Raw genomic sequence first — 57,671 nt, 5'->3', positions numbered from 1 at the left:
TGCGCTTCAGCATCAATAAAACGCTGTTGCGCTGTTCTGCTCGGCGCTTTACCCAACAGACTCACAACCACTATCGCAATAGAAGCTAAGATAAAGCCAGGAATAATTTCATACAACGCAAACCACTGGTACTTCATCCATACCAATACCGTAACGGCCCCTACCAACATGCCCGCTAATGCGCCATTACGAGTCATACGTTTCCAGATAACAGAAATCAGTACCACCGGACCGAACGCAGCGCCAAACCCTGCCCATGCATTACTTACCAGAGCCAGTACTTTATTGTCTGGATTGGTTGCTATCACCATCGCGATGACCGCCACCAGCAACACCATGAAACGCCCTACCCACACCAACTCTTTCTGACTGGCGGATTTACGGATAAAGGGTTTGTAAAGATCTTCCGTCAAAGCACTTGCACACACCAGCAACTGACAGCTTAAGGTACTCATCACCGCGGCCAAAATAGCTGAGAGTAAAATGCCTGCTATCCAAGGATTAAACAAAACAACCGCCAATTCCATAAAGATACGCTCACGGTTGGCTGTGACCGGGCCAGACAGTTCAGGATGCATCTCAAAATAAGCAATACCGAAGAAGCCGACAGCAATAGTGCCAGCCAGACATAACACCATCCAGGTCATGCTGATACGGCGAGCTTTACGGATAGTATGATGGGAATCTGCCGCCATAAAACGCGCCAGAATATGCGGCTGACCAAAATAACCCAACCCCCAACCTAGCAACGAGATAATGGCAATAAAGTTCAACCCTTTAAACATGTCCATATAAGCCGGACTTTTTGCCGCTATCATCGCCAGAGAGGTATCAACGCCGCCTACAGAGAAAATAACGATGACCGGCGTCAAGATAAGCGCAAAGATCATTAATGAAGCCTGAACCGTATCGGTCCAACTGACCGCCAGAAAGCCGCCAAGGAAAGTATAAGCAATGGTTGCTGCCGCGCCGAGCCACATGGCTTTCTGATAACTGATACCGAACGTACTTTCAAATAACAATCCTCCGGCAACGACGCCAGAAGCACAATAGATAGTAAAGAAGATCAAAATAACCAACGCAGAAATAATACGTAGGATTTTACTGCTATCGTCAAAACGACTGGTGAAATAGTCCGGCAATGTTAGCGCATTATTATTAACTTCGGTCTGGATTCGTAACCTGCCTGCCACCAATTTCCAGTTCAGGTAAGCGCCTAAAGCAAGACCAATGGCTATCCAGCTTTCTGAAATCCCCGCGAAATAAACTACGCCAGGCAAGCCCATTAATAACCAGCCACTCATATCCGAAGCACCGGCAGACAAAGCCGTTACCACGCTACCTAATCGCCTTCCTCCCAAAATATAATCATCAAAATTTTTGGTTGAGCGATAAGCCAAAAAACCTATCAACAACATACCAGTAATGTAGACAATAAAGGTGATTAGCATTGGTGTATTTACTGTCATGCAAGTTCTCCATAGTGTTATCTGTGTTTTGCAAATCCGCAGTTCTCCTGGGTACACAGAGTTTTCCCTGTCAGGTTCAGGAACGTTGCACCTGATTGCACCTAAAAATGGTCCATAATTCTAAATTGAAATAATTATTTTTGTAACCAATTAGAAAGTTACAGTGAATCCTAGATTAGCATCAGGTAATTTAACAACTAATTAACGCCATTTTTTACAAGAAACGTCTACTGAATCACATTTATTTGCTTTAAAAATTATACTTTTTAACCATTTCAGGGTTACACCCCTATATTTCGCTACAAAATATTAAACCAATGTGTATCAATCAAATAAAGTCACAAAAATAAATATATCCACCTAATTATAATAACTAGATTAATTTCACAAAAATAAAACAAGCGATTCTCATAAGGTTGCACAAAGTTGCAACATGTCAGATATTATCATGCAATTTTAGATAAACCTTACCTATTAAGGAGCAAGGATGGGTAGTACAACAATGGGCGTGAAGCTTGATGAAGCAACGCGCGATCGCATTAAAGCTGCGGCACAACGGATTGACCGCACTCCACATTGGCTGATTAAACAAGCTATTTTTAATTACCTTGAACGTCTTGAAAGTGATGAACAGATCGCTGAACTCTCTGCTAATCAAGATATTAAAGAAGAGAAGATAATCGCCGAAGAAACGGCACCAGATTCTGCTCATCAACCTTTCCTCGACTTCGCAGAGCATATCCTGCCTCAATCAGTAAAACGTTCCGCAATTACTGCGGCCTATCGCCTGCCAGAAACACAAGCAGTTCCCATGTTGCTACAACAGGCGCAATTACCAGAAGATCAGGCACAAGCGACTCATAAACTGGCTTACAGCATTGCAGAAAAACTGCGTAACCAAAAAAACAGCATTGGTCGTTCAGGTCTGGTTCAAGGGTTATTACAGGAATTCTCGCTCTCATCTCAGGAAGGCGTTGCGCTAATGTGTCTTGCGGAAGCCTTGCTCCGTATTCCTGATAAAGCCACTCGCGATGCGCTAATCCGCGACAAAATCAGTAACGGCAACTGGCATTCCCATCTGGGCCAAAGTTCATCCATGTTTGTCAATGCAGCAACCTGGGGGCTGCTGTTTACCGGCAAACTGGTCTCTACCCACAACGAAGCCAAACTCTCCAATTCGCTGAATCGCATTATCAGTAAGAGCGGCGAGCCATTAGTGCGTAAAGGCGTAGATATGGCAATGCGCCTGATGGGTGAACAGTTTGTTACCGGAGAAACCATCGCTCAAGCGCTGGCAAGTGCACGTAAGCTGGAAGAAAAAGGGTTCCGTTACTCCTATGACATGCTAGGTGAAGCCGCTTTAACTGAGGAAGATGCTCAGAATTATATGGTTTCCTATCAACAAGCGATTCATGCTATCGGGAAAGCATCTAACGGCCGCGGCATTTATGAAGGACCTGGAATCTCTATTAAGCTTTCTGCGCTGCACCCGCGTTATAGCCGTGCTCAATATGAACGCGTTATGAACGAGCTATATCCACGCCTGCTTTCCCTGACATTACAGGCACGCCAATATGATGTTGGTATCAATATTGATGCCGAAGAAGCCGATCGTCTGGAAATTTCCCTCGATTTGTTGGAAAAACTCTGTTTTGAACCACAACTGGCTGGCTGGAATGGCATTGGTTTCGTTATTCAGGCTTATCAGAAACGCTGCCCCTTTGTTATCGATGCAGTCATTGACTTAGCACAACGCAGCCGCCGTCGGTTGATGGTGCGACTGGTAAAAGGCGCTTACTGGGATAGCGAAATTAAACGCGCTCAAATCGATGGGCTGGAAGGCTATCCGGTTTACACCCGCAAAGTTTATACTGACGTTTCTTATCTGGCTTGCGCCCGCAAATTATTGTCAGTACCCAATCTGATTTATCCTCAGTTCGCTACCCATAACGCCCATACTTTAGCTGCCGTTTATCATATGGCGGGCCAAAACTATTATCCTGGTCAATATGAGTTCCAGTGTCTGCATGGCATGGGAGAACCCTTGTATGAACAAGTGGTCGGGAAAATCGCTGACGGTAAATTAAACCGCCCATGCCGTATTTATGCGCCAGTAGGCACTCACGAAACACTGTTGGCTTATCTGGTCCGTCGCCTGTTGGAGAACGGCGCTAACACCTCCTTCGTCAACCGTATCGCCGATACCACATTACCACTGGATGAACTGGTCGCCGATCCGGTGAACAAGGTTCAGAAGCTGGCCGAAACCGAAGGCCAAATCGGTCTTCCACATCCGAAAATTCCTCTGCCTCACAATCTGTATGGCAAAGATCGCGCAAACTCAGCCGGTCTGGATCTTGCCAACGAACATCGTCTGGCATCTCTTTCCAGCGCGCTATTAAGTTCTGCCACCGAAGAACGGTATAGCGAGCCACTACTGGGCGGCAATTATCACCATCAAGGTGAGTTACCGGCCGCTAAACCAGTTATTAACCCGGCGGCGCCTTCGGATATTGTCGGCTATGTTCGTGAAACCACTGAACAGGAAGTCGGTCATGCGCTGGATGTCGCAACAGAAGCCGGCGCAATCTGGTTTGCGACTCCCCCATCAGAACGAGCTGCTATTCTGGTTCGCGCTGCGGAATTGATGGAAAACCAGCTGCAACCGTTATTAGGTATTTTGGTTCGAGAAGCCGGCAAAACCTTTAATAATGCAATTGCCGAGGTACGCGAGGCGGTCGATTTTCTCTATTACTATGCGGGACAAGTTCGTCATGATTTCGCTAATGATACCCATCGTCCACTGGGGCCGGTTGTCTGTATCAGCCCGTGGAATTTCCCATTAGCCATTTTTACCGGGCAGATAGCGGCTGCATTGGCTGCCGGTAACAGTGTATTAGCAAAACCTGCGGAGCAAACCCCATTAATTGCGGCAACGGCAGTCAAAATACTGCATCAAGCAGGTATTCCCCACGATGCATTGCAATTATTACCTGGCCGAGGTGAAACCATTGGTTCTCTTCTGGTGGGTGATGAGAGAGTGCGCGGCGTGATGTTTACCGGCTCCACCGAAGTGGCGAGTCTATTACAACGTAACATTGCCGGACGACTTGATGCACAAGGGCGCCCAACCCCTCTGATTGCCGAAACCGGTGGTCTGAACGCCATGATTGTCGATTCTTCCGCGCTGACAGAACAAGTTGTTACTGATGTGGTCGCCTCTGCTTTTGACAGCGCCGGTCAACGTTGTTCTGCCCTGCGTATCCTCTGTATTCAAGATGATGTGGCAGAAAGAACCCTTACCATGCTGAAAGGCGCCATGTCTGAATGCCGGATGGGTAATCCTGAACGCCTGTCTACCGATATCGGCCCGGTCATTGATGCGGAAGCCAAAGCCGGCATTGATCGCCATATTCAAGCAATGCGTACCAAAGGACGCACGATTTATCAGGCAGCACAAGATAATGTGGTTGACAATCAAGAGTGGGATCAAGGCACCTTCGTTAAACCGACACTGATTGAATTGGAAAATTTCAATGAATTAAAACAAGAGATTTTCGGCCCGGTTCTGCATGTTGTCCGTTTTAAACGTGACGAGCTGGATAAATTGCTGGATCAAATTAATAACTCCAACTATGGTCTGACCTTGGGCGTCCATACCCGTATTGATGAAACGATTGCACAAGTTACCGCTAAAGCGAAAGTCGGCAATCTGTATGTCAACCGCAACATGGTAGGCGCTGTTGTTGGCGTGCAACCGTTCGGTGGTGAAGGCTTATCCGGTACCGGACCGAAAGCAGGCGGCCCGCTCTATTTGTACCGTCTGCTCTCTTGCCGTCCTCAAAACGCGATCAACCAAACGTTGGAACGTCAGGATGCTGAATATCCACTGGATGCCAATGTCCGTTCAGTACTGATGACCCCTTTTGATGCACTGACAGAATGGGCGACCAAGCAGCACAACGAAGAGCTAAATCAGTTGATTCAACAATATAAATTGCTGGCACAAGGCGGCACTACCCGCCTGTTGCCGGGGCCGACCGGCGAACGCAATACTTATACCCTGTTGCCTCGTGGTCAGGTGTTGTGTCTGGCGGATAATCAACAGGATACATTCATTCAACTGGCAGCAACATTATCTGTAGGCTGTCAGTTGCTATGGCAAAATGATGAACTACATCAGCAACTATTTCGTCAATTGCCAGATAGCGTCCGTAAATCAATCAATTGGGTTCAGGACTGGCAAAGTGAAGATACGGTATTCGAAGCGGTTATTTACCACGGCGATTCTGATCAATTGCGTCAAGTTTGCGAACAAGTTGCTAAGCGTAAAGGCGTTATCATTTCCGTACAAGGTTTTGCCCGTGGAGAAACTAATCTGCTGTTAGAACGTCTGCTACATGAACGTTCACTGAGCATTAACACCGCAGCGGCGGGGGGTAATGCCAGTCTGATGACTATCGGTTAATTTCGGTTGTAGTTAAGGGGAACACATCAAAAATGTGTTCCCCAAGAATCCTAACTTAATCATCGGTTGTTTGCCCACGGTCTATTACTGTTTCAGTATTTCTTTAGTCATATTTCTTTATTCATATAGTATTCATCTATCAGTTCACCATTTATAAATAGTGAACCAGTTCTGATGCCAGAAAAAATAAAACCTGATGACAAATACCGTTTTATTGCCAATGTATTTTTTATTGCAACGGTTAATTCAAGTCTGCTAACTCCATTTTTCCGGGACCAATCTTGCGCTTTGTCGAGTAGATTTCTCGCTATACCTTTGTTTCTATATTCTTTTTTTACTCCAAGAACAATAGAACCCAGATGCCTGTTTCTATTACACACTCCTCTAGATATAACAATAAATCCAACAATACTTTTGTTATCTTCACATATTAACATTTGCCTGTCTTTTCCGAATCCTTTTATTATATCCGCCTGTTCTTCAACACTGGTTTTTCTTTCCCCCGGCTCAAATAACATAAATTCCGATGTGTTATCCAAATCATTTAAAAAGACAACCAGACTGTTTGCGTCTTCTACGTTAACTTCTCTAAAAATAAATATTTCTTTTTCCATAGCGAATACCATATTAATGAAATTAACATATACAATATATTTTCATATACAAAAGTCAATAAGATTTAAGATGATGTTAGGCTAATTAATGGTGAGACAACTGAAAAGATAACAAGGCAAAATAAGTTGGTACCTATCGTGATATTTAAAATAATTTCCTTTATCACCTCCAAAACCCAACTCAATGAAATAACAACAAAAAATCTCATGGGAAATAGGCAATCCGCAACCATTATATAAAAAAATAATTAATCCTATTATCGTCCCTGTTATTAAAAGCCAAGCGTGGCTTTCGTAAGTGTAATTTTTATTTTTAATGTCTGATTTTATATTGACGCCTATGAAAACAACCCGCGTTATTTTTAACGTGGCTTGTCAGCGGTCTAAGGGGAACACATCAAAATGTGTTCCCCCAAAATTAATCATCTCTTTGCTGTTTATATTTCCAGCTTAGTGACCGCCCTGTTGCCAGCTCAAATACTGTTCATACTTGCGCAAAGCAATGTTGTAGTTACTGAATGCCGACTGTGACAGCTTTTCACTCAGTTTTTCCTGAATTTTCTCTGTTGTGAACTCTTTTACAGGGTAATTGCTTGAAGTGAGCAATTCATCCAAACGTCGTAAACGAACCACATACTCACGAACAGTGCTATGACTCATTTCAGTCTGTTCAAACAGGTACTGTTTGAACGACATGATGTCAAAATAATCTGTCTCGCTATTGCAATAAATCTCACTGCAAAAACGACATAACGCGACAAATTTATCTTGCAGCTCATCCCAGGTCTTGTCATCGATCAACTCCGTCATCTCGGAGATGGACTCTTTGTTGATCACTTGGCCATTAAAAACCAAAGAGATACGGTCAAGAGCTTTGTGACAATGCAAGCAATGAGTTTGACTATGTTTGTAGTCTTTAATGTAACGGCTGAGCGGCCGTTTCTTTTGTGTTGTAACAGACATAAGAGATAAGCCCTGTGTGTAGTCTTAAACAAAAAACAAATAAGCAAAAAAGTTACTTTTCCGGATTTAAGCGTGCCCGCAAGCGTTTAATCGCCTGGCTGTGTAGCTGACTTATACGGGACTCCCCGACTTCAAGTACTGCGCCAATCTCTTTCAGATTAAGTTCTTCCTGATAATACAGCGTCAGAACCATTTTTTCTCGCTCAGGTAACGAATCAATAGCTTCAATTACCCGTTGACGAACGTCACTCTCCAGCAATTGTTGTAAGGGATTAGTTTCATGCCCCTCTTCAATGACAGGTTCACAGCTTTCACCATGAATTTCATGCCATTCGTCATACGAAAACAATTGACTGTTATTCGTATCTAACAGTATCTGCCGATATTCTACCAGATCAATCTTTAATTCTTTAGCAACTTCCTGCTCACTGGCTGGACGGCCTAAGTCTTGCTCAAGTTTACGGATGATTTGCGTCACTTCGCGCGCATTACGGCGCACGCTACGCGGAGCCCAATCGCGGCTCCTTAACTCATCCAACATTGCACCTCTGATGCGTTGTACCGCATAAGTGGTAAACGCGGTTCCTTGTAAGGAATCAAAACGTTCCACCGCATTTAGTAAGCCGATTCCCCCGGCCTGAAGTAGATCATCCAGCTCCACACACGCGGGTAACCTAACTTGTAGCCTTAACGCTTCATGGCGAACTAATGGTACGTAGCGCTTCCAGAGGCTGTTTTTGTCCATCACGCCTTCGGCGGTATACAAATCGCTCACAACAACAGACACCTTTGGAAAAAGAGACTAACCATCATTATCCAATCCCCTAACAAGGGCAATCGTTTGAACAATGTAGTAAAAACACTTCTTTTTCACCTATGCGAAATTTATTGTCTGCCTAATAGTATCACAAATTTTAGGCTGTTCCTGATAAACTCCTAAAAAAGAAGGACCGGCGAGCCGATCCTTGATTTTATTTGGATTTTTATGTGAATCAGGTTCACATATTGCCCTAACTGAACGATTAACGCAGCAGAGACATTACATTCTGAGGCACTTGGTTAGCCTGAGCCAGAACCGCAGTACCCGCTTGTTGCAGAATTTGACCACGGCTCATGTTAGACACTTCGGTCGCGTAGTCAGCATCTTCGATACGGCTACGAGCTGCGCTCAGGTTGTTAACGGTGTTGTTCAGGTTGTTAACGGTAGATTCCAGACGGTTTTGGATAGCACCCAAAGAACTGCGCAGGCTGTCAACTTTTGCCAGAGCCTTGTCCAAAGTATCCAGAGGATCTTTTGATGCTTTAGCAGTAATCTCATCGGTTGCTTTCAACTTACCATCAGCTTTGTTAATTTCTGCGCTGAAATATTTCACTTTGCCATCTGTATCGTCAGTACCTTTGACAACATATTTGCCAGGATCAACTTCACCATTATCCTTAACGGCTTTATAGACTTCTACACTTTTCAGGTCCTTAACTTTAACGTCGGTAGTATGATCGATATCTTTCTTCCCACCTGCACCATCGTCAACCTGTGTAATTACTTCTCCGTGTGGAACTTCCTTAGAAACAGTAAATTTACCCAGTTTCAGAACCTCGCTGTCAATTTTTTCCAGATTAATTTTGATAACTTCGTTGTCGTTAGCACCAACCTGAATAGTCATTTCGTTCTTTTCACTTAGAACATGAACACCGTTAAATTGAGTCTGTTTAGAAATACGATCAATTTCCTTTAAACGCTCAGTAACTTCTTCCTGGATAGATTTGGTATCACTCGCAGAGTTGGTTTCGTTTGTCGCCTGAACAGCCAGTTCACGAATACGTTGTAAGTTGGTATTAATTTCGTTCAGCGCACCTTCGGTAGTCTGTGCAATAGAGATACCGTCGTTAGCGTTACGTGCCGCCTGGGTCAAACCTCTAACATTTGCAGTGAAACGGTTAGCGATCGCTTGACCAGCTGCGTCATCCTTCGCGCTGTTGATACGCAGGCCAGAAGACAGACGCTCGATAGCGCTACCCAAAGTACCCTGGGATCTATTCAGGTTATTCTGAGTCAGCTGGGAGAGGATGTTAGTTCCGATGACTTGTGCCATAGTTAGAGTTCCTTTTTAAAATCAAGTCGATATATAAGTTTGGGGTTTACCCACGGTGTTCATCACCGCCAACAGTTTTATCGGCGCCCCTCAAAGAACCTTTAATTTTTCTTGAAAAAACTTTTTCTTTTTTATCACATTGCCTTGATAAGCCAAACAGCGTCGGTTCTTCACGACTATTCCTACCATAGAAAAATTATTTTTATTAGTAAACTTTTCTAAAAACTTACCGATAACCGGTTCAATAAAGATTTACTAATAAAGGAGTCAATAAATGGCTAGCATTTCTTCATTAGGCGCCGGATCGGGGATGGATTTGGGCTCTATATTGGATAAACTTCAGGCAGCAGAACAAAAGCGTTTAGTCCCTCTGACACAACAGCAAACCAGTTATAAAGGTAAGCTAACCGCTTTTGGTACATTAAAAGGCAGTTTAGAAAAGCTGGAAACTGCGTCTGAGTCACTGAAAAAGTTCGATAAACTTAATACAACCACTGCCAGCGAAAAACATGATGCATTCGTTGCCAGTACTGATTCTAAAGCCAGTCCAGGTAACTACAGTATTGAAGTTAAACAATTGGCACAGGCGCAATCATTACAGACAGAAAAAGTCCGTAATATCAAAGAGTATCTGGGTGAATCTTTGGGTGAAGGTAAAACCCGGACAATTACCATTACTCAGCCTGGCGAAAAAAAACCGATGAAAATCGAGCTGACAGACGGACAAACATCCATTATTGAGATCCGTGATGCCATTAATAAGCAGGAAGGTAATGTCAACGCCAGTATTATTAAAGCCAAAGATGGCGAAAACTATTTAGTGCTGACGGCCAAAAAAGCGGGCGCTGAATCGGTGATGACCATCACTGTTGAAGGTGATAACAAACTTAGCGAGTTTCTAAACTATCCGGGTACAACGAGTAAACTCACTCAAACGGTTGAAGCGAAAAATGCGAAATTGACCGTCAACAAAATCGAAATTGAGCGTCAGACAAACCATATTACCGATGCACCCGAAGGCGTTAAGCTGGATCTGAAAAAAACGACTGAGGATAAAGATAAACCAGGTGAACATAAGCCAGAAATACTGGTCATATCCCGTGATATTGAGCCGATGAAAGAGGCGATTAAAAACTGGGTTGATGCTTATAATGAATTACAAACGACATTTGATTCACTGACCAAATTTAAGCCAGTAAAACAGGGTGAAGAACCGTCGAAAGATAATGGCGCTTTATTAGGCGACAGCACATTACGCGGAATACAGAACCAACTAAGAGGCCAGATTTTCAGCTCTCAGGCAGCTAATGATATTCCAACCCTGAATAAGCTGGGCATTAAACAAAAGCCTGACGGCAAGCTGGAAATTGATAACGAAAAACTGGAAAAAAATCTAAAAGAAAAACCAGCTAATGTGAAAGCGTTCTTTATGGGTGACGGTAAAGAAACGGGTTTTGCCACTCAGACACATAAGCTATTAAAAGATGCTCTGGATAGCCATGAAGGTACCTTAGTTACCGCGACTAATGGCATTAACAAGCGTCTAAAAACCCTTGAGAAACAAGTAGACAGGACGAAAGAAAATATTAACGAAACAATTGAACGTTATAAACGCCAATTTTCACAACTGGATAAAATGGTCTCTTCCTTGGGAAAAACCGGTAGCTTCCTATCACAATTACAGCAAATGAGATAATTAAAGGAAATTATGTATCAACGTTCGGCAAGTCAATTGTATGCCCAGATAGATATGGAGAGCGAAATTATGAACGCCTCTCCCTATCAGTTGATTCAGATTTTGTTCAACGGGGCGCTTAGCGCCCTGCGTCGAGCAATTATTCTGATGGAACAAGGTAATATCGCGGAAAAAGGCGCTGCTATTTCCAAAGCGATCAATATCATCGATAATGGCCTCAAACAAGGGTTAGATACTGAAAAAGGTGGAGAGCTGGCACACAATCTCGCTTCCCTTTACGACTATATGACCCAACGTTTACTCCACGCTAATTTACGCAATGATGAGCCAGCCATTACCGAAGTAATAAAGTTACTCACCGAGATTTCAGACGCTTGGCGGCAAATTGGCCCTCATCACAACGCCAGTCAGGATATTGTTTAATGGATAATAAAATGGATCTTTTGTCAGCTTACCAACAGATCCTAAGTTTAAGTGAGCAAATGCTTAATTTAGCTAAAAATGAAAAATGGGATGAACTTGTTGATATGGAAATCACCTACCTCAAAGCAGTAGAAGTGATCAGCCACTCTTCAATATCATCGACGACTTCTCTTTCGTTACAGCAAAAAATGACCAACATTTTGCAGATAATTTTAGATAATGAAAATGAGATTAAAAAACTACTACAGAAAAGACTTGATGAATTAAGTAAACTCATCAAACAAGCAAGCCAACAGCAATTATTAAATGATAGCTACGGCCAATTCCCTGTTGAACCCTATCATAATACCCTTATGAACTCTACGGAACAAAAGTAATTGAGAAATAAAGGTGATGTACTCTCATCACCATTATTTACCCATTTTGTGAGCTTGGTTTAGGATGTATTGATTTCAATTCAGATTATAAGGAATATATAAGAAATCTTGGTGATTAAATTGCGTCTATTGAACATGAAAATCTTAACTTTATCTTGTGTTTATTAAGGATAAATACAATTTTCATCATAAGCTTCCCAATATCCACGAAGAGAAATAACTTCTCATCAGAAAAAATGTAAATTGGATTTAACTTGTGACAACAGATACGAAAAAAGCCGCACCGAAGTGCAGCCTTGAACTTAGAGTGTAGATCTGAATTATTTATCCTTATTCACCACTCCAAATTAAATAAAATCGCTTAGTTTCACCTATTTGCTTTAAAATTTTGCCTAGTTTTTCAGTATCCACTTTATGTGGATTATTGGGCGGGTCATTGTTATATAAAACACCGGATGTGGAATTTGTTATATCTGAACTCCATTCTGGGCTTGTTCCAAGATTATAGGTTATATTGTCAACTTTGACATAAAGATTTTTCTTAAATAATTCTTTCACCTTTTGAGAATTAACTTCATCAAAGGATACAGAAAAATGAATATAACCTGGATTTTCAACAGTATGGAATATTAAAATATTTTTAATATCTGTCTTATTTTGGGTAATAGTTAAAGTCCCTATGGGAGCGGCATTAGAATCACTTATTTTATTTTCACTCAAATATCCATAATATCCAGCTTTTTCGCCAAACTCTGATTTAAGATCGAAAACCAACATATCATTTGACTCTGGTTCAGGCTTTACCTTATCTTCAAAAAAACTCCAATCACAAGCCATCATATCTTCTTGCGTTGGCTGCCACGGTACAAAATTACCGTGCTCATTGCGCAGATCAATATGCGTCAAATAATCATATTTAGTACCAACGGCGACACCATCAACAGCGTAAGCACTGCCTTCTTCCACTGTTAAATTATTCACACGAGGAGTAATAGCCAAATACATCTTTTTATCACTCCAAACGGAACGAGAGACAAGTTTGCGTAGCTTTAATTGAATCAAAGCCCAAGAAAAAGAACCGACCGGAGCGACAACACTATGACATTCATATTGCTTAGGATCAAACGGACATTCATTTTCAGGTTTCATAACTTCAGACATATTATTTCCTTATATCTATAAATAATTAAAAATTAAACCACATGATTTAACCTTTAATCTATTATTAAACATTCAGTAAATTTTTATGAATTAATTCAACCGGCATAAAACTAAGATTCAATTATAACAGGATATACCGCTCATTCTCCTTATCGTTTTTTGATACTTATCAATAAGTTAAAATTAACCTCAGAAATTAGAGTTGAAAATTATTATTCGAAACCGTGACACCTTAAATATTTTATTGATAATGAGTTTTACTACTTTCCCAGGAAGGATTAACTAAGGAATAACAAAATGGGCAGCGCTGAAATGTGGACAGAAATGCAATCTCAACACAAAAGACCAGAAATAAAACCGATGGAATGTCCTGTTTGCAGCGCCGCGGAATTTATCCACGACACTCGCTATCTGTCTTATTAACGATAGACATTAATAGCTTATATACCTACACCTGCATATTCATAATCTCCTGATAAGAAGCCACCAGCTTATTTCTTACCTGGACGCCCATTTGCAAAGCGATACTGGATTTCTGCATCTCCACCATCACATCATTCAATTCAACACCGGGTACACCCAGGGTAAAATCCTGAGTTTGTTTTGTGGCATTTAAACGTGTTTGATTAATTTTACCAATAGCCGCCGTTAGTTGACTAGCAAACCCCCCCTGTAACGGCATGGGTTTTGCGATACTTGCTGCCTGTAGCGCCTGAGCCTGCATCTGTTGCAGCACGCCTTCAATTGCTTGAATTGACATAAAAACCTCGTGTTAAACCACCCTATATCCTACGCAATTCAATGCCATATTAACCCAAGGTTTATACGGCATATTTTCAGACCGCCACCCTAACATAGCCCTCTCGATCTAAAGCGGGTAATTAAAGTAAAAAGTCAGGGCTTATTGTGCCATTAAAAGATGAGTGAACAGCGAATAATGACAAAACTGAAAATAGGAAGAATTTTTTCGCTTGCGTATGGGGAGTCTGTTTTGTTACGCCACGCTTTTAGTATTCATGTTGAACAGCAAGGCAAGGATCGTCTATGAGTGCCGCAACAACCGACGTTGAAAATCAAACTAAAGGTTTCAGTGCTATCATTAACCAGATAAAAGCTGATCCTAAAGTGCCATTATTAGTTGCCGGCAGCGCAGCCGTTGCGATTGTCATTGCCCTTTTCCTGTGGTTACGCAGCCCCGATTATCGGGTGCTTTACAGTAATCTGAGCGATAAAGATGGTGGCGATATTGTCACCCAATTAACCCAATTAAATATCCCTTACCGTTTTGCCGAAAATGGCGCTGCGATCATGATCCCTGCCGAACAGGTGCATGAGACACGGCTAAGATTGGCGCAACAAGGGTTGCCTAAGGGTGGAGCTGCTGGATTCGAACTACTCGATAAAGAAAAGTTTGGCATCAGCCAATTTAGTGAGCAAGTTAACTACCAAAGGGCATTGGAAGGTGAACTGTCACGCACCATTGAATCTTTGGGGCCGGTGCAAAATGCCCGTGTTCACCTTGCACTTCCCAAACCCTCGCTGTTTGTCCGTGAACAGAAATCGCCCTCAGCTTCCGTCACCGTTGGATTACTGCAAGGCCGTACTTTGGATGAAGGCCAGATAAACGCCATCGTCCATATGGTTTCCAGCAGTGTCGCCGGCTTACCGCCGGGCAATGTCACCATCGTTGATCAGACCGGACGTCTGTTGACCCAAGCCGACGCCACCGGTCGCGATCTGAATACCAGTCAACTGAAATACATTCAGGAAGTGGAAAATCGTTTCCAGCATCGTATCGAAGCGATTCTAACCCCGGTTGTCGGTCGTGGTAACATTCACGCCCAAGTGACGGCACAGGTGGATTTTTCACGCCGTGAAGAGACGGCGGAAGAATATAAACCGAACCAACCCCCTAATCAGGCTGCGGTTCGCTCAAAACAGTTGAGTGAAAGCGAGCAGAGCGGCGGCTCTCAGGTTGGCGGTATTCCCGGTGCGCTTTCCAATCAGCCTAGCCCGCCACCGAGTGCGCCGATTGATAAACCAAATGCCAAAGATGGCAATAAAAACGACAAGAGCGATAAGAAAGCATCATCTGCTAGTAACAGTAATGAGCGCATGGTGAACAATAATCGCAATAACCGCCGTGACGAAACCACAAACTATGAAGTGGACCGGACTATTCGCCATGTGCAACAGCAAGCGGGCGGTGTTGAACGCTTATCCGTCGCCGTTGTCGTCAATTATGTCACGGTGGAAGGCAAAAACGGCCCGGAAACTCAGGCGCTAACCCCTGAACAATTGGCAAAAATAGAAGCGCTGACCAGAGAAGCGATGGGCTTTTCTAAAGAGCGTGGCGATAGCTTGAATGTGGTTAACACGCCATTTACTGAAAGCAAAGAAAATATTGAGGTTATTCCTGTCTGGCAGAACCCAATTCTGTTGGAAAAAGCCTTCGATTTTGGCCGCTACCTGCTATTGATTCTGGCGGCATGGCTGCTGTGGCGCAAAATGGTGGTTCCTCAACTTGCTAAAAAACGCGCCGCGGAAAAAGCCGCCCTCGAAGCACAGAAAGTTCAGAAAAGACAAGTGACTGAATCTAGCGCGGAAATGGATGAAAAAACGCGCCAGAAACTGACACGTCAACGAGTCAGTGCTGAAATTCAAAGCCAACGCATTCGCGAGCTGGCAGAAAAAGATCCTCGCGTAGTGGCGCTGGTGATCCGTCAATGGATGAGTAACGAACAATGAGCCTGAACGGAACAGAAAAAAGCGCCGTCATGTTAATGACCCTGGGAGAAGATCAAGCGGCCGAGGTGTTTAAACACCTGAACTCCAGGGAAGTCCAGCAACTCAGTATCACAATGGCTGGTATGCGCCAAATCTCTAACCAACAACTGGTGGATGTTTTGGCAGAATTTGAAGAAGATGCCGGTCAGTATGCGGCACTGAGTATCAACGCCAGTGACTATTTGCGCTCGGTGCTAATTAAAGCGCTAGGCGAGGAACGCGCTTCCAGTCTGCTTGAGGATATTCTCGAATCCCGTGAAACCACCACCGGTATTGAGACCCTCAACTTTATGGAGCCTCAAATGGCAGCCGATATGATCCGTGAAGAGCATCCACAGATTATCGCCACCATTCTGGTTCACTTAAACCGCGGACAAGCAGCCGATATCCTTGCGCTGTTTGATGACAAATTACGCAACGACATCATGCTGCGTATTGCCACTTTCGGTGGCGTACAACCGGCGGCGCTGGCTGAACTGACAGAAGTGCTCAATAACCTGTTGGACGGCCAGAATCTCAAGCGTAGCAAAATGGGCGGCATTCGTACCGCGGCTGAAATTATCAACCTGATGAAAAGCCAGCAGGAAGAGAATGTCATCGAAGCTATGCGCGCCTACGACAACGAACTGGCACAAAAAATCATCGATGAAATGTTCCTGTTCGAAAACCTTATCGATGTGGATGACCGCAGTATCCAGCGCCTGTTGCAGGAAATCACCACTGACTCCCTGCTCATTGCGCTGAAAGGCTGCAACCAGCAACTGCGCGATCATTTCCTCAACAATATGTCTCAACGTGCCGCAGAGATTATGCGCGATGACCTGGCAAACCGTGGTCCGGTGCGGATGTCGCAAGTGGAGAGCGAACAGAAAGCGATTCTGCTTATTGTTCGTCGTCTGGCAGAAAGCGGCGAGATTATCCTGAATGGCGGCGACGATAGCTATGTCTGATAAGTTAAACAAGGCTGACTGGCAACCCTGGAAACCAAACGAGCTGACACAGTGGGAAAAACTGCGGGCCAAACCAGAACCCGTTGATGACTCACAGCAAGATTCTGAGCGTAATGAAATCCTTGAACAAGCGGCAATGCTGGATAACCTGAAAGAACAGGCTCGCCAGGCAGGCCATGAACAAGGATTTAGCGAAGGTCAAGCACAAGGTTATGAAAAAGGCTATCAGGTCGGCTTAGAAGCCGGTCTGGAACAGGGACGAAAAGAGGCTATTCAGCAGCAGCAACCTATCACCGAGCAATGGCAAAATCTGCTAGCGGATTTCCAACATTCACTGGAAGGACTGGACACGATCATTGCATCCCGCTTGATGCAACTAGCATTGACCGCCGCAAAACAGATCTTGGGCCAACCGGCGATCTGTGATGGCACTGCCCTGCTCAATCAGATCCGTGAATTTATTCAACAGGAACCAATGTTGAGTGGTAAACCCCAATTGCGGGTTCACCCACAAGATATGCCAATGGTTGAGCAACAATTAGGCAACACACTCTCACTACACGGCTGGCGCTTACTGGCAGATAACAAACTACATCCTGGCGGTTGTAAAATCAGCGCAGAGGAAGGCGATTTAGATGCCAGTCTGGCAACCCGCTGGCATGAGTTATGTAGGCTGGCCGCACCGGGGGAATTGTAATGACAGCAAGACTCGGGCGCTGGCTGGCGACACTGGATGCTTTTGAGAAGAAATTAGCGAAAACTTCGCCGGTTCGTCGTTATGGGCGTCTGACCAGAGCGACCGGGCTGGTTATGGAGGCAACAGGTTTACATCTGCCTCTTGGAGCAACCTGCCTGATTGAGCGACAAAATGGCAGCAATATTGAAGAAGTTGAAAGTGAAGTTGTCGGTTTTAATGGCGAAAAACTTTTACTGATGCCGCTTGAAGATCTGGAAGGGATTGTACCCGGCGCCCGGGTATACGCTCGTCCGTACAGTGAAGATTGCGGCAGTGGTCGCCAGTTACCCCTTGGCCCGGAACTGTTAGGACGAGTTTTGGATGGCGCCGGTCGTCCACTGGATGGTTTTCCTTCACCGGATACCGGCTATCGCGCCCCACTCACCACACCGCCAATCAATCCTCTGCAACGTACACCAATCAGTGACGTACTGGATGTCGGCGTGCGAGCGATTAATGCCCTGCTGACCGTAGGTCGCGGGCAACGTATGGGATTATTTGCTGGTTCCGGGGTCGGTAAAAGTGTCCTGCTTGGCATGATGGCCCGTTATACACAGGCTGATGTGATTGTCGTTGGCTTGATCGGTGAACGTGGCCGCGAAGTTAAAGACTTTATTGAAAACATCCTTGGCGCTGCTGGCTTAGCCCGTTCAGTGGTTGTCGCCGCACCCGCCGATATCTCGCCTCTGTTACGCATGCAAGGCGCTGCCTACGCCACTCGTATCGCGGAAGATTTTCGTGACCGGGGTAAACATGTATTGCTGATTATGGATTCACTGACCCGCTACAGTATGGCGCAACGTGAAATTGCCCTGGCCATTGGCGAACCTCCGGCAACCAAAGGTTATCCGCCTTCGGTTTTCGCCAAACTGCCAGCGCTTGTGGAACGTGCAGGGAATGGGGTAAACGGTGGCGGTTCCATTACCGCGTTTTACACCGTACTCACCGAAGGTGATGATCAACAAGACCCGATAGCCGATGCTGCCCGAGCAATTCTGGATGGTCATATCGTCCTTTCCCGTTCGCTGGCAGAATCAGGACATTACCCGGCCATTGATATTGAAGCCTCTATCAGCCGCGCGATGACCTCACTCATTGATAAGCAACACTACCGACGGGTACAGCAGTTCAAACAGCTACTCGCAAGCTATCAGCGTAACCGTGATCTGATTAACGTCGGTGCTTATGCGGCAGGCAGTGATCCGCTACTGGACAAGGCCATTGAGCTTTATCCCTACATGGCGCAATTTCTACAGCAAGATATTGAAGAGCGTAGTGAATATGAAGCGGCCTGCATTCAATTACAACAGTTGTTACCTACATAACGTAACGATTTTCTGTGTGTTGCCATTAAAGCGAGGAATAAGATGCTGCAACAATCACCTCTCATGACCTTGCGTGAACTTGCACAAAACGCAGTGGAAAAAGCCGCCACTCATCTGGCGCAAGTTCGTCAGAACCATCAGCAAATGGAGCAACAACTCACAACATTGATGGGCTATCAGGATGAGTATCGGGAACGCCTGAACGATACGTTGAGTAACGGTATGCCGTGCACCACCTGGCAAAATTATCAGCAATTCATGAAAACGCTGGAAAAAGCGATTGAGCAGCACAAATTACAGCTCAATCAATGGCAACAGCGTCTTGATACCGCTTTATCACAATGGCGGGAAAAACAACAGCGCCTCAATGCCTTCGATACTTTGCAACAACGGGCGGATAACAACCGAAGATTACATCAGAACAGAACGGAGCAGAAACAGATGGATGAGTATGCCCAACGTAGCGCACAACGGAGAAATAAATAATGAACCTCACTCTTTTGCCTGCCGACCTGAAACCGACAGAAAACCAACCAGCACGTAGTGATTCACTCACTGATGCCGATCAGCTTTCGGCTTTTGCTCAGTTTCTTAATTTGGAAAATGAACTGGCGCAAAAAGGTGCGGTCAAACCAGAAAAAGCGTCATCCAAGGAAGAAAAGACTAAAGATGATACAGACAACGGTTTGTCGCCGCTATTATCTATTTCCAACGAACTATCCATTTCAAATGAACTATCGATCTCAAACGAATTATCTATCCCACATGAAATACCAACGGAGTCTATTACCTCCTCGCAGATTCCCCTTGATGTAAAAGCCGATGCAAACAAACAACTGGTTTCCATTGATGAGAAACTTATGTCAGCGGAAGAGCTGGCGGCAAGTTTACCCATACAATTATCCGGGTTAGCCATCAAATCAGAAAACCCGAAAAGCGGCCTCCAACCTGACAGGCTCATCAAGCATAATGATAAAAACCGTCAAATTAGCGCTCAAGAATTAGTCGCCACAGGATTATCGACCGAGGAAAACCCTCTGACAGCGATTCCAGAACAGCTAAAACAGGAAGCAGAAAAAGCGGAAATGCCTTTTAAAGCCAAACCTGAAAACGGACCGGCGCAACATTCGCCAGTAAAATCCAAGCTTGCCTCAGCAGCTATTCAACACGGCATTCAACCTGAAAATGCAACGCAAAATCACCCACGCGAATCCGCACTGATTCAGACCACCGCTCAAACTGAGATCCAGCACGCACCAACCGCCACTGAAAATCAGCAAATCTCCTCTGTAACAACCTCTCCCCTACTCTCCGCAGGGCACAATCAGACAGCCCAGTTTCAATTATCCAGCGCCTCTACCCCTTTACTGAATGCCCAGTTGGGTAGTGAAGAGTGGCAACAACAATTAAACCAGCAAATTATTTTGTTCAATCGCAACGGTCTGCAACAGGCAGAGTTGCGCCTGCATCCACAAGAGCTAGGCGCATTGCAAATCCGTATGTCCATTGAAGATAATCAAGCGCAATTACATCTGGCATCGGCTCACAGCCATGTCCGTGCAGCACTGGAAGCAGCATTACCTGGACTTCGCCACGCACTGGCGGAAAGCGGCATTCAACTGACCCAAAGCAGTGTCGGCAGTGATAACGCCAGTCCGTGGCAACAAGAACAACGCTCTGGTTCACAACATTCAGGCGGAACCGCAAGTCACAATGCTGATACCACCTCAGAAAACCACTCCGCTACTGAATCCACTGTACATTTAACCCCTCATCAACTGGCGTCAGTACGGGGCGGTGTGGACATTTTCGCCTGATAGTGAGTGCAGCCAACAAAGAGGCAACTTGAAAGATAACGGGTATAAACCAGATTCACAACAAACGAACGAGTTAGTAGTTTTTTCCCCGTTTGTTCCAGCTATTGCCGACGGAAATACGCGGGATAATAATCATCGATATTGATGGATAAGTCAGTCCGCCACGGAACGCGAGGACACTTATCCGCAACAAAAACAGGAACTTGTCTGTCCATGTCTGACTATAGCTACGAGCATAAACGCAAAAATCCATTTGGGATGATACTGTTAATACTGATTGCCATTATCGGCGCCGCCATCGGGGGATACAGTTGGTGGGCGCTTAAACAGGCAAAAGAGAGTGATTCCACAGCATCCAAAGCCATAGCAGTCCCTGTCTTTATGACTCTGGAGCCTTTCACCGTCAACCTGATCGACAATGAAGATCACTTTGACCGAGTGCTCTATATCGGCGTGACTTTACGTTTAGCCGATGAAAAAACTCGTCAGCGCTTCCACGAGTATCTGCCGGAAGTTCGTAGTCGTATGTTGTTACTACTATCACGCCAGAAATCGGCCGATCTGGCGCACGACAGCGGTAAATTGCGTCTGATGGACGACATCAAGCAAACACTTCTCCCAACCTTGGTGCCCGGTGAGCCGGATCAGGTCATCACCGATGTGCTGTTTACCACGTTTATTCTGCGATAATCACCATGAGTGACAATATTCTTTCACAGGCAGAGATTGATGCTCTGCTCAATGGCGACAGCGCCAGTGACGACGCAGAAAATACCGCGTCCAGGGAAAATGAGGTTCGCCCTTATGATCCCAATACCCAACGCCGTGTTATTCGGGAACGTCTGCAAGCACTGGAAATTATTAATGAACGCTTTGCCCGTCAGTTCAGGATGGGGTTGTTTAACATGCTCCGCCGTAGTCCTGACATTACCGTCGGCGCAATAAAAATTCAGCCCTATCATGAATTCGCCCGTAATTTGGCAGTACCGACCAACCTTAATCTGGTTCATCTAAAACCGTTGAGAGGGACAGCGCTGTTTGCATTCGCCCCAAGTCTGGTTTACATCGCGGTAGATAACCTGTTTGGTGGCGACGGACGTTTCCCGACCAAAGTAGAAGGCCGTGAATTCACCCATACTGAGCAACGAGTGATTAACCGGATGTTACGCATGGCGCTGGATTCCTATCGTGACGCCTGGAGCGCCATCTTCAAAATTGAAGTGGAGTACATTCGCTCTGAGATGCAGGTGAAATTCACCAACATTACGACATCACCGAACGATATTGTGGTGACAACGCCGTTTCAAGTGGAAATTGGCGCATTGAGTGGTGAATTCAACATCTGTATTCCGTTTGCCATGATCGAACCCCTACGGGAACGCCTGACCAATCCACCGCTGGACAATGTGCGGCAAGAAGACAGCCTGTGGCGGGAAAGTCTGGTAAAACAGGTTCAACATTCAGAGCTGGAATTGATCGCTAACTTTGCTGATATCCCGCTGAGGCTGTCAAAAATCCTGCAACTTCAACCGGGCGATATCTTACCGATTGACAAACCCGAACGCCTGATCGTTCACGTCGATGGCGTGCCCGTACTCACCAGTCAGTACGGAACATTAAACGGGCAATATGCCCTGCGTGTCGAACATCTTATTAACCCTGTTTTAAATGCTCTGGATGAGGAAAAGCCCAATGAGTGATGCTAAGCAACCCACAGATACCGCTGCAACCGGATCTGCCGAAGATATGTGGGCAGAAGCTCTGGAACAACAGGCCGCGCAACAACAAACCTCGGACAGCAGCGCGGCAATATTTGAATCTCTGGAGCCTCAGGATGCACTGGCTCACCTATCGGATATCGATCTGATTCTGGATATTCCGGTCAAATTATCCGTAGAATTGGGCCGGACCAAAATGACCATCAAACAGCTACTGAGACTATCTCAAGGCTCCGTGGTTTCCCTTGATGGCCTTGCCGGGGAGCCGTTGGATATTTTAATCAATGGATATCTGATTGCTCAGGGTGAAGTTGTGGTTGTATCCGATAAATACGGTATTCGTATCACCGATATCATCACCCCTTCTGAACGTATGCGTCGCCTGAGTCGTTAATATGGCTTTCCAGCCCTCTCTGCATAATGGCGCGGCACAACCTGCCGCGCAAACCCAAGCGGTTACTCAAGTCGCCACATCCGCGCCGCTTCCCGCAGGTCAGACGCTGATGCAAGTCAGCAGCGCGCTGGCGGGAGTGTTGCTGTTAATCTTCACCCTCACTTGGTTAATACGCCGCATGGGGCTGTTTGCCAACAAAGGAAAAAGCCAGCAACAATTAAGTATCAAAGCCAGTTGTTCTCTGGGACAACGTGAACGTGTCGTCATTGTAGAAGTTGAAGATAACTGGTTGGTTCTGGGTGTCACTGCTCAGCAAATTAATTTATTACACCAGATGCCAATACCTGAATCCAGCCGGGATAACACCGAAGGACAAGTTATAAAACCGGCACTGTTTGGTCAGATTTTAAAAAACACGCTGATGCGACAAGGCAAGAATGATGAGAAAAAGTAGTTCTCTCTTTATGACAAGGGATAAGTTTGCATTGTCATGCCGCCTGGGGATGATACTCACTGCGCTTATTTTACCGATGGATGCCGCAGCACAGTTGCCGGGCATAATCAGTCAACCGCTGGCAAACGGCGGACAAAGTTGGTCACTACCGGTTCAGACGTTAGTTTTCATTACCGCTCTGACTTTTATTCCCGCCGCCTTGCTTATGATGACCAGTTTTACCCGCATTATTATTGTGTTGGGTTTATTGCGGAATGCTTTAGGCACCCCATCGGCACCGCCTAATCAGGTTTTACTTGGACTGGCGCTATTTATGACGTTTTTCATTATGTCACCGGTTTTCGATAAAGTTTATCAAGATGCGTATCTGCCTTTCAGCGAAGATAAAATCAACCTGGAAACCGCATTAGAAAATGGCGCCAAACCATTACGGCAATTTATGTTGCGTCAGACAAGGGAAAACGATTTAGCGCTGTTTGCTCGTCTTGCTGATCAACCGCCGTTTGAAACTGCCGATTCTGTCCCTATGCGAGTACTGATGCCGGCATTTATCACCAGCGAATTGAAAACCGCTTTCCAAATTGGTTTTACGCTGTTTATTCCATTTTTGATTATCGACCTGGTGGTCGCCAGCGTATTAATGGCATTGGGGATGATGATGGTGCCCCCCGCCACCATCTCACTGCCCTTCAAACTCATGTTATTTGTACTGGTTGACGGCTGGCAATTACTATTGGGTTCTCTGGCACAAAGTTTTTACGGTTGACCTGAAAAGAGGCAAACATTATGACTCCTGAATCAGTCATGGCATTGGGAACAGAAGCCATGAAAGTCGCGCTGGCGCTGGCTGCGCCGTTGCTGTTAGCGGCTTTATTATGTGGTTTAATCGTGAGCTTGCTGCAAGCGGCAACACAGGTTAACGAAATGACACTCTCATTTATTCCCAAAATTCTGGCGGTATTTGTCACTACCGTTATCGCCGGACCTTGGATGCTAAACCTATTTCTGGACTACATGCGTGAACTCTACAGCAGCATACCGGTGATAATTGGCTAATTATGATCGCTTTTAACAGTGAGATGCTGATCCAGTTCGTCAGTGAATTTTTCTGGCCGCTGGTTCGGGTGCTTGCGCTGTTCAGCACTGCGCCATTATTCAGTGAAAAACAGGCGCCTAAGAAAGTCAAAATCGGGCTGGCAGTGATGGTAACACTGCTTTTGATGCCAAACCTGCAACCTGCGCAAGTGCCTATTTTCTCTGTTGCGGCATTCTGGGTGATGCTCCAGCAAATCCTGATTGGGGCATCCCTTGGCCTGACGATGCAAATTGCCTTTGCCGCCGTGCGTCACGCCGGTGAAATAATTGGTTTACAGATGGGGCTTTCATTCGCGACCTTTTTTGATCCCTCCGGCGGCCCCAATATGCCTATTTTGGCACGAATCTTTAACCTCTTGACCTTACTGTTATTTCTGGCCTTTGACGGTCATCTATGGCTATTATCGGTTCTGGCAGATACATTCCGCATTATTCCCGTACAACCATTGCAACTCAGCGCCCAAGGATTTTTACTACTAGCACAAAGCGCCAGTATGATATTTATCAACGGCATGATGCTGGCTCTGCCATTAATTACGCTGTTATTAACACTGAATTTATCATTGGGGATTTTAAACCGGATGACACCACAACTCTCCATCTTTGTGGTCGGTTTTCCGTTAACACTGACTACCGGTATATTGGTACTCACGCTTTTAATCCCGATGTTAGCGCCATTTACCGAGCGTATGTTTAGTGAATTATTTAATCGGCTGGCAGTCATTATAAGTGGAATGGTTATTTAAAATCAAAACCACTCCCAAAACCCATTAAGTATTATATACTATATAAATCGTACTATTTAATGTTGTAAAATTTCACCTATAAGCAAGAGAAAATCGCGTTTTAGTTATATAACAGACTTTCAACCACGGCTAAAAACTTATTTTTTCAAAGATATTATTAACACAGAAAAAGAAAATAAGCTAATTGGACTAGAGCAGTAAATTGATGAATATAGAACAAGAGTTACATAATGCCGCAGTTAACTTAATTGAAAAACGATACCCTAAAGGATGGGGTGGAGCAGCTGCGGTACGGACAGAATCGGGCAAAATCTTAACCAGCATCGCCCCTGATACCAAAAATGACGCCTTATCCCTTTGTATGGAAGTTGGCGCCTATTTAGAAGCGCATAAACTGAATGAAGTGGTAACACACTCTTTATGTCTCTGCCGTGAAGACGCCGGTTGTGAATATATCATTTTGACGCCCTGTGGAATATGTCAAGAACGTCTGGTTCATTGGGGAGGCTCCGTAAAAGTGGCTGTCACTAATGAGAAAAACGAGCTGTTATTTAAAACTATACGTGAACTGCAACCTTATCATTGGTCCGCCGTTAATGGAGAAAAGCTCTAATATATGTGATTTATTTTAACTTAGTTATTTTCTTTTATTTTTAAGTATTCCTTATAGTTAATATTCAGTATCACAGTTGTATTTTCTTTTTTCAACAAAATAGACACTCATCGGAAAGCTTAATTCGTTCAGATTCTAAGCATTCTAATTATCAAAAGAAGTGCAGATTTTTAATTTCTATGGTTATAGCATTAAGTATCTTGGGTATATTTTGATTGCAAAATATCAGATTATTTACTATTACCAACTGTACAAAAATAGTTAACCATCTGAGCTATAAGAACATTTAATTATTCCTTTTGTGAATTAAACTATAATTAACGCGAATTATGATAAATCATCTACCATAATTCAATATGTTGCTTATGAAACAATAATATATAATTTAAGGAAAAAACATGAGTCTCAAGCCCCAGAATGATTTTAAAGCCTTTTCTATCAGTAATAATGCAAATGTAGTGAGCCAAGAAAGATATGAAGAAAGCCGGAGTTTAAAAAATGGGTTTCCGCCAGATAATGTGACTACTCATGAATTAAATAAGGTGTTACGTCAGTCGTCCACGATATCCTCTGTTGTTGCTAATTTTATCGCAACACACTCCGGAGGAGATGATGTTCTGGATGATGGTGATATAGCTAAACTCACGGCCCAATTAAATAGTGCGTTAGAGAAAAAAATCACAACAGAAATTCCCAGTACCTCATTAACACAAAAAGGGATTGTTCAACTTACTAACAAGACAGGCGATAGTAACACACTCGCGGTAACGCAGAAGCTGGCTTCCGATATAAATGATAATGCTAATAATAAACTGGCAAAAGACCGAAACGGCGCAGACATTCCTGATAAAAATGAGTTCGTGAAAAACCTCGGTTTAGCAGAAACCCAGCGACTGGCTGGTGATGCGCTGAATAAATACTCAAATGGAGCAGATATTCCAGACAAACCCGCGTTTGTGCGTCATTTGGGTTTAGCTGACGCAGCCTACCGAACAATCGGAATTGGCCAGGGGCAAATCCCCGATATGGGGGAATTCGAGTTTCTACGTTCTGTATCAGGTTATCAGAAATTGCCGGGCGGGTTCGTTATTCAATGGGGCAGTAAAATTGTTTCACCTGAACAAATAGAAACGGTGATGTTCCCAACCTCGTTTTTGAATGAGGCGCTGGTTGTCGTGGGTATGCAACACAGTGCGACCTATCTACCCGCAACGGCAACCATCAACCAGTCAACGTATACGCGGCGTTCATTCAGAGTGAAGAATCAAAGCGGCGTCCACCAACTAGATTTTCGTTATATTGCTATTGGTTATTAAGGGGAGGGCTATGATTATTTATTTTTTAGCAAACCCTCTAGGGTTCTACTCGGCATCGATGAAACAGGATTATATCGATGCCGGCTCATGGCCGGAAAATGCCGTAGAAATGACCGCCGCGGAAAAAAATACGTATTGGATGACCAATCCACCGGAGGGAAAACGATTAGGCGCGGACAACGCAGGGCGTCCTGTTTGGGTTGATATCCCACCGCCAACGCCTGAGCAATTGCAGCAGCGGGCTGAGTCCCAGAAACGGCAATTGTTGGATACCGCCAGAGCCAAAATTGATATTTATCAGGATGCCGTCGATTTAGATATGGCAACTGACGCCGAAAAATCCGCATTAACCGCATGGCGCAAATATCGAGTACTGCTCAATCGGGTGGATTGCGCTACCGCCCCCGATATCCAATGGCCTGAGCAGCCCAAATAAATATAGGGGCTTCGTGCCCCTAATTTTTACTCTGGCGCTTTAGGCCAGTCAATGCTTGGTGCTGTCGAACAGTCTACACGGTTTAGGAGGACACAGTACCGTTTCCATTCTGTCAGTTTGCTCTGTTCTGCGTCCGTCGCCATCTGGAGATCGACTGCGTATTGCAGCGGGGTAATGACAGTTGAGGCACGTGATAGTAAACTCCGTTTCTGTGATTCAGCGCGTTGCTGTAGCTGTTTTGAGGTTGGCGGTGGATTTAGGATTTCGTCAACCTCGGACTCTGTAATCAGGGTGAAACTCGGTTCAATCCACGCGTCCTGAGAACCGTCGGACGCAAACGCGTAAATTTTGTTATCGGTAGATTTGTAGTATTTCATGATTACCTCAACTCAATCCAGGAATGGATACCGCCATATATACCATTAGCCCATCCCGCTTTCACCGTATAGCGACTACCTGGCGGAACGATAAAACTAAACGAATGCATCTGATCCGAGCTATCAAATGGCACCCAAAAATAACCAACACGAACGCCATCTACCTCACCCCCCATACTAAACGAGTCTCCGTTTGTATTTCTGGTATTTTTACTCTGAACGTAAACAGCTATTGGCCTATCCGTATCATTGGTGTACCACGTACCGTTACGGCGTGATGATGTCACATCTACCCATTGTTGCCCCACACCGAGCAGTTGCGATTCCAATGCGGCCACACCGGATTTTTTGCGCAGACTGACATAATATTGCGTTTTAGTGGTACTATCGCGGTAATACACCGTCATCATTTCAGGTTTATCATGTGGGGTTGCAGATAACTGAACATAGTAACCATTCGCATTTTTTAATTTTATCCCCGCCCAATCATGCACCGCCTCAACGTCCACACCGCCGCACGAAAACATGTCATGTGATTTTTTCAGGGCAAAACGCCCGTCCGATTCACCAATCGAATACACACCAATTTCGCGGGGTTCAGGTTTGTGGGCCTCACTGTATACCCGAGACCAGCGCCCATCACTATGGCGATCATGTAGCGTTGTTCCGCCAATCCAGCCGGTGACATCAATATCGCTGGTTACGAACAGTTTCCCCTCAATGGTGCCGCCTGTTTTGGGGTAGGCATTTTCCGCTAGTCGCTGTGTTTCTGCCAAACCAGGGTTTTATATAACCATCAACTGACATCAATCTTTATTTAAGCAACATTTAAACGGTATGGAATAGTGTCAAAATCATATTCATCTGTATGTCAATTAATGACCAAAATGACGATTTACTGTGAAAAATAGTGATAAAATGAAATTGTAAGCGAAAAAATAAAGCCGACTAGTTCTGACTTCACCTTCAACCCTACCCCGAAGGTGGGATTCTACTTTTGTATGGAAATAGGCGCCTATTTAGAAGCCCATAAACTGAATGAAGCGGTAACGCACTCTATATGTCTCTACCGTGAAGATGCCGGTTGTGAATATATCATTCTGTCACCCTGTGGAATATGTCAAGAACCTCTGGTTCATTGGGGAGGCTCAGTAAAAGCGGCGGTAACTAATGAGAAAAACGAACTGTTATTTAAAACTATACGTGAATTACGACCTTATCATTGGTCCGCCATTAATGGAGAAAAACTCTAATATATGTGATTCTTAGATTCACATAGTAAATGCAATTAAATCTTCTTTTAAAAAATTGCATTTATTGAATTAAATCTGTCCTCGATATAGTATGCTTAATACTCTTGTATTCTCATTTCTAAATGATTATGGCAGGTTAAACCAAGTGGGGGGCTACCCCAGTCAGCAGGGAGAGCATGACTTATATAGTAAATATAACCGGATTTTCGTGGAGAAAAAGATGACAGTAACCACTATTATTATCTCTCTCATTGCTGTAGGACTTATCGGCTGGGGGATCACAATTTATAACCGGCTGGTTGCTCTGAAAGAGCAGACAAGCAATACATTTGCCAATATCGATGTTATTTTAAAACAGCGTGCAGAACAGATCCCGCAGCTTGTGACCGTGCTGGAAAAGTCTATGGAACATGAACGTGATATTTTTACTCGGTTAAGTGATGCACGGCAGGGATATCTTAATGCCAATACCCTCACGGATAAAATCAAAGCCTCCAATGAAATGAGCAATGCATTCCGATCTGTACTGGCGGTAGCTGAAAACTATCCGACATTGATTTCAGGTTCCCAATTTTCACAATTGCAGACATCGGTGACGGATCTAGAAAATAAAATTGCTCATCGCCGCGAAATGTTTAATGATGCAGTAACGGAGTATAATACGGCGATTTATCTATTCCCTGATCTGATTTTTGCCCGCATGTTTCATTATCAGAGGCTGCCTTTGTTAGAAATCAGTCAGGCAGAAAAAGCCTATGACGGTATCAAGTTTAAATAAATCAGATGGTAAACCTTATGATGACTATGATATTTTTTATTTTTGTTTTCTCCTGTGTATTAATCTTTTCGTTTGGGAAAAACGCGGCAGAGTATTATAGACAAGCACGGCAGTCCGGTAAATTTGCCAGCAAGGAAATTTGGAAAGTAATTTTAGGCTCGGCGGCTATTGCCATTTTTCTGATTGCCTTTTTTGTTTCACCCGGCGCCTTATTTGGCTTAATTTTATTACTATTTATCTATAACGGTCTGAAAACAACACCGGAAAAAAAATTCCTTAAATTTCAGAAAATTTTGCCCACATCAAAAATCCGCTCAATCGCTATGGGCTTGGTAAAAGTAGAAGGAAGAATAACAGCGGGAACTCACTTTAAAAGCCCTCTGAGTAGAAAGCTATGTTATGGCTATCGCTATTATGAATATGATATCACAGAAGATTCAGAAGGCGATAAACGTTATTCTTTACGTCATTCGGAAGAAAAAATCCGTCGGTTTACTTTAACCGATGATTCAGGATCAGTCCGTATTGATGCAACTCCAGAAACGTTGACACTTGTGAATTTTTCTTCCTATCAGGATTATGAAACCAATTCCGTTTCTTACCAAGAGTATTTGTTATTTCCAAATGAAGAGTATTCAATTATTGGTACAGCTATTGAAAAAGACGATCAAGTTATTATTACTCAGGCGGCTCCTCACAGATTACTGGGGATTGCCTCTAAGGGATATTTGGGCGCCTGGAATGAAGTTGCGCCAATGCGCCGTAATCTTGCAATTACTGTCATTAGCGCGGCAATCCTGATTGCCTTTATTCTGACCGTTCCTTATGAATATCAGTCTCATCATTTAACGGTTTTTTATCGTGAGTCTCCATTATTGAAATGGCTATTTTAGAGATAACAGCAATGGGTGGATATCTTCTCGCTTTTCTTATTCTGGCCGTCATTCTGATGATCGCGGTTCGTTATCTCGTAGGCGTTTTTAATAAAATCGTTATGTTAAAAAGATACCGGGATAAAGCGTTTGCCAATATTGATATTTTACTGAAAAAACAGGTTGATTTAATTCCTCAGCTTATCACGATAACAGAACAAGCAATGGCCCATGAAAAATCGCTCTTTCTGCAACTATCAGAAGTCAGGAGAAACTACCCCAGTGCAAAAATAACTGATGAAAAAGTGAAAATAGGTAATACATTAGCACACCAGTTGCTGTCATTTCTGATAATTGCAAAAAACTATCCGGCCCTAATCAGTCAGCCATCTTTTCAACATTTGCAAGCGCAGATCACTCTGCTGGAAAATCAGATTGCAGACAGACGTGAATTCTTTAATGAAAGTGTTACTCTTTACAATACCGGAATCCGGCAGTTTCCCAATATCATTTTCGCCCGGATATTAAGATATAAACCTAGCCCAATGCTGAACCCCATGCAAGGATAAAACCCATGTTTACCATTCCATTTGATTTATTCGGATTTGTTGATGCCATCCGTGGTAATCCGGGTATTTTAATCGTCACGGCGATTTTCGGCCCTGTGGGTGCAATGTTATGCCTAATTCCCTTTGCTCGAATACCGGTAATTAGCCAGGTTATTCAGACACTGGCTATCAGTCTATTAACCTCTGCTTTTATTAATTTACTCTGTGTCGCGGTCATTTATTTAATCTTTAAAAACGATATTATCCGCCTGTTCTGGAGCTTGATTATTGTCCAAACAGCCTGTTTGTCTTTTTGGTTTATTAATAAAGAAGCCGTGTTTGAACTGGCTGAAGAGGATGACGCCATGCGCCAGAGACATTCAAAAATAGAAAGAAAAAATAATACCAAGAAAAAGAAAAGAAAGCAGAGGAAATAAACATATATACTCTATGGATTTCAAGATGCATCGAGACGGCAAGGGAGCGAATCCCCGGGAGCATAGCGAACTATGTGACTGGGGTGAGCAAGTGCAAACAACAAAGAGGCAGCTTGAAAGATAATGGGTATAAACAACAATCTTTTATTTAAGGGGTAAATCCCTTTAATTTAATTAGGAATAAAATCAATATAAAAAAACAAATAGAAACTAATCTTCATTTCTATAATCACATTTAAAACAGAGAAAGAATTTTATTAAAAAATAAACTCCAATCATCATAAAATTTATATCTGATTTCATCATAAAAAATTGAACTCTACTGGGCGAAACCTTATTTTTCTTCTTAAAATATAAGACTTTCCCTTGATGACATAAGAATAAATACTTATATTTTGAGTATCCAAAGCGGATATGCTCTTTTAAAATAGGGAAAGAAATGGTTAAAGTCATTTGGTCTAAGGCTGCAATCAAACAGCTAACGAGGATCGATACTCGATATCAGAAGACGATAAAACAAAAGGTGAGTTCGCTAACAGATTTTCCTCTTGTTGGTCTGGATATCAGAAAATTATCAGGATTCGATAACAGACATAGGCTCAGAGTTGGCGATTATCGGGTTTTGTTTGAATTACTGGATGGAAAACCTAATATCCTAGAAATTCAGGAAATTAGGCGACGCCAGATAAAAACCTATTAACAAATAGGTGAATTTTCCCATTTAACCATTTACCTCTAAGGGCTACGTAACTACGTAAACATACGGAGCAAAAGAATATGGCTAGTATTCAATTTATTACAGACGAGCACGGCAAAAAACAAGCCGTTATTTTGCCAATGGACGAGTACGAAAGACTGTTGGCAGCTGCGGATCATGATGAAAATTATCAAATTATTCCCTATACAACGGGACCAAATGACGATGAAACTATTCCTCATGAAGTCGCTTCTATCATGGTAGACGATGAAGTTTCACTACAAGCCGCTTGGCGCATTTATCGTGGACTATCACAAGCTGAGGTAGCGGAAAAACTGGGTATAAAACAAGCTGCCGTTTCTCAGTTTGAGAAATCAGATCGCCCACGCAAAGCAACGATTGAAAAATTAGCGGATTTATATGATTGCCGAATAAGTCAACTAATGCTCGACTGATTAAAGTTAGTAAAAAGTTACCAATACGACCAGGGTGAGATCTCACCCTGCTGTTTTCCCACCAATGAAATTGCTGCCGGTATACCCCCCGCTTCATCAACCACTCAAATATCCCCTATCGATTCAATCTGATTATAATGAAAAACCCATTTCCCGACTTTTAACACTAATTTTGTGAATATAAGGGTCCGGGGTTTTACAATCACAAACGGCGCTGCGCATATTAACTGAGAATATATTTTTTCCTTAACCAATATTAACGCTACCACCACCAATCACAACTCCACCACAACTCACTGCATCACCGGTTCTCGCCGCAGGTTTACCATCAACAAAAACGGTACTGGAACCACCGGCAATTATGCGTGAATGAGATGAATGTGGCGCTAAACTATCGCCCTGACGAGCTAAAGGAATACCATCAACTTTCACGCTGGTCGATCCCGAAATAACCGATGTCGCTCCACAATCATCATGCGCTGTGCCAATATCACCAATCTTTACCGCATTACCCATATTTCTTCCCCCATATCTGGCAGAATTAACATAATTAGTCTTTATCTTGCGTAACCGATAATAGCTTTCTTTTGCTGTTCCCATCAAGAAAAAATATCGGGTCAAATAACCCGATATTGCCACCATTAAATCACCTGAACAAAACGGCCATTAATTAATGAAAAGATTGGTGCGACAGTAGCCAAAACCGTTTCTCCATCTTCTTCATCAACGTAATAGTAGGATATTGGGGAACTTTCTGGATCTGATTTATTCACCAGTCTGACCATTCTGCCCTGATTCATTATTTTAACCCGGTAGTCATCCCAGTTAATTGGTCTCATTTTGAAACCTTTTTCGTTGATATCACTGTAAGCAGATTGATCAGCAAAAATACTTTCTTCACTTTCATCAGTGGCCCAAGCCCAGGCTTTAAGCGCAATTTTTTGTTGTTCCCTAAGAGTATTTATATCTTTGGCATTATAAGCCTGCCAGACCGCCATATAAGCCTGTTGCAATTGCTGACGTTGTTCTGGAGTATCGGTATAAGGGGTTGCTTTCTCCCATTCCCAATCAGGTAAGCCACTAATTTTTACATTCCTGCTAAATCGGTATAAGGTCATATTGGGTGGAAATTTCCGGCTATTAAAGAATTTTTTATCTTTATGTCCAGACTCTACGTTTTCTGCCTGAATCGTATGACGCACCACTGGTGTACTAATAGCAGCATATTTCGCTTCATTTGAGGGTGTTATTGCCACAGGCTGACCATTTTTATCAATTGCCACTTCAATTGCCGTCAATACTTCACTTTTTTTACCACGCATGGCTGTCAATTCCAGATTACACTTAGCTTCAGAATTAAAGTGGCTGCGGTCTTTATCTGATAATGCATCTGAGGAAAACCAACCCAATGCGCCAAATTCTAGACTGATTTCATTTTCACCGTTTGTCATAAATAACATGGAAGCCGTACTGGCAGTACCAAATCCCCGACCTTCCCGAGCCGAATTACGGTTATCCATTCCCGTTACACCATTGGTTTTAATATCACAAAAGGCGTATTGGATATCGAATAAACTGCGAATATACAGCCGCGGTTCATTTGCATTAGCACCTTGCACTACTATCACACCTAAACCTGACATAGTAATCACGCCTAACAATAGCAATAACCATTTTAATTTCATTTTATCCTCACATTCCGGGTAATCCGGTGATAAGTTGAATATTACTCAACTTTAATATTAACCAAATCCACAATCCCAGTGTCGTTTTACAATCACCAAATGCCGTATCGATATCACCGACTTTTATTGCATTTTCCATCAAGAGAAAATATCGGGTCAAATAACCAGATATTGCTATCCATTAAATTACCTGAACAAAACGACCATTAATTAATGAGAAAATCGGCGCGGTAGTAGCCCAAACTGTTTCCCCATCTTCCTCATCAACGTAATAGTAGGATACCGGAGAACTTCCCGGATCTGATTTATTCACTAGTCTGATCATTTTACCCTGATTCATTATCTGAACCCGGTAGTCATCCCAATCAATTGGCTTCATCCTGAAATTTTTTGCATTGACATTATTATAAATAGGCTGATCAGCAAAAATACTCTCTTCACTTTCACCAGTGGCCCAAGCCCAAGCTTTGAGCGCGATTTTTCGTTGGTCACGAATTACCTGCAAATTTTTTGCCTGATAAGCCTGCCAGACCGCCACATAAGCCTGCTGCAATTGCTGACGTTGTTCTGGGGTATCGGTATAAGGGGTTGCTTTCTCCCATTCCCAATCAGGTAAGCCGCTGATTTTTACATTACGACTAAACCGGTATAAGGTCATATTGAGTGGATATTCTTTCGGATCAAAATACTTTTTCTCTATATGCCCAGCTTCTATTTTTTCTGCCTGTATCACATGACGTACTATCGGTGTGCTAATAGCAACATATTTCGCTTCATTCACGGGTGTTGTTGCCACAGGCTGACCATTTTTATCAATTACCACTTCAATTGCCGTCAATACTTCACTTTTTTTACCACGCATAGCCGTCAATTCTAGACTACATTTCGCTTCAGGATTAAAACGGTTACGGGTTTCATCTGATAGCTTATCTGAGGAAAACCAACCCAACGCACCAAATTCCAGACTAATTTCATTTTCTCCATTTGCCATTAACAGCATAGCGGCCGTATTTGAAGTCCCAAACCCTCGCCCTTCCCGGGCTGAATCTCGGTTATCCATTCCTGTTACGCCATTGGTTTTAATATCACAAAAAGCATATTGAATATCGAATAAGCTACGAATATACAACCTCGGTTCATTTGCGTTAGCACCTTGCATTACTACCACACCTAACCCTGATATAGTAATTACGCCTAACAATAGCAATAACCATTTTAATTTCATTTTATCCTCACGTTCCGGTGTAACCCGGTGATAAGTGGAATATTATTCAACTTTAATATTAATCAAACCCACAATCCCAGTGTCGTTTTACAATCACCAAATGCTGTATCGATATTACCGACTTTTATTGCATTTCCCATCAAGAGAAAATATCGGGTCAAATAACCCGATATTGCTATCCATTAAATTACCTGAACAAAACGGCCATTAATTAATGAAAAAATCGGCGCAACAGTAGCCAAAACCGTTTCTCCATCTTCCTCATCAACATAATAGTAAGATATTGGAGAACTTTCTGGGTCTGATTTATTCACCAACCTGACCATTCTTCCCTGATTCATTATTTTCACTCTGTAGTCATCCCAATTAATTGGCTTCATTTTGAAACTTTTTATCTTGATATTATGGTAAACAGATTGATCAGCAAAAACACTCTCTTCACTTTCACCGGAAGCCCAAGCCCAGGCTTTGAGCGCAACTTTTTGTTGATCACGGAGTGTATTCAAATCTTTAGCGTTATAGGCCCGCCAGGCAGCCATATAAGCCTGCTGCAATTGCTGACGTTGTTCCGGGGTATCAGTATAAGGGGTTGCTTTCTCCCATGCCCAATCAGGTAAGCCACTGATTTTTACATTTCGGCTAAACCGATATAAAGTCATATCAGGTGGAAATGTTCGGATATCAAAATAGCCTTTATCCTCATGTCCAGCCTCTACGTTTTCTGCCTGAATCGTATGACGCACCACTGGTGTACTAATAGCAGCATATTTCGCTTCATTTGCGGGTGTTATTGCCACAGGCTGACCATTTTTATCTATCGCTACTTCAATTGCGGTCAGCACCTCGCTCTTTTCACCACGCATGGCCGTCAATTCCAGATTACATTTGGCTTCAGGATTAAAGTGGTTGCGGATTTCATCTGATAGCTTATCCGGGGAAAACCAACCCAATGCGCCAAATTCCAGACTGATTTCATTTTCACCGTTTGTCATAAATAACATGGAAGCCGTACTGGCAGTACCAAATCCCCGACCTCGCCGGGCTGAGTTTCGATTATCCATTCCCGTTACGCCATTGGTTTTGATGTCACAAAAGGAATATTGGATATCGAATAAACTGCGAATATACAACCTCGGTTCATTTGCATTAGCACCCTGCATTACCATCACACCTAAACCTGACATAATAATCACACCTAATAATAGCAATAACCATTTTAATCTCATTTTATCCTCACATTCCGGGTAATCCGGTGATAAGTGGAATATTATTCAACTTTAATATTAACCAAATCCACAATCCCTGAATCGTTTTACAATCACCAAACGCTGTATCGATATCACCGATTCTTATTACATTTCCCGTCGAGAAAAAATATCGGGTCAAATAACCCGATATTGCTATCCATTAAATCACCTGAACAAAACGACCGTTAATTAATGAAAAGATTGGTGCGACGGTAGCCAAAACCGTTTCACCATCTTCCTCATCAACGTAATAGTAAGATATTGGAGAATTCTTTAAATCCGACTTATTCACTAATCTAACCATTCTGCCCTGATTCATTATTTTAACCCGATAGTCATCCCAGTTAATTGGTATCATTTTGAAACTTTTTATTTTGATCCTACTATAAACAGATTGATCAGCAAAAACACTCTCTTCACTTTCATTAGTAGCCCAAGCCCAGGCTTTGAGCGCAACTTTTTGTTGATCACGGAGTGTATTCAAATCCTTAGCGTTATAAGCCCCCCAGGCAGCCATATAAGCCTGTTGCAATTGCTGACGTTGTTCCGGGGTATCAGTATAAGGGGTTGCTTTCTCCCATTCCCATTCAGGTAAGCCACTAATTTTTACATTCCTGCTAAATCGGTATAAGGTCATATTGGGTGGAAATTTCCGGCCCTTAAAGAATTTTTTATCTTTATGTCCAGCCTCTACCTTTTCTGCCTGTATCACATGACGTACCACCGGTGTGCTGATAGTAGCGTATTTGCCTTCATTTGTGGGTGTCATTGCCACAGGTTGACCATTTTTATCAATTGCCACTTCCATCGCTGTCAACACCTCACTCTTTTTACCACGCATAGCAGTTAGTTCCAGCGTGCATTTAGCTTCAGGATTAAAGTGATTGCGAGTTTTATCTGGCATTTCACTTGGAGAAAACCAATCCAGCGCACCAAACTCCAGACTGATTTCATTTTCACCATTAGCCATTAATAACATAGATGCTGTACTGCCGGTACCAAATCCCCGGCCTTCCCGAGCCGAATTACGGTTATCCATTCCCGTTACGCCATTGGTTTTGATGTCACAAAAGGCGTATTGGATATCGAATAAACTGCGAATATATAGCCTCGATTCATTTGCCTGAGCACTTAACATAAAAATCACTCCTGATAACAGCAATAACAGTTTCAATCTCATTTTATCCTCACATTCCGGGTAATCCGGTGATAAACGGGATATTATCCATCTTAGGCTTAAAGTTAGGGTCATAACCCATTTCCCATGACCCTGTTTCAGCGCCTGGAACAATTTCGGGACGAACTACAGACCGTTCTTCCCCCATCAGGTTAATTCTCAACGGAGACTCATTAGCTTTTAACGGATCAGCAATAACCCATTTCCACTTCTCTTTGACTTGGATTAAAGATTTTTCACCATCTTCTTTCCCCACATCCACATCTACCTCAAATTCCGCAACAATCCCATTATGGTAGCCAGCCAGATCGATCCCTTTATCATGTTGATCAAGTTCAAAACCCGCCGCTGTTTTTACAGCCACACCCACTCCCATTGCGGCTTCCATTATCATAATATGGGTCTTAAAGGCGACATTCATTTTTCCTTCCAGACTCAATTTCAAATCATTCTTATCACCGGCGTCAAAAGTCCACTGCTTTTGTTTATAAGCGGCACCCAATTGAAAGGACAGATTGCATGCCAAAATAAGGCAACATTCCAGATCTAAATAGTTTTTATCATTTGAATTCCTGCGGGCCAGCGCCTCCCTGAATTTGGCTGCCACACTCTTTATCTTGCAATACGCCGCCCCCATTTGAATGAGATCCAGTTTTGCCGTCATCCCCAGAAAAGGCGCGGCGCTGAAACCCAAAAAATGGGTACGGTCATCCATCGAAGTAGTTCGGTCATAAGCATAAGCCAGCCCAATATTGATGGGGTCCACTTTGAGCTCAAGCAGTTGGTAGCTGCGGGTGCCTTTTGAATCCGGATCAGGCGCCAGGTATTCTTTGGTATAACCCAACAGTTTTTCCACCCGATTGATAGCCTCTAAATTGGGCAGGGTTTTCCTCACCTTATTCACTTCCGCAAACTTCGCCGAGTAATCCATATCCTGAACCGTTAAAGCGTATTCGACGTTAATGGCCGTCTGTCGGGTCAGATAAAATGGGTCCGTATGGGTTGTCCACCCACTGCGCAGTTTATTGCCATTTTTAGGCTTGACATTTTCCATCGCCAGACGCGCTTTTTTCTGTTCATCACGCCGCTCCTTTACAGAACGTTCTCCGTGGGAAAAATCAAAGCTCAATCCAACCGAAACCATAAAACTGACCGATGGGTAAACCGCTATCGTCGCGTACTGTTGATTATCCAGGCAACCCTGGGTTATTAACTTATAATAACGCGGTTCACTGTACATATCTGTCGGATTAGCAAGATTAGATAAATAAAACCAGACACTTTCCAAGTCACTTTCAATCTCAGCGTCTTTTAGCTGATCTTTATAAAATAATGTCACCTCCTGTGGTGCATTAAATTCTAGCGTTTTCTCTTTCTGCCCCCCCGTCAGCACCGCATGATGTTTAGCCGCGTTATTACATTTACCTTCAATCTGTATCGTCCCTTTTTGACCTTTTCCATCATCAATCAGGCTCATCTTAATTACCGGCTTTTCAGGCCATACCTGAGTATTCCGACCAAAAGTGACGCTGATTTTATAAATACAGGGGTCCGGGTTGTCGCATGTCATGCAGGCAACACCGGCACGGGATGAAATAGTTTGCTCAGCCATATCTATTACCTTATCAATTACCTTTTAATTACCTAATCGGGGATAAAACCCAATTCGCTTTTTAATAATGTTTCCATCCGATAATAACCCGGACACTGGGGGTCTCTGAGCGCGGTTAACCATGCCTGCGGGATTTGCTCAAACTGATTGATATGTCTCGCCATCAGCAAATAGAGAAACCCGCCAATGGCACGTTCATCCGTGATTTCATTATCCTGACAAAAATAAAAACAATCCTCCGCTAAGGTTTTATGTTGAATAAATGTCGCCTCATCCATATAGGCGGGAGAATAATGTGTATCAGGAAGCGGGTTTTTCAATATCCGGTCTGAATGTGCCGACAGGGAGTCGTATGGCAGATCTATGGTACCGGCGCCATTATAGTAATTGACTTCATTAATAAATCGCGTCAGTTTATTAATGTATCGTTGTTCGAATAGCTCATTTAACTGAGCATATTGCTTTGTTGTGATCCGCAACATCTTTTGTCTGGAGCATGCCTCTGCGGGAAATTGTTTTCTGGCCGCGTGAAAATTATCTTCATGCTTAACGCCCATCAGAGAAGTGCTAATTTTATTTATCGGCCCCAGAAAACAGTGAATTTCCCAGTCACTGAGGACACTGAGAAACTCCCAGATATTGCGCGGATCATAAAATCGGAAAAATACCGGTTTATCTTGATCGGGTAATAATACTTGAAGATATTTGCGTAAATGCTGACGCAATGTTTTCATATCCGCTTTTGAGTGAAGACAAATCCCCCAACATGTTTGCCATTCCTCTAAATACAGTCCAACTTTTTCTGTCACCTCCACCAGGTAAGGTGCCGCCTTAAGCAGCTCAGGCGGTAAAGATTCGTCATAAAGACAAACCGCAGGGGGATTAAAATTTTCCAAGATAAAAAACAATCGGTATTCAATCGCACCGTCAATGACGACATAATATTTTTCAGCGGCCATCAGTCGTTATCCTCCTTCGGACAGTGTGCAACAAACAAGGAGCCGGCACTGGCGGCAGCTTGCAAAATGACCGGATTCGCCGGGCGCAATAAATCCCCGGGACTCCCCCCAGAGTTCAGATTAATCGATGGACCTTTGATATCGACACCATCAGCATGAATAACGATAAAGCTATTACCTACTTTCAGACTGATTTTGTTGCCACTTTGCACCGTAATATCACCATTGGTATCAATACTGAGCATACCCTGAATTTTCTGTGCCACATTGCCGCCGGCCTGCAAAGTTTTGTCACCCTCAATCTGAACAACATAGTTCCCGATGGTTTTATGTTCCTGCTGCCCATCAACCGTTATTTTGCGGTTATTGGCAATCACCAGTTCATCATCATGGCCAATGCTGGTTGTACGGTTGTAATTAATTCGTTCATCTCGGGAATTCAGCACCTTAATCGCCAGATTCTTCTGAGCATGAATAAATACCTCTTCTCGATCTTTTTCATCTTCAAATCTCAGTTCATTAAAACCGTCCCCTTTATGGGTTTTTGAGCGAATTGACATCTGGGTTTTTGCTATCGGCAGACGGTTAGGCACAATGTTAGTGGCATGATAGGTACGCCCAATAATAATTGGCTGATCTGGATCGCCATGCAGAAAATCCACCAGCACTTCCTGCCCCACTCGGGGGATAGCAATCATGCCCCAGTGATTACCAGCCCAAGCCTGACTGACTCTGATCCAACAAGAACTGTGGTCATTGAATTTGCCATATTGATCCCAGGCAAACTGTACCCGCACGCGCCCGTATTCATCACAAAAGATCTCTTCCCCCTCCGGGCCAACCACTGTCGCAATTTGCAGGCCGTCAATGCGCGGTTTGGGATAAGGCGAAGGACGCCATACCCGGTTGCGATCGCCAAAGGTGAAGCTGTTCGTTAAGGTCGTCCCCATTTCACCGAAACGGGATTCATCCGCCTGCGGCTGTCTACCGTAATGGCTGATTTTAATGACCAGCCACAGGGTATTAAATTGCTCTTTCGGATGATCAGTAAGCGCAAACCCTGATGCCGGCGCCAAGGCAAAACAATCACTTTGTGCGCGGCCAAACATAGCGTCAGTGCGGAGTGCTTCCAGACGATATTGACTCAGGCGCTCGCCACGCTCATCTTTAAAGCGCCCGGGAAAATCATAGTAAGTGTAACTGGGCAAATCTGAACGCTGGTGATTAATTTGGCGTTCGTGATAGTAACAGTCAGCCCCCCACCGCGGATTTTTAAAAGTACGATCCTTCAACACAATGTTGGCAATCCCGACCTGTTCACGCCAACTGAATCGATTGATGCTGCATTGGCTTCCTGTAGCATCCAATTCTGGGTGATAAGGCAATGAAAATTTGTTATTTATCCGATGAGAATCAATGAAAATAATTATCGGTTCACCTCGCTCCTCAGTGAAATCGAAATAATAAAACATCCCTTCATCAGCCAATAAACGATGGAGAAACGCCAGATCACTCTCATCATATTGCACACAAAATTCCCGTTCAGGATGTTCATAACGCAATTGGCAATAGAAGTTTCTAACGCCATTTTCTTTCAATAATATGTCAATAATCTCAGTCACAGATTGATGCTGAAAAATACGGGAATTAACCCGTAATCCCGCACGCCATAAAGCAGGTTGAATGGTCAAGGAATAATGACTGCGATGACGGCCTGTCCTGCTTTGTTCAAACTGAGTCACAATCCCAGTTATACTGCGCTCGGGTTTTCCATCACGATAAACGGTCAGTGTCGCAAAATTATCCAGAACATCAGCGAAATTAATATCCGGATCAGCGCTGGTTAATATCGCCTCCAGACAAAATAACTCTGACAGCGCTTCATCTAGAGTAAACTCCACCACAGCAAAAGTTTTCTCCGGGAGAGAGCCGACAGTAAGTGTAAAAATCAATCCTGAATCTGCCATTACATTCCTCCTGATCCCGTGAGGTTGAGGCTCTGGGAATTAAATAGATCATGTAAAACAACCATAATTTCACCCTCTTTTACTTAAATGATTACCGAACATATTCACCGGCAGATTCATTAACCAAACTTTTCCCTGTTCAACATATGAACGGGAGGGTAGGAAATGGAAGAAATAATCAACTTATTTTTTTGAAAAAACGACATTTTATTCTAATAAAAAGCAGGGGTTTTGGTATAAAACTTCAATATATTGAATGGGTTACGTTAAAATGAATTATAATGATTTTATTAACCAAAATCACTGGCCTAAATCAGCAATAAAAATAAAAGAGAAAAACCAAATTAGCACAATATCTCAAATAACAATATATTTTTTACTTATTAAATTGGCACTCAAATACGGAAAATTCATTTATCTTATTCCTTTCACATCACTGATAAATTTCAATATTTAACTGTTATGGGAAAGTGTTAAGTTAAATTTCTCAGATAAGATTATCTGTAATATATGCAATATAATAATCGTCATGATAAGGAAACAATAAAATGAGACTGATATATATAGACCCTAATCAAACTTTTGAGCTTTATACTGGTGGAAATATAATAATGCCTACTACCCATCATCCTAATTTTAATATAGAAAACAGAGGTCCCGCACCAATTAGAGCCGTAAATTACTGGGCGCCTCCATTCGGAGATTACAATCAGTATGCTTTTATCGACATTCAACCCGGTGAAACTAAATTTTTCCGCAGAGTACCTAACGCGGTTTACTTCTATAAAGTTGTAGTTATTAACCTCAGTAACTACCAACACGCAGAAGCGGTAATTACTCAGTTTCTCCCGGTTCATCCACTGACAGAAATTTAAATTTCAACAATATATTTTCAATATAAGAATTTTTATTTCATTATCTATTTAACTGAAAATATGTAGGATATTTAATTGTCACAATTAAATACATTCAATTGGAAAAATCGCTGGCCTGAAAACCAGCGATTAATATAAATGAGGAAAACCGAATTAACGAAATATTTCAAACAACGACATGCCTTTCATATCGGTAAATGTCTTATAAGATGCTTGAAGTACGGCTTGTTGTTGATAATAATTCGAAATCGCTGAGTTCCATTCTACGTCAACCAGTTGGCTCAAACGGCTTTTATTCGCCAGGCTGCGTTCCGCCCCCAAGCTATCTAAGTCTTCTATTTCTCTCAGTTGTAAACCCAATACCGATTCCACAGAAGAGATATTATTCAACGCGTTGCGGGCGCCGCGGTTAGCCTTATTCAACAATTCCAGCGCATCATCACGACTCTTTTGATCTGCTTCGACAAATGGTGTTTTCAATGACTGAATCGCCATGTCTATGGTTTTAAATATATCAGATTCACTCGGGCTGCCATCCGGCTCTTTGATCGGATTGCTGGTAGACGAGAGAAAGACTTGCTCTCCGGTATGTCCAATAATCATAGAGCGGTTGTTATCCACTTTCTGCGTCATTTCCTCAGAGCCGCCTCGATAGCTAACTGTACCGCTTGTACTCTCATCAAAAGGTTTCGCATCCGTTTTATAGCCGGCAAAAATATAGCGACCATTACCATCGGTGGTGTTGCCCAAATTCACCAGTTGTTCTTTAAATCCTGTCAGTTGAATAGCCAACGAGTTACGATCTTCATCACTCAATACGCCGTTTACTGTGGCGACCAGACTTTCATGAACATTTTGCACCACCCCGACAGCTTTGGATACCACGCTCAATTGCATGGAAATCGCGTTCTTAGCAAACGAGCGAGCCGTTATATATTGCTGGTTCTGAGATTCAGCTTGAGCAACCATGACCCCCTGAGATGCCGCCATCGGATCATCGGATGGATTTATCACCCGCTGACCACTGGATAACTGTGCTCCCTGCTGCATCCATTTCGACTGAGCAGTCGTAATACTCGTCATTTTCTGGTCATACAATATATTGGTACTTACGCGCACAATTTCATTCCTTTTAAATATTCAGCTAAATGCCTAAGATATCTCAGGCTATTTTTTATTAAATGGCACGTTTATTAGCGACGGAGATCCAAAATAGCATTAAATAACGTTGTGGCAGTCTGGATAACTTGAGCATTAGCCAGATAATATTGTTGAAAACTTTGCAACGCGCCATATTCTTCATCGATGTTGACGCCGGAAACCGACTGCTGATTAGCGTAAAGTTGTTTAGTAATATTATTCTGAGTTTCTAACTCAATATTCGCCGTGCTGGTTTGGTTGCCAATGGTGCTGACCATCGAAGCATAAGCGCCAGAAAATGATGCTTTCCCTTCTACCAATTTTTTATTCTGCAACTCAATGAGTTTTTTGGCATTGACGTTATCACTCGCCCCACCATCTTTAGTACCGGCAGCCGCCAATTGCGACGCATCTTTAATATTTACCGCCATACTGCCAATAACACCGTTGACCGCTTTCAGTGTATATCGGTCATGCTCTTTTGCATTGGTTGGATCAATTTCAACTTTTAATCCATCAAATTCCAGTGTATTACCTGTTACTTTGGCAGCAATATCCGCCTTATCAGAGGCTCGCCGAATTTTCCAATTAGCCCCATCGTAGCTAATATGATAATCACTGGCTTTTACCGCTGAGGTATCTGTATATTCCACTTTAAAATCAGCAGAACCTTTATTTCTACTATTAGCAACCACATCCGGGTTATTAAATGTGAAGAAATCTTCACCCGGTTTGCCTTTTAAATCAAAACCAGAACGGTGAACCTGATTAAATTGATCGCCCAATACCAACGCTAATTGGTTTAACTGATTACGGGAATTATCCAGCACTTCACTACGCGCCCTCAATGTGCCGCTTAATCGCCCTTTATCAATGAATTTTTCATCAATTTCAACAACATCGCCAAAACCACGATCATAACCTAATGTAATGCGACTACTGTCCGCATTGGATGAAATCGCTTCTACTCGGTAAGCGGTTGTTCCCTGAACCAATGTCAATCCTCCTGCAAAAGTGACATTGTAAGAATCACCATCCTGCTCAGTCACACTCACGCCAACCAGTTTATTCAGTTCATTGACCAATTGATCACGTTGATCCAGTAATGCATTCGGTTCAGCACTACCGCCGCCTCTCATTCGGGTAATTTCACCATTGAGTTTAGCAATTTGCTGCGCATGGTTATTAATAGCCTCAGCGGAGTTAGTTATTCCCCGATTAATGTTATTTTCCATTTTACGCAGGAAGGCATCCGCACTTTGCAACTGGTTTACCAGCCCCTTTGATTTACCAATTGCTGTCGTTCTGGCTGCATCATCTTCCGCATTACTGACAACATTTTGTAAACTGGTAAAGAAGTCGTCAATGGTGTTTGACAGGTTATTCGCTTTGTCTGCCAGCAAATTATCAATCTGGGAAATTTGCTGAGAATAAGTGGTTAATGTACCTTGTTTCGCCTGAGCCTCAGACAATTGTTGATTAATGAATTCATTATATTGACGGTTAATACTGGTGACAGCAACGCCATTTCCGATAAAGCCAACGGACGTCATCGTGCCGCCGTTTTGATTGACAACTGTCGATTGCCGGTTATAACCAGGAACTTTGGAATTTGCGAGGTTATTACCCACGGTTCCCAGAGCAATTTGAGCCGCTTGAAGGCCACTCATCGCGGTATTAATAAGACTGTTGGACATCAGAAGATCCTTTTGCGTTTTATTTATGTCTCCGCTAACGGCGGCAAACAATCTTTCAGCTATACCCTTTACATTGGGTATATACCCGTTACATTGGGTATAGCTGAAAACAAAGTCTAAACTGCTTTAATTTATCGGCTGAACTCAATAAAACTTGAGCGAAATAGCGATCAGAATAATTTACTCAAGTCGTAGGTATACGCTTTCACCGCCCGCTCTCCGGCGCCTTTTAGCTGTTGAATAACCGAGACCAGTTTTTTCGCATACCCGGGATCGGTCGCATAACCTGCCTGTTGTAAAGAATAAGCCCCTTGTTCCGGGGTAATAGAACGGGCAACGTTGGCGTAACGGGGACTTTCTGTGAGTAATTTGACGTAATCCTCAATCGCTTCCACGTAAGAACCATAAACACGGAAGTTATCCTTCATTTTCTGAGGCTCCCCATCGATATATTCTGTGGTCAGGATATTGGTTACCGGCCCTTTCCAACCTTTACCCGCTTTAATACCAAACAGATTATGACTTGGCTTGCCATCAGCGGTCAGAATCTCTCTTTGCCCCCAACCAGACTCTAATGCGGCCTGAGCAATAATCAGTAAATGAGGAATACCACTGCGTTGGCTAGCTATCCGGGCAGGGGTCGAGAGCGTGGATACAAAATTCGTACTGTTCAGCGGCAGCGGTTTAGGCGTCGTCTCGGGTTTCGGCGCCGCTCGACGTATAAATTGCTCAAGCGCCTGCCTTGGCAAGGTTTGCAAAACTTCGTTATCCAGCGTCATGGGTATCTTACCCGCTATTTCGCCAGGGACAGTTTTAGCGCTAGAAAGCTGCTTGAGTATCATATCGGCAAAACCGACCCCCTTCTGAGCAATATTCTGCGCGATTTGCTGATCGTATATCGAAGTATAGAGGCGTGTCTGTTCACTGCTCAACATGCCATCTTTAGGCAGAGCTGAACGCATACTTTTCAGCATCATCTGAACAAAAAGTCCTTCCACTTGTTGGGCTACTTGCCGTAGCCCCTGTTGTGGATCTTTTGCCAGATTGGATTTTAACGTGTTAACCGACTGTACATCATAAGCCGCACCAGACAGGGTTAAAAAATCATTCATCAAATGATCTCCAGTTTCGCCCGCAGGCAACCTGCGCTTTCCATCGCTTGTAAGATTGACATTAAATCATTCGGGGTCGCACCCAATGCATTCAATGCTTGAATAACATGGCTCAAACTTGCACTGGCGTTAACCTGCTGCAACGCGCCATTTTGTTCACGAAAAGCAACAGCGGGATTACGGGTGACAACAGTACTGCCGCCTGCTAACGGTGTATTTGGCTGACTAACGACCACCTGATTATCGACAATGACAGAAAGATTCCCTTGAGCAATCGCGCAGCTATCCAGCATGACATTGCGGTTCATTACCACAGAGCCGGTGCGAGAGTTGATAATCACTTTAGCATCACCGACATCAACGCGAAGAGTCAGATTCTGTACATGGGAAAGGAATCTAACCTGTTCACTTTTATCTCTCGGCATACGCAATTGTACTGTACGAGCATCCAATGGCGTTGCTGTTCCCGCTCCGCCCGTACGATTGATCGTGTCGCTGATTTGCTGCGCCAGTGAGAAGTCTTCGTTATTTAATTGAAGATTCAGTATGCCATTTTCACCAAACTGCGTAGGCAATTCGCGTTCAATCACTGCACCGTTACTAATCCGACCACCCGCGAGCTGATTGACTTTTACACTGCTTCCCCCCGCGCCGGCGCCGGCGCCGCCAACCAAAATATTCCCCTGCGCCAGAGCATAGACCTGATTATCGACACCTTTTAGCGGCGTCATCAGCAAAGTACCGCCACGTAAGCTTTTAGCGTTCCCCAGCGAGGAAACCACTACGTCAATATTCTGCCCGGCACGGCCAAACGGCGGTAATTTCGCGGTAACCATCACGGCAGCCACGTTTTTCAACTGCATATTGGTTCCCGGCGGAACGGTAATCCCCAATTGGGATAACATGTTGCTTAAACTTTGGGTGGTAAATGGCGTCTGAGTCGTCTGGTCGCCAGTTCCATCCAATCCAACCACTAATCCATAACCAATCAACGCATTTTCCCGTACTCCTTGAACCGTGGTGAGATCACGGATACGTTCTGCTGATGCCGTCGTTGTCACCAGAGTCAGCAATACAAGAAGAAGGCTGACAGCAAATTGTTTTATCATAACCATCCCCTGTTAAAATGGCGCGACATTCAGGAAGAAACGCTGTAACCACCCCATGTTCTGCGCTTCATTGATATAGCCATTCCCCACATATTCGATGCGGGCATCCGCGACCTGATTGGAACTGACAGTGTTATTGGCATTAATTGTCCGTGGGTTAACGACACCGGAAAAACGAATAAACTCGGTTCCCTGATTGATAGCAATCTGCTTTTCACCGACCACATGTAAGTTACCGTTTGCCAGTAACTGATCGACTGTCACGGTAATCGTTCCTCGGAAGGTGTTATTCGCGTTAGCGCCGCCTTTCCCACCAAAAGTATTATCGGCTTCCATATCCAGATCGGTTTTATCTCCACCAATTAACCCTTTCAGGAAACGGGGAGTCAGTGCTGCGGAAAACGTGTTTTTTCCATTACGGCTGGCGTTGGCCGAAGAGTTCTTACTGGCGCTGACATTTTCCTGCAATGTAATCGTCAGGGTATCGCCAATATTCCGGGGTCGGCGATCTTCAAATAGCGGCTGATAACCATAATAAACAGGCTGTACTACTTGAAAAATAGCGCCATTAGGAATTGGCGCGGTTGCCGCAGAAGGTGCTGCGGTGGTTGCTCCCTCAACCAAGGGTTTCTGCGGTATATACGCACAGCCCGTTAGTGACAATACCGCCAGTGCTATACTACAACGCCATTTATTCGCCACATTTTTCCGTAAATGGCGGAACTGACAAACGGCGCTGGTCTCGGCAACAGCCATTGTATCCATCTTCGATACTCTTAATTTATCCTGAATAACGGGGAAACTGAGTGTTCCCCCGCGGTTCTGATTGACGATTGGGTTATAACTGAGTCAGTTTTTGTAGCATCTGATCAGACGTCGATACCGCCTTACTGTTAACTTCATAAGCACGCTGAGTTTGAATCATGTTGACCAATTCTTCAGCGATATTGACGTTAGATGTTTCGACATATTTGTGCTGGAGCAACCCTGCGCCATTGATTCCCGGTGTGTTTTCAATCGGTACGCCGGAGCTGTTAGTCTCTACATAAAGGTTTTCACCAATACTTTCCAACCCACTGTCATTGATAAAAGTCGTCAGGGTAAATTGACCCACTTGCTGAAGCGCCGATTGCCCCTGTACTTTCACACTGACAACACCATCACGGCTAATGTTGAGGTCCGTCGCGTTATCAGGAATGGTAATGGCCGGCAATATCAGAAAACCACTAGTGGTTGCCAACTGCCCGTTTTGATCTTTCTGAAATGAACCGTCACGAGTATACGCACTGGTGCCATCAGGTAACTGAACCTGAAAGAAGCCCTTCCCTCGAATAGCAGCGTGATAACTGTTACCAGTTTCAGATAAGTTTCCCTGACTATGTATACGTTCCGTTGCTACCGGACGCACCCCAGTACCTATCTGTAAACCAGAAGGCAAGCGGGTTTGCTCCGATGACATCGCTCCTGGTTGACGAATGGTCTGGTACAGTAGATCTTCAAAAACGGCACGCTGGCGTTTAAAACCATTAGTGCTGACGTTTGCCAAGTTGTTGGCAATCACATCCATATTGGTTTGCTGGGCATCCAGCCCAGTTTTAGCAATCCATAATGATCGGATCATCGGTTTTATCCTCTGTGTCTAAATCAACTCGTCGCTAATAGCTGATTAGCACGCTGTGCATTTTCATCTGAGCTATGGATGACTTTCATCTGCATTTCAAAACGGCGGGCATTGGCAATCATACTCACCATGCTTTCCATCGGGTTGACGTTACTGCCTTCAAGCACTCCGGGCATTAATTTCACCTCATTACTCGCTGGCAAAACATCACCCTGTAACGCTTGCGCCTGTTCCGTCATGTGAAAGAGGCCATCATCACCACGGACTAGCTGATCGCTCTCTGGCTTCACCATTTTCAATCTGCCAAGTTGCCCTAATAATGTTGGCGGATCACCGGGAATCAGTGCAGATAGCGAACCATCAGCCGCCAGGGTCAATTCAGCATGCGGAGGAATATCTATCGGTCCATTCTCACTCATCAGCAAGTTACCTTGAACAGTTAACTGACCTTCCGCTGAAATCTGAATGCTGCCGTTACGCGTGTAAGCCTCAGAACCATCTTCAAGCTGAACCGCCAGATATCCCCCCTGCCCAATCGCCGCATCCAACGGACGCGCGGTGTAGTTCATCGGCCCCTGACGATTGTCAGAACCCGGCGTTGACGCCACAACCAAAGTACGGGTGTTAAAAGCGGCCCCTTCAACAGGCACTGCCCGCAAAGCAGCCAGTTGCGCCTTAAAACCCGGCGTTGATGCATTGGCCAGATTATTTGCCGTCGCCGCCTGATGTTCTAGTGTCTGACGAGCGCCGCCCATTGCGGTATAAATGACATGATCCATAATGCTATCCTGAAATTATCAACGCATACTGACCAGCGTTTGCAGGATCTGATCTTGGGTTTTAATGGTTTGGGCATTGGATTGATAATTGCGCTGCGCAACGATCATATTAACCAGTTCCTGACTCATATCGACGTTGGACGCTTCCAACGAGCCACTGAGCAATTTGCCAAAACCGCCGGAATCCGCAATGCCGACAACCGGACTGCCAGAAGCCCCCGTTTCTACCCAAACGTTGTCCCCCTGCGCCGCCATCCCCTCTGGGTTAGCAAAATTAGCCAGAACGATCTGACCCAATAACTGGGATTGTTTATTGGAATAGGTGCCGACAACACGGCCATCTTGCTCAATACGATAGTCACTGAATTCACCTGCGGCATAACCGTTTTGTGCAAGTGTAGATACGCTATCAGCATCGATTTTTTGCTGTTTACTGCCGTTAAAATCAATGGTGATATCAGCGGCATTAGAACCATTCAGAGAGGGAACATTAAATGTAAACTGATTATTGTCACCAATCAGTTTACCGTTGCCATCAAATTTCAACGTCCCCAACGAAGCGGCTTTAGCGCCCTCTACCGCACTATCCTGAGCATGAACCTGCCATTCATTATCGTTCGTTTTCACAAAGAAGACCTTGATATTATGTGGGTTGCCCAGGCTATCAAAGGTGGTGACACTGGTAGGATAGTTATAAGAATCCTTATTTTCTGGCGAGAAAGCATCTGTCGATTTTTTATGCATCGAATTAAGGTTGGTTGTCATCGTAACCTTGGTTGTTGCTTTAGCCGCCAGTATACCTTTAGGTATTGTAATCGGCTCCGGGTTAGCTCCTTTCTGAATCTCCGGCGCGCCGCCATTGATACTGGCGGCGGGATAGCCGGTCAATTTCATGCCTTGCATGTTGATAATATTTCGGTTCTCATCCATCTTGAATTGACCGTTACGGGAATAGTAGATCTTACCATCACCACCTTGCATACGGAAAAAACCGCTTTGAGTGATCGCCAAATCAAGTGGGCGATTGGTCGTCGTCGGCGTACCATCTTTAAAATTCTGATTAACACCCGATATTTTTACCCCCAGCCCCACCTGAGAACCGGCAAAAATGTCAGAAAAAGCAACCGTGCTGGATTTAAAGCCATATGTCGCCGCGTTAGCGATATTATTACCAATAACATCCAAATTACCTGCCGCGGCATTCAGACCACTTACTGCTTGTGAAAAAGCCATATTATTCTCCGTTAAAATTCTTGCTGGTTAAAGAATCAGACGTATCTGATCCATAGTGACGGCACCGATCGGTCCTAAATCTAACTTAGCGCCATCCGCGTCACGAGCAACACCCTTCACCGTCGCGGACCTCAGTGTCTGAAATGCGTTCGGTTTGTCTTTATTGCTGGCTGTAATGGTGAATTTATAAGCGCCGCCCTCAGCTACAGCACCATCTTCTTTTATGCCGTCCCAAGTGAAATTATGCATACCCGCTTCTAACGCACCGAGATCAATTTGGCGTACAACCCCGCCTTGTTTATCGGTAATGGTGACTTTCACACTGTCCGCCGGTCTTTCCAGTTCAATACCATATCGTGACGTGCTGACGCTCCCGTTTTCCTTTGAACCCACCAGAATGGTCTCCCCGGGGATCATCACATCTCGCCCAATCAGAGCCGATGCCTGTACAGATTGATTATTATTTATCTGACCGACAATGGACCCCAGCGTGGTATTCAGCTTTTCGATCCCCTCCAGTGTGTTAATCTGCGCCAAATGGGAAGTCAGCTCATTGTTCTTCATCGGGTTAGTTGGGTCTTGATTTTTCATTTGCGCGAGCAACAATTTCATGAAATTGCTATTCAGCTCTTCACTATTCTTTTTCTTGCTGGTCGATGCTGACTCTCCAACAGTCATGTTATCCAGAGATCCATTTATTGAACCGGTAATAGCCATGAGCCGCTCCTGTTATTGACCTAACGTTAATGTTTTCAACATTATCGATTTAGTTGTATTAAGCACTTCAACGTTGGCTTGATAACTACGGGAAGCGGAAATGGTGTTAATCATCTCCCCGACCACATCAACGTTCGGCATCCGCACATAACCCTTTTCATCAGCCAACGGGTGTCCCGGCTGATACTCAAGGCGGAAAGGGGTGGGATCATCAACAATTTCACTGACTCTGACGCCGCCAGTTTCCTGCCCTGCCGGTGCGGCAACACGAAAAACCACCTGTTTCGCCCGATATGGCTGACCATCAGGCCCCGCAACACTATCGGCATTTGCCATATTGCTGGCGCTGACATTTAATCGTTGGGATTGAGCTGATAATGCCGAGCCGGCAATATCAAAAACACTGAGTAAAGACATTGCCCTTATCCTTGCTGTAAGACTGACATCATGCTTTTGACCTGAGCGCTGGTCGCGGTCAGTTCAGCCTGATATTTCAGACTGTTATCCATAAAATTGCTGCGTTCCATATCCATATCTACCGTGTTGCCATCCATAGCTGCCTGATAAGGCACCCGATACAGTAAGTCCATCTCCATTCTCTTCTGAGGCTGAATAGGAATATGCCGATCGGATGTCAGCGTCAGCCCGATCCCGTTTCCGGCGACCCGACCGTGTGCAATGGTTTTTTTCAGTTGTGTGGCGAAATCAATATCCCGCGCTTGATAACCGGGCGTATCCGCATTAGCGATGTTAGCGGACAATATTTCTTGCCGCCGAGATCGCAATGACAGGGCTTCCTGCTGAAAATGAAAGGCTGCATCTAATTTATCGAGCATATTCCTCCCTCTGATGTGACGTGACTGACCTGTGTTGTGAACTTTTAATCGCGCTTTTCACGATCGCGAAATTCGCAGTAAACAGAATAAACGCAGAAGGAAAAGCCTATCGGGTGAATAGACGCTAATTGGATTGCTATTTATCCCATTGACTGATATTCGATGCAGGTACACTTACACGCGACTAAATATACGCAACTAAACAGCAGCGTATTGACCGACAGAAATAATGAGAGCGAGAAGATGCACGCTATAAACATTATCGGGCTGTTCGCATTTTTCTTTATCACTTCGATGGCATGGGGCAATAATTTACCCCAAGCTATAGAGCGCTATTTCCAGCAGATACATAAGGATAATCATCACAAAGTTTCTGTTAACATCAGAACCCCTGAACAACAATGGCCCCAATGTGAACGGCCAGAAATTCAACCCGCTATTGGTGGTCAAAACTGGGGAAATCTCTCCTTACCTGTTATCTGCCATCAACAACGCAAATTCATTCAAGTCACTGTCAGTGTGACAGGAAATTATCTGGTTACCCGCCGAACCATCTCACGTAATGATGTTTTATCAGAGGACGATTTTCAGGTCAGAAGCGGATTACTGGAAAAATTACCCCATGATCTGGTTATTAACAAAAATGAAATAAAAAACAGCGTTACGATACGTAACATTCCGGCGGGGCAAGTCATTACACGTAATATGTTACGCCGTCCGTGGGCGGTACGGTCAGGCCAGAGTGTGGTGGTGATCGTTCAGGGAAATGGCTTTCAGATACGGAATGAAGGGAAAGCTATTAATAACGCCGCCATTTCTGATAAAGTCAGGGTTCGAATGAATTCAGGGCACGTTATAACCGGCCAGGCATTAGAAAACGGCAGTGTAAAAATCATGTTATAAGTTACTAAAGTTTTCTTTTACTGTGCCGATATAACCAGCAGAGCACGATTTGCAGGTATGCAAATGGCATGTAACCTGCTCCGATCCATAGGTGAACCTATGCCTGGCCATAAAGGATAATAATTATGAGTATCGAACGCACTCACCCCTTATTAGCTATCGCTGCTGTTCAACAGCGACCAACTAATGAAAGCGCCCAAGGCACCCGCAAAACCTCCGGCGTTACCTTACAAAGCAGCGATGCACAAGTAAAACTGAGCGAAGCACAAACAAAACTGGTTCAACCGAGCAGCCAAGATATCAATATCCAAAAGGTACAAAAGCTGAAAGAAGCGATTGCTCAAGGAACCTTAAAAATGAACAGCGGTAAAATCGCAGATGCTTTGCTCAAAGAAGCCGCCGAAAACTTTCAGTACGATAAGAAATAATTGAACCCGCTATGGATGCACTACAACAATTACTCGAACAGCAAGTGACCTATTTGACCTCGCTGACCCAAACGATGGCGGAAGAACAGCGTATTCTGTGCGAGGGTTTTATTGAAGCACGAGATTTGCACCAGATAACAGAACGAAAAAATTTTTTGTTATCTGCGCTTAGCCATTCAGAACAGCAACGTCTTAATTTGAGCAAAGCATTAAACATTATAGCGCCTTATGATAAGCAACCTTTGCTTGCCACATTATGGCAACAGATCGGCAAAGCGGTTACCCAGGTTCGTGATTTAAATACCCATAACGGCCTGCTATTAACCCAACATCTTGAACTAAATAGCCAAGCTATCGCTTTTCTAAAAAGCCGCCATAGCCCTTCTCTTTATGGCTCAGACGGCCAAGCTGCCCGTCACTCTGCGCTTTCCAGCCATAGAGCTCAAGTTTAATTCAGCGCATTACCGCCCATTGCGGTAGTGCCGCTTTTTATTGTTGATAGTACTTGTAAGCGCCGCTTTCCTGTTTAATCCGAACTCCTTAACTGCTCACGGAATGGAATCCTCCAGCATAAATAACTCAGACGAAATGTATTGTGAAACTGTTGTTACAGTCGGGTAAGAAAAGATTAACAAAAATCACCATTTGTAAGTCAATGTAATAATTGAACAACTATAATGTTTTGCGTGTTACAAAAATATATTGCAGAATAGGGATAAACGACAACGGGTATTGACAATATAATTTTTAACTACGCAATATACGAGTTTCAACTTCAGGAACAATATTGATGCACAAGCAGCTAAAAAAAAGAAAATCGAGCGGACAACAGATACCAAAAACACCTCAGCAACAATTCAAAGCTTACTGGAAGTCCATCGAAAAATACCAATTGAAGATCGCCAAACTACAACAGCAGCAAGATGCGTTGTTCGTCCGCTTTCAACAAGAGGTTTTACCGATAGAGCATCAATATATACAATCTAAATATGATAAAACGGCACGGTTGCTTTCATTTGCCGACAAAAAATCGCTGGGGAAAAACCAACGGGGAGAATTATTTTTCTGGATAGAAGAAGAACTTGATGAATTATGTCATTATCCCTTTAACGAAAACCTTGATCTCAATAAATTAACCGATCACTTTTCCAATCTTAACGCATTGAAAGAGCACGAAACTCCGACGCCAGAACAGATGGCTGATATCCGGCAGACTCTGGATGAATATTTTGATTTTAATGAAGAAATATCTGATGAAGAATTACTTGATATGATGAAAAGTCCTGAAAAAATGCGTGCCACCATAGAACAGCATTTTCAACGGGAATCAAAACATTTTTATGATGAATATCATGCAGAAGACGCTGATGATTTCAACCCTGCGGAAGAAAACCAGAAAAAACTGGATAATTTATTTAAATCGCAGGAAGTGAGCCAAATGTATAGAAAAATAGCCAAGTTACTGCATCCGGATCGTGAACAGGATTTAGATGAGAAAAAGAAAAAAAACCAATTGATGGTACAGTTATCACAAGCCAAGAAAGATAATGATGTCTGGACGATAATAAACATGTACCACACGTACATTGATCCAACTTTCAGTTTTAACAGTCGGGATATATCCGATATCAATAAGTTGCTAAAAGCACGTATAGACACACTAGCCAATGAGCTTAATCAGCTAAAAAAATCTGATTCGTTACCGGGCATAGTTTGGAGCACACTGGGAGGTAACACATCGAAGATAATAGAAAATAACCTCCGCGAACACTGCAAAAAATTGCGACAAAATATAGAAAACGAAACCCAACAGCGCGAAAGCCTGCGCTCACTTACTGTACTAAAAAGCCACCTTGCGGAACGACGTGATGCCTTTGAACTTCAGCAGGAGATTATCGATTATTTTTTCAAACAATATTGAATCCACGTAATCTGACGAAGATCTCAGCAGTTTACTCTTATATTCCCATAAAGCAGATCCAGCCGCCTTCCGTGTGTAGGCGAAAGGCTGGAGACCAACGGCTATTTAGGTCATGAGAGATGTATTATTCGGATAAATAAAAGAGACTTTCTGACGCCTCGGGCGTATACCCTATGGATTTCAAGATGCATCGCGACGGCAAGGGAACGAATCCCCGGGAACATAGGTAATTATGTGACCGGGGTGAGTGAGTGCAGCCAACAAAGAGGCAACTTGAAAGATGACGCGTATAGGCCGAAATTGAGGGTGATGATATCAACACTATCCTGCACCATTTCATCCAGTTTAATCAATAAAAAC

62 protein-coding genes (2 of these 62 running past the window's edge) are annotated in these 57,671 nt (G+C 43.7%); 33 read left to right on the top strand and 29 right to left on the bottom strand.

Annotated elements, in window-relative coordinates; translation table 11 throughout:
- Positions 1–1,469 carry the 5' portion of a sodium/proline symporter PutP gene (putP, locus tag EAE92_RS01305; protein ID WP_214066760.1) on the bottom strand. Its footprint begins 16 nt before the window's first position, so only the first 1,469 of its 1,485 coding nucleotides appear in the window; its start codon is at positions 1,467–1,469; its stop codon lies off the left edge, out of view.
- Between the two features lie 487 nt (positions 1,470–1,956).
- On the opposite strand from putP, the gene putA reads away from it, so the two are divergent.
- On the top strand, positions 1,957–5,937 hold the full coding sequence (gene putA / locus EAE92_RS01300; protein WP_214066759.1) for a trifunctional transcriptional regulator/proline dehydrogenase/L-glutamate gamma-semialdehyde dehydrogenase: 3,981 nt from the start codon (positions 1,957–1,959) through the stop codon (positions 5,935–5,937).
- Positions 5,938–6,044: 107 nt separating this feature from the next.
- Here the strand turns inward: putA and EAE92_RS01295 are convergent, their stop codons facing one another.
- From EAE92_RS01295 to EAE92_RS01280, 4 genes are all read right to left on the bottom strand, one after another.
- Positions 6,045–6,551, bottom strand: a complete 507-nt coding sequence (locus EAE92_RS01295; protein ID WP_214066758.1) for a GNAT family N-acetyltransferase — start codon at positions 6,549–6,551, stop codon at positions 6,045–6,047.
- Between the two features lie 450 nt (positions 6,552–7,001).
- On the bottom strand, positions 7,002–7,514 hold the full coding sequence (fliZ, locus tag EAE92_RS01290) for a flagella biosynthesis regulatory protein FliZ (RefSeq protein ID WP_011146218.1): 513 nt from the start codon (positions 7,512–7,514) through the stop codon (positions 7,002–7,004).
- Between the two features lie 52 nt (positions 7,515–7,566).
- Entirely contained in the window at positions 7,567–8,289 is a 723-nt protein-coding gene (locus tag EAE92_RS01285; protein WP_036775524.1) for an RNA polymerase sigma factor FliA, read from the bottom strand.
- Between the two features lie 247 nt (positions 8,290–8,536).
- Positions 8,537–9,607 carry a FliC/FljB family flagellin gene (locus tag EAE92_RS01280; RefSeq protein WP_214066757.1) on the bottom strand — a complete coding sequence of 357 codons (1,071 nt, stop codon included), beginning with the start codon at positions 9,605–9,607 and terminating at the stop codon, positions 8,537–8,539.
- A gap of 274 nt (positions 9,608–9,881) precedes the next feature.
- Here EAE92_RS01280 and fliD point away from each other — a divergent pair, with 274 nt between their 5' ends.
- From fliD to fliT, 3 genes are read left to right on the top strand one after another with little or no spacing between them, the layout of a single operon-like run.
- Positions 9,882–11,303, top strand: a complete 1,422-nt coding sequence (fliD, locus tag EAE92_RS01275; RefSeq protein WP_214066756.1) for a flagellar filament capping protein FliD — start codon at positions 9,882–9,884, stop codon at positions 11,301–11,303.
- A gap of 12 nt (positions 11,304–11,315) precedes the next feature.
- Positions 11,316–11,726, top strand: a complete 411-nt coding sequence (gene fliS / locus EAE92_RS01270; protein WP_214066755.1) for a flagellar export chaperone FliS — start codon at positions 11,316–11,318, stop codon at positions 11,724–11,726.
- Entirely contained in the window at positions 11,726–12,103 is a 378-nt protein-coding gene (gene fliT, locus EAE92_RS01265; protein WP_113024302.1) for a flagella biosynthesis regulatory protein FliT, read from the top strand. Before fliS ends, fliT begins: the two co-directional genes overlap by 1 nt.
- A 330-nt stretch (positions 12,104–12,433) precedes the next feature.
- Here fliT and EAE92_RS01260 read toward each other — a convergent pair whose 3' ends face one another.
- Positions 12,434–13,264 carry a DUF2829 domain-containing protein gene (locus EAE92_RS01260; RefSeq protein WP_214066754.1) on the bottom strand — a complete coding sequence of 277 codons (831 nt, stop codon included), beginning with the start codon at positions 13,262–13,264 and terminating at the stop codon, positions 12,434–12,436.
- 297 nt (positions 13,265–13,561) lie between these two features.
- On the opposite strand from EAE92_RS01260, the gene EAE92_RS01255 reads away from it, so the two are divergent.
- Entirely contained in the window at positions 13,562–13,687 is a 126-nt protein-coding gene (locus tag EAE92_RS01255) for a type II toxin-antitoxin system MqsA family antitoxin (protein WP_214066753.1), read from the top strand.
- 25 nt (positions 13,688–13,712) lie between these two features.
- Here EAE92_RS01255 and fliE read toward each other — a convergent pair whose 3' ends face one another.
- The gene (fliE, locus tag EAE92_RS01250) at positions 13,713–14,024 is read right to left on the bottom strand and encodes a flagellar hook-basal body complex protein FliE (protein ID WP_046395721.1); all 312 of its coding nucleotides are present in this window, start codon (positions 14,022–14,024) and stop codon (positions 13,713–13,715) included.
- Positions 14,025–14,308: 284 nt separating this feature from the next.
- Here fliE and fliF point away from each other — a divergent pair, with 284 nt between their 5' ends.
- The 16 genes from fliF to EAE92_RS01170 all read left to right on the top strand — a co-directional run bounded on the left by fliF (position 14,309) and on the right by EAE92_RS01170 (position 27,651).
- Positions 14,309–16,012: a flagellar basal-body MS-ring/collar protein FliF gene (gene fliF / locus EAE92_RS01245; RefSeq protein WP_214066752.1), complete on the top strand. Its 1,704-nt coding sequence runs from the start codon at positions 14,309–14,311 to the stop codon at positions 16,010–16,012.
- Positions 16,009–17,001 carry a flagellar motor switch protein FliG gene (gene fliG / locus EAE92_RS01240; protein WP_036783277.1) on the top strand — a complete coding sequence of 331 codons (993 nt, stop codon included), beginning with the start codon at positions 16,009–16,011 and terminating at the stop codon, positions 16,999–17,001. Before fliF ends, fliG begins: the two co-directional genes overlap by 4 nt.
- Positions 16,994–17,698 carry a flagellar assembly protein FliH gene (gene fliH, locus EAE92_RS01235; protein WP_214066751.1) on the top strand — a complete coding sequence of 235 codons (705 nt, stop codon included), beginning with the start codon at positions 16,994–16,996 and terminating at the stop codon, positions 17,696–17,698. The genes fliG and fliH overlap by 8 nt, the downstream gene beginning before the upstream one ends.
- Positions 17,698–19,062, top strand: a complete 1,365-nt coding sequence (gene fliI / locus EAE92_RS01230) for a flagellar protein export ATPase FliI (protein ID WP_214066750.1) — start codon at positions 17,698–17,700, stop codon at positions 19,060–19,062. Before fliH ends, fliI begins: the two co-directional genes overlap by 1 nt.
- A 42-nt stretch (positions 19,063–19,104) precedes the next feature.
- The gene (fliJ, locus tag EAE92_RS01225) at positions 19,105–19,548 is read left to right on the top strand and encodes a flagellar export protein FliJ (RefSeq protein ID WP_214066749.1); all 444 of its coding nucleotides are present in this window, start codon (positions 19,105–19,107) and stop codon (positions 19,546–19,548) included.
- Positions 19,548–20,879 (top strand): flagellar hook-length control protein FliK, encoded by a 1,332-nt coding sequence (locus EAE92_RS01220; RefSeq protein WP_214066748.1) that lies wholly within the window; start codon positions 19,548–19,550, stop codon positions 20,877–20,879. Before fliJ ends, EAE92_RS01220 begins: the two co-directional genes overlap by 1 nt.
- A gap of 213 nt (positions 20,880–21,092) precedes the next feature.
- Entirely contained in the window at positions 21,093–21,569 is a 477-nt protein-coding gene (gene fliL, locus EAE92_RS01215; RefSeq protein WP_214066808.1) for a flagellar basal body-associated protein FliL, read from the top strand.
- A gap of 5 nt (positions 21,570–21,574) precedes the next feature.
- Positions 21,575–22,579 carry a flagellar motor switch protein FliM gene (fliM, locus tag EAE92_RS01210; RefSeq protein WP_046395727.1) on the top strand — a complete coding sequence of 335 codons (1,005 nt, stop codon included), beginning with the start codon at positions 21,575–21,577 and terminating at the stop codon, positions 22,577–22,579.
- Complete coding sequence (gene fliN, locus EAE92_RS01205; RefSeq protein ID WP_011146202.1) at positions 22,572–22,991, top strand: flagellar motor switch protein FliN; 420 nt, start codon at positions 22,572–22,574, stop codon at positions 22,989–22,991. Before fliM ends, fliN begins: the two co-directional genes overlap by 8 nt.
- A 1-nt stretch (position 22,992) precedes the next feature.
- Complete coding sequence (fliO, locus tag EAE92_RS01200) at positions 22,993–23,445, top strand: flagellar biosynthetic protein FliO (protein ID WP_110091309.1); 453 nt, start codon at positions 22,993–22,995, stop codon at positions 23,443–23,445.
- 49 nt (positions 23,446–23,494) lie between these two features.
- Positions 23,495–24,211: a flagellar type III secretion system pore protein FliP gene (gene fliP / locus EAE92_RS01195; RefSeq protein ID WP_214066807.1), complete on the top strand. Its 717-nt coding sequence runs from the start codon at positions 23,495–23,497 to the stop codon at positions 24,209–24,211.
- A gap of 20 nt (positions 24,212–24,231) precedes the next feature.
- Entirely contained in the window at positions 24,232–24,501 is a 270-nt protein-coding gene (gene fliQ, locus EAE92_RS01190; protein ID WP_011146199.1) for a flagellar biosynthesis protein FliQ, read from the top strand.
- A 2-nt stretch (positions 24,502–24,503) separates the two neighbouring features.
- Positions 24,504–25,286, top strand: coding sequence for a flagellar biosynthetic protein FliR (fliR, locus tag EAE92_RS01185; RefSeq protein WP_214038969.1), 783 nt, complete (start codon positions 24,504–24,506; stop codon positions 25,284–25,286).
- 205 nt (positions 25,287–25,491) lie between these two features.
- Positions 25,492–25,899, top strand: a complete 408-nt coding sequence (locus EAE92_RS01180) for a cytidine deaminase (RefSeq protein WP_214066747.1) — start codon at positions 25,492–25,494, stop codon at positions 25,897–25,899.
- A 398-nt stretch (positions 25,900–26,297) separates the two neighbouring features.
- Entirely contained in the window at positions 26,298–27,215 is a 918-nt protein-coding gene (locus EAE92_RS01175) for a phage tail protein (RefSeq protein ID WP_214066746.1), read from the top strand.
- A 10-nt stretch (positions 27,216–27,225) separates the two neighbouring features.
- Entirely contained in the window at positions 27,226–27,651 is a 426-nt protein-coding gene (locus tag EAE92_RS01170) for a tail fiber assembly protein (RefSeq protein ID WP_214066745.1), read from the top strand.
- Positions 27,652–27,677: 26 nt separating this feature from the next.
- Here EAE92_RS01170 and EAE92_RS01165 read toward each other — a convergent pair whose 3' ends face one another.
- Positions 27,678–28,028 (bottom strand): tail fiber assembly protein, encoded by a 351-nt coding sequence (locus tag EAE92_RS01165; RefSeq protein WP_214066744.1) that lies wholly within the window; start codon positions 28,026–28,028, stop codon positions 27,678–27,680.
- A 2-nt stretch (positions 28,029–28,030) separates the two neighbouring features.
- The gene (locus tag EAE92_RS01160) at positions 28,031–28,804 is read right to left on the bottom strand and encodes a hypothetical protein (RefSeq protein ID WP_214066743.1); all 774 of its coding nucleotides are present in this window, start codon (positions 28,802–28,804) and stop codon (positions 28,031–28,033) included.
- Positions 28,805–29,029: 225 nt separating this feature from the next.
- Here EAE92_RS01160 and EAE92_RS01155 point away from each other — a divergent pair, with 225 nt between their 5' ends.
- The 7 genes from EAE92_RS01155 to EAE92_RS01125 all read left to right on the top strand — a co-directional run bounded on the left by EAE92_RS01155 (position 29,030) and on the right by EAE92_RS01125 (position 33,068).
- Positions 29,030–29,281, top strand: coding sequence for a cytidine/deoxycytidylate deaminase family protein (locus EAE92_RS01155; protein ID WP_214066742.1), 252 nt, complete (start codon positions 29,030–29,032; stop codon positions 29,279–29,281).
- 220 nt (positions 29,282–29,501) lie between these two features.
- The gene (locus tag EAE92_RS01150) at positions 29,502–30,059 is read left to right on the top strand and encodes a LemA family protein (RefSeq protein ID WP_036807480.1); all 558 of its coding nucleotides are present in this window, start codon (positions 29,502–29,504) and stop codon (positions 30,057–30,059) included.
- A gap of 17 nt (positions 30,060–30,076) precedes the next feature.
- The gene (locus EAE92_RS01145) at positions 30,077–30,952 is read left to right on the top strand and encodes a hypothetical protein (protein ID WP_214066741.1); all 876 of its coding nucleotides are present in this window, start codon (positions 30,077–30,079) and stop codon (positions 30,950–30,952) included.
- 11 nt (positions 30,953–30,963) lie between these two features.
- Positions 30,964–31,500, top strand: a complete 537-nt coding sequence (locus tag EAE92_RS01140; RefSeq protein ID WP_036807477.1) for a LemA family protein — start codon at positions 30,964–30,966, stop codon at positions 31,498–31,500.
- Positions 31,501–31,505: 5 nt separating this feature from the next.
- Complete coding sequence (locus tag EAE92_RS01135) at positions 31,506–31,916, top strand: hypothetical protein (protein WP_040152459.1); 411 nt, start codon at positions 31,506–31,508, stop codon at positions 31,914–31,916.
- A gap of 439 nt (positions 31,917–32,355) precedes the next feature.
- Positions 32,356–32,616 (top strand): type II toxin-antitoxin system RelE family toxin, encoded by a 261-nt coding sequence (locus EAE92_RS01130; protein WP_110087127.1) that lies wholly within the window; start codon positions 32,356–32,358, stop codon positions 32,614–32,616.
- Positions 32,617–32,693: 77 nt separating this feature from the next.
- A complete protein-coding gene (locus EAE92_RS01125; protein ID WP_214066740.1) occupies positions 32,694–33,068 on the top strand; it encodes a helix-turn-helix domain-containing protein in 375 nt (124 codons plus the stop codon).
- Positions 33,069–33,314: 246 nt separating this feature from the next.
- Here the strand turns inward: EAE92_RS01125 and EAE92_RS01120 are convergent, their stop codons facing one another.
- The 8 genes from EAE92_RS01120 to EAE92_RS01085 all read right to left on the bottom strand — a co-directional run bounded on the left by EAE92_RS01120 (position 33,315) and on the right by EAE92_RS01085 (position 42,940).
- Positions 33,315–33,584 (bottom strand): type VI secretion system PAAR protein, encoded by a 270-nt coding sequence (locus EAE92_RS01120; protein WP_036783358.1) that lies wholly within the window; start codon positions 33,582–33,584, stop codon positions 33,315–33,317.
- Between the two features lie 125 nt (positions 33,585–33,709).
- Positions 33,710–34,753, bottom strand: coding sequence for a hypothetical protein (locus EAE92_RS01115; RefSeq protein WP_214066739.1), 1,044 nt, complete (start codon positions 34,751–34,753; stop codon positions 33,710–33,712).
- 181 nt (positions 34,754–34,934) lie between these two features.
- Positions 34,935–35,978 (bottom strand): hypothetical protein, encoded by a 1,044-nt coding sequence (locus tag EAE92_RS01110; RefSeq protein WP_214066738.1) that lies wholly within the window; start codon positions 35,976–35,978, stop codon positions 34,935–34,937.
- Between the two features lie 182 nt (positions 35,979–36,160).
- Positions 36,161–37,204: a hypothetical protein gene (locus EAE92_RS01105; RefSeq protein WP_214066737.1), complete on the bottom strand. Its 1,044-nt coding sequence runs from the start codon at positions 37,202–37,204 to the stop codon at positions 36,161–36,163.
- A gap of 181 nt (positions 37,205–37,385) precedes the next feature.
- Entirely contained in the window at positions 37,386–38,363 is a 978-nt protein-coding gene (locus tag EAE92_RS01100; protein ID WP_246544940.1) for a hypothetical protein, read from the bottom strand.
- Positions 38,364–38,412: 49 nt separating this feature from the next.
- Positions 38,413–40,014: a hypothetical protein gene (locus tag EAE92_RS01095; protein ID WP_214066735.1), complete on the bottom strand. Its 1,602-nt coding sequence runs from the start codon at positions 40,012–40,014 to the stop codon at positions 38,413–38,415.
- A 32-nt stretch (positions 40,015–40,046) separates the two neighbouring features.
- Positions 40,047–40,973: a DUF4123 domain-containing protein gene (locus EAE92_RS01090; RefSeq protein ID WP_214066734.1), complete on the bottom strand. Its 927-nt coding sequence runs from the start codon at positions 40,971–40,973 to the stop codon at positions 40,047–40,049.
- On the bottom strand, positions 40,973–42,940 hold the full coding sequence (locus tag EAE92_RS01085) for a type VI secretion system Vgr family protein (RefSeq protein ID WP_214066733.1): 1,968 nt from the start codon (positions 42,938–42,940) through the stop codon (positions 40,973–40,975). Before EAE92_RS01085 ends, EAE92_RS01090 begins: the two co-directional genes overlap by 1 nt.
- Positions 42,941–43,551: 611 nt before the next feature.
- Between EAE92_RS01085 and EAE92_RS01080 the strand changes: the two genes are divergently transcribed.
- Complete coding sequence (locus EAE92_RS01080; RefSeq protein ID WP_246544938.1) at positions 43,552–43,815, top strand: hypothetical protein; 264 nt, start codon at positions 43,552–43,554, stop codon at positions 43,813–43,815.
- Between the two features lie 153 nt (positions 43,816–43,968).
- On the opposite strand, the gene flgL is transcribed toward EAE92_RS01080, so the two are convergent.
- The 11 genes from flgL to flgB all read right to left on the bottom strand — a co-directional run bounded on the left by flgL (position 43,969) and on the right by flgB (position 54,059).
- On the bottom strand, positions 43,969–44,934 hold the full coding sequence (gene flgL, locus EAE92_RS01075; protein WP_214066731.1) for a flagellar hook-associated protein FlgL: 966 nt from the start codon (positions 44,932–44,934) through the stop codon (positions 43,969–43,971).
- A gap of 74 nt (positions 44,935–45,008) precedes the next feature.
- Positions 45,009–46,652, bottom strand: a complete 1,644-nt coding sequence (gene flgK / locus EAE92_RS01070) for a flagellar hook-associated protein FlgK (protein ID WP_214066730.1) — start codon at positions 46,650–46,652, stop codon at positions 45,009–45,011.
- 170 nt (positions 46,653–46,822) lie between these two features.
- Positions 46,823–47,764 (bottom strand): flagellar assembly peptidoglycan hydrolase FlgJ, encoded by a 942-nt coding sequence (flgJ, locus tag EAE92_RS01065; protein ID WP_422616043.1) that lies wholly within the window; start codon positions 47,762–47,764, stop codon positions 46,823–46,825.
- Positions 47,764–48,873: a flagellar basal body P-ring protein FlgI gene (locus EAE92_RS01060; protein WP_214066728.1), complete on the bottom strand. Its 1,110-nt coding sequence runs from the start codon at positions 48,871–48,873 to the stop codon at positions 47,764–47,766. The genes flgJ and EAE92_RS01060 overlap by 1 nt, the downstream gene beginning before the upstream one ends.
- 12 nt (positions 48,874–48,885) lie before the next feature.
- Positions 48,886–49,638, bottom strand: coding sequence for a flagellar basal body L-ring protein FlgH (locus tag EAE92_RS01055; protein WP_246544936.1), 753 nt, complete (start codon positions 49,636–49,638; stop codon positions 48,886–48,888).
- A gap of 73 nt (positions 49,639–49,711) precedes the next feature.
- Entirely contained in the window at positions 49,712–50,494 is a 783-nt protein-coding gene (gene flgG, locus EAE92_RS01050) for a flagellar basal-body rod protein FlgG (protein WP_214066727.1), read from the bottom strand.
- Positions 50,495–50,517: 23 nt separating this feature from the next.
- Positions 50,518–51,273, bottom strand: coding sequence for a flagellar basal body rod protein FlgF (locus tag EAE92_RS01045; RefSeq protein ID WP_214066726.1), 756 nt, complete (start codon positions 51,271–51,273; stop codon positions 50,518–50,520).
- Positions 51,274–51,291: 18 nt separating this feature from the next.
- Positions 51,292–52,506 (bottom strand): flagellar hook protein FlgE, encoded by a 1,215-nt coding sequence (gene flgE / locus EAE92_RS01040; protein WP_214066725.1) that lies wholly within the window; start codon positions 52,504–52,506, stop codon positions 51,292–51,294.
- 27 nt (positions 52,507–52,533) lie between these two features.
- On the bottom strand, positions 52,534–53,223 hold the full coding sequence (gene flgD, locus EAE92_RS01035) for a flagellar hook assembly protein FlgD (RefSeq protein WP_214066724.1): 690 nt from the start codon (positions 53,221–53,223) through the stop codon (positions 52,534–52,536).
- 12 nt (positions 53,224–53,235) lie between these two features.
- A complete protein-coding gene (gene flgC, locus EAE92_RS01030) occupies positions 53,236–53,640 on the bottom strand; it encodes a flagellar basal body rod protein FlgC (RefSeq protein ID WP_036771447.1) in 405 nt (134 codons plus the stop codon).
- Between the two features lie 5 nt (positions 53,641–53,645).
- Positions 53,646–54,059 (bottom strand): flagellar basal body rod protein FlgB, encoded by a 414-nt coding sequence (gene flgB, locus EAE92_RS01025; RefSeq protein WP_214066723.1) that lies wholly within the window; start codon positions 54,057–54,059, stop codon positions 53,646–53,648.
- A gap of 243 nt (positions 54,060–54,302) precedes the next feature.
- Here flgB and flgA point away from each other — a divergent pair, with 243 nt between their 5' ends.
- The 4 genes from flgA (at position 54,303) to EAE92_RS01005 (ending at position 57,311) form a co-directional block, all read left to right on the top strand.
- Positions 54,303–54,962: a flagellar basal body P-ring formation chaperone FlgA gene (gene flgA, locus EAE92_RS01020; protein ID WP_214066722.1), complete on the top strand. Its 660-nt coding sequence runs from the start codon at positions 54,303–54,305 to the stop codon at positions 54,960–54,962.
- Positions 54,963–55,087: 125 nt separating this feature from the next.
- The gene (gene flgM, locus EAE92_RS01015; protein WP_036807414.1) at positions 55,088–55,390 is read left to right on the top strand and encodes a flagellar biosynthesis anti-sigma factor FlgM; all 303 of its coding nucleotides are present in this window, start codon (positions 55,088–55,090) and stop codon (positions 55,388–55,390) included.
- Positions 55,391–55,401: 11 nt separating this feature from the next.
- A complete protein-coding gene (locus EAE92_RS01010) occupies positions 55,402–55,842 on the top strand; it encodes a flagella synthesis protein FlgN (RefSeq protein WP_214066721.1) in 441 nt (146 codons plus the stop codon).
- Between the two features lie 338 nt (positions 55,843–56,180).
- Positions 56,181–57,311, top strand: a complete 1,131-nt coding sequence (locus EAE92_RS01005; RefSeq protein ID WP_214066720.1) for a hypothetical protein — start codon at positions 56,181–56,183, stop codon at positions 57,309–57,311.
- A 345-nt stretch (positions 57,312–57,656) separates the two neighbouring features.
- Here the strand turns inward: EAE92_RS01005 and EAE92_RS01000 are convergent, their stop codons facing one another.
- Positions 57,657–57,671, bottom strand: the end of a protein-coding gene (locus EAE92_RS01000) for a helix-turn-helix domain-containing protein (protein ID WP_214066719.1). The gene runs 402 nt beyond the window's last position; 15 of the gene's 417 nt are visible here — the last part of the coding sequence; its start codon lies beyond the right edge, outside the window — the gene reads right to left on this strand; it ends in the stop codon at positions 57,657–57,659.

This window comes from Photorhabdus hainanensis (assembly GCF_018448965.1).
Lineage (GTDB): Bacteria > Pseudomonadota > Gammaproteobacteria > Enterobacterales > Enterobacteriaceae > Photorhabdus > Photorhabdus akhurstii.
Note: the sequence above shows the minus strand (reverse complement) of the source record. Positions and strands in the feature narration are given on the sequence as shown.

Coding starts and splice junctions, on each gene's coding strand:
- putA (WP_214066759.1), top strand. CDS start 1,957: ATGGGTAGTACAACAATGGGCGTGAAGCTTGATGAAGCAACGCGCGAT.
- EAE92_RS01295 (WP_214066758.1), bottom strand. CDS start 6,551: ATGGAAAAAGAAATATTTATTTTTAGAGAAGTTAACGTAGAAGACGCA.
- fliZ (WP_011146218.1), bottom strand. CDS start 7,514: ATGTCTGTTACAACACAAAAGAAACGGCCGCTCAGCCGTTACATTAAA.
- EAE92_RS01280 (WP_214066757.1), bottom strand. CDS start 9,607: ATGGCACAAGTCATCGGAACTAACATCCTCTCCCAGCTGACTCAGAAT.
- fliD (WP_214066756.1), top strand. CDS start 9,882: ATGGCTAGCATTTCTTCATTAGGCGCCGGATCGGGGATGGATTTGGGC.
- fliS (WP_214066755.1), top strand. CDS start 11,316: ATGTATCAACGTTCGGCAAGTCAATTGTATGCCCAGATAGATATGGAG.
- fliT (WP_113024302.1), top strand. CDS start 11,726: ATGGATAATAAAATGGATCTTTTGTCAGCTTACCAACAGATCCTAAGT.
- EAE92_RS01260 (WP_214066754.1), bottom strand. CDS start 13,264: ATGTCTGAAGTTATGAAACCTGAAAATGAATGTCCGTTTGATCCTAAG.
- EAE92_RS01255 (WP_214066753.1), top strand. CDS start 13,562: ATGGGCAGCGCTGAAATGTGGACAGAAATGCAATCTCAACACAAAAGA.
- fliE (WP_046395721.1), bottom strand. CDS start 14,024: ATGTCAATTCAAGCAATTGAAGGCGTGCTGCAACAGATGCAGGCTCAG.
- fliF (WP_214066752.1), top strand. CDS start 14,309: ATGAGTGCCGCAACAACCGACGTTGAAAATCAAACTAAAGGTTTCAGT.
- fliG (WP_036783277.1), top strand. CDS start 16,009: ATGAGCCTGAACGGAACAGAAAAAAGCGCCGTCATGTTAATGACCCTG.
- fliH (WP_214066751.1), top strand. CDS start 16,994: ATGTCTGATAAGTTAAACAAGGCTGACTGGCAACCCTGGAAACCAAAC.
- fliI (WP_214066750.1), top strand. CDS start 17,698: ATGACAGCAAGACTCGGGCGCTGGCTGGCGACACTGGATGCTTTTGAG.
- fliJ (WP_214066749.1), top strand. CDS start 19,105: ATGCTGCAACAATCACCTCTCATGACCTTGCGTGAACTTGCACAAAAC.
- EAE92_RS01220 (WP_214066748.1), top strand. CDS start 19,548: ATGAACCTCACTCTTTTGCCTGCCGACCTGAAACCGACAGAAAACCAA.
- fliL (WP_214066808.1), top strand. CDS start 21,093: ATGTCTGACTATAGCTACGAGCATAAACGCAAAAATCCATTTGGGATG.
- fliM (WP_046395727.1), top strand. CDS start 21,575: ATGAGTGACAATATTCTTTCACAGGCAGAGATTGATGCTCTGCTCAAT.
- fliN (WP_011146202.1), top strand. CDS start 22,572: ATGAGTGATGCTAAGCAACCCACAGATACCGCTGCAACCGGATCTGCC.
- fliO (WP_110091309.1), top strand. CDS start 22,993: ATGGCTTTCCAGCCCTCTCTGCATAATGGCGCGGCACAACCTGCCGCG.
- fliP (WP_214066807.1), top strand. CDS start 23,495: ATGATACTCACTGCGCTTATTTTACCGATGGATGCCGCAGCACAGTTG.
- fliQ (WP_011146199.1), top strand. CDS start 24,232: ATGACTCCTGAATCAGTCATGGCATTGGGAACAGAAGCCATGAAAGTC.
- fliR (WP_214038969.1), top strand. CDS start 24,504: ATGATCGCTTTTAACAGTGAGATGCTGATCCAGTTCGTCAGTGAATTT.
- EAE92_RS01180 (WP_214066747.1), top strand. CDS start 25,492: ATGAATATAGAACAAGAGTTACATAATGCCGCAGTTAACTTAATTGAA.
- EAE92_RS01175 (WP_214066746.1), top strand. CDS start 26,298: ATGAGTCTCAAGCCCCAGAATGATTTTAAAGCCTTTTCTATCAGTAAT.
- EAE92_RS01170 (WP_214066745.1), top strand. CDS start 27,226: ATGATTATTTATTTTTTAGCAAACCCTCTAGGGTTCTACTCGGCATCG.
- EAE92_RS01165 (WP_214066744.1), bottom strand. CDS start 28,028: ATGAAATACTACAAATCTACCGATAACAAAATTTACGCGTTTGCGTCC.
- EAE92_RS01155 (WP_214066742.1), top strand. CDS start 29,030: ATGGAAATAGGCGCCTATTTAGAAGCCCATAAACTGAATGAAGCGGTA.
- EAE92_RS01150 (WP_036807480.1), top strand. CDS start 29,502: ATGACAGTAACCACTATTATTATCTCTCTCATTGCTGTAGGACTTATC.
- EAE92_RS01145 (WP_214066741.1), top strand. CDS start 30,077: ATGATGACTATGATATTTTTTATTTTTGTTTTCTCCTGTGTATTAATC.
- EAE92_RS01140 (WP_036807477.1), top strand. CDS start 30,964: ATGGGTGGATATCTTCTCGCTTTTCTTATTCTGGCCGTCATTCTGATG.
- EAE92_RS01135 (WP_040152459.1), top strand. CDS start 31,506: ATGTTTACCATTCCATTTGATTTATTCGGATTTGTTGATGCCATCCGT.
- EAE92_RS01130 (WP_110087127.1), top strand. CDS start 32,356: ATGGTTAAAGTCATTTGGTCTAAGGCTGCAATCAAACAGCTAACGAGG.
- EAE92_RS01125 (WP_214066740.1), top strand. CDS start 32,694: ATGGCTAGTATTCAATTTATTACAGACGAGCACGGCAAAAAACAAGCC.
- EAE92_RS01120 (WP_036783358.1), bottom strand. CDS start 33,584: ATGGGTAATGCGGTAAAGATTGGTGATATTGGCACAGCGCATGATGAT.
- EAE92_RS01115 (WP_214066739.1), bottom strand. CDS start 34,753: ATGAAATTAAAATGGTTATTGCTATTGTTAGGCGTGATTACTATGTCA.
- EAE92_RS01110 (WP_214066738.1), bottom strand. CDS start 35,978: ATGAAATTAAAATGGTTATTGCTATTGTTAGGCGTAATTACTATATCA.
- EAE92_RS01105 (WP_214066737.1), bottom strand. CDS start 37,204: ATGAGATTAAAATGGTTATTGCTATTATTAGGTGTGATTATTATGTCA.
- EAE92_RS01100 (WP_246544940.1), bottom strand. CDS start 38,363: ATGTTAAGTGCTCAGGCAAATGAATCGAGGCTATATATTCGCAGTTTA.
- EAE92_RS01095 (WP_214066735.1), bottom strand. CDS start 40,014: ATGGCTGAGCAAACTATTTCATCCCGTGCCGGTGTTGCCTGCATGACA.
- EAE92_RS01090 (WP_214066734.1), bottom strand. CDS start 40,973: ATGGCCGCTGAAAAATATTATGTCGTCATTGACGGTGCGATTGAATAC.
- EAE92_RS01085 (WP_214066733.1), bottom strand. CDS start 42,940: ATGGCAGATTCAGGATTGATTTTTACACTTACTGTCGGCTCTCTCCCG.
- EAE92_RS01080 (WP_246544938.1), top strand. CDS start 43,552: ATGCCTACTACCCATCATCCTAATTTTAATATAGAAAACAGAGGTCCC.
- flgK (WP_214066730.1), bottom strand. CDS start 46,652: ATGTCCAACAGTCTTATTAATACCGCGATGAGTGGCCTTCAAGCGGCT.
- flgJ (WP_422616043.1), bottom strand. CDS start 47,764: ATGAATGATTTTTTAACCCTGTCTGGTGCGGCTTATGATGTACAGTCG.
- EAE92_RS01060 (WP_214066728.1), bottom strand. CDS start 48,873: ATGATAAAACAATTTGCTGTCAGCCTTCTTCTTGTATTGCTGACTCTG.
- EAE92_RS01055 (WP_246544936.1), bottom strand. CDS start 49,638: ATGGATACAATGGCTGTTGCCGAGACCAGCGCCGTTTGTCAGTTCCGC.
- flgG (WP_214066727.1), bottom strand. CDS start 50,494: ATGATCCGATCATTATGGATTGCTAAAACTGGGCTGGATGCCCAGCAA.
- EAE92_RS01045 (WP_214066726.1), bottom strand. CDS start 51,273: ATGGATCATGTCATTTATACCGCAATGGGCGGCGCTCGTCAGACACTA.
- flgE (WP_214066725.1), bottom strand. CDS start 52,506: ATGGCTTTTTCACAAGCAGTAAGTGGTCTGAATGCCGCGGCAGGTAAT.
- flgD (WP_214066724.1), bottom strand. CDS start 53,223: ATGGCTATTACCGGTTCAATAAATGGATCTCTGGATAACATGACTGTT.
- flgC (WP_036771447.1), bottom strand. CDS start 53,640: ATGTCTTTACTCAGTGTTTTTGATATTGCCGGCTCGGCATTATCAGCT.
- flgB (WP_214066723.1), bottom strand. CDS start 54,059: ATGCTCGATAAATTAGATGCAGCCTTTCATTTTCAGCAGGAAGCCCTG.
- flgA (WP_214066722.1), top strand. CDS start 54,303: ATGCACGCTATAAACATTATCGGGCTGTTCGCATTTTTCTTTATCACT.
- flgM (WP_036807414.1), top strand. CDS start 55,088: ATGAGTATCGAACGCACTCACCCCTTATTAGCTATCGCTGCTGTTCAA.
- EAE92_RS01010 (WP_214066721.1), top strand. CDS start 55,402: ATGGATGCACTACAACAATTACTCGAACAGCAAGTGACCTATTTGACC.
- EAE92_RS01005 (WP_214066720.1), top strand. CDS start 56,181: ATGCACAAGCAGCTAAAAAAAAGAAAATCGAGCGGACAACAGATACCA.